We start from the raw sequence: 56,412 nt of genomic DNA on the forward strand, positions 1-56,412 counted from the left end.
CCACCAGACAATCCGGCAAGCATCGCAACGTCGCCTACCGCCGCGGCTGCAACAAACAACTACGTGCCGCGCTCGTCGACTGGGCCCAAGACACCCCACGCGCCAACGCCTGGGCACGCGACACCTATAACCGCGCACGCCACCGCGGATGTCGCCACCCCCACGCAGCACGAATCCTGGCCCAAGGCTGGACCAGGATCTTGTGGCGCTGCTGGCACGACCAAGTGCCCTACAACCCCGACCTACACGGCCGGCTCGGCACCCTCCAGCAGGAGGCTGCTTGACATAGGGCTCTCAGTGGACGTGGTCGCGCCAGTCGTCCGGCACGCGGCCGGCCGGGCCGGGGACGGGCTGGTCCTCGGGCCGGCTCTGCGGGTCGGCGAGCCGCGGCCCGACCACCCCGACGGAGCGGCTGAAGTCCCAGAACCAGTCCTCGCCGGGCTCGAAGCTCTGCATCACCGGGTGCCCGGTGGCGGCGAAGTGCGCGGTCGCGTGCTGGGACGGGCTGGAGTCGCAGCACCCGACGTGGCCGCACTGGGCGCACCGGCGCAGGTGCACCCACCAGCCGCCGGCCTCCTCGCACTCGACGCACCCCGGGCCGGACGGGGGGACGTCTGGGTCGATGCCTGCTGTCATGCCACCAGCGTGCCCCCTCGGCGCCCGATCAGCCAGAGCCGATCCCTGCGCGTCCGTACGGGTCCTTGACCCGGGCCCTGCCGATCGGTTCGGGTAGGCGCAGCGACGAGGCCATCGGGGGTCTCGTCACGACGAAAGAGTCATGCATGCACACCTCCCTCAGGACCCTGGTCCACCTCCTCGCGTCGCTCGTCGCGGTCGCCGGGCTCGCCGGCCCCGCGCACGCGGTCACCAAGCTGACCGACGCCCAGGCCAACAGCCAGCTCACCGCTGTCGGCATCACGCGCGTCTCGACCGGCGGCTGCACCGACCGCTACACCTCCACCTGCACGTCCTACGAGCAGATCAACCAGGAGACGGTCAGCGGCATCAAGACCTTCAAGTCGGTCAGCGGCTGCGCGATCACGATCACGGGCGGCACCGAGATCGGCCACGCGTCGGGCACCTACAGCCACTGGAACGGCTACAAGGTCGACGTCCGGCCGACCACCTGCGTGTCCAGCTACATCACCAGCCGCTACGCCTACTACGGCGTGCGTGCCGACGGAGCCACGATGTACCGCGCCGCCTCGGGCAACATCTACGCCCGCGAGAGCAGCCACTGGGACATCACCTACTACACCTGCGGCTGCTGAGGCTCCGCGAAACCCCGCGACACCGACGGCGGCGTGGTCCCACACTGGGGCCATGCCGTCGTCGAGCCAGTGGGTGACGTTCCTGGTCGCCTCGATCCTCTTCATCCAGGTGCCCGGACCGAGCCTGCTCTTCACCATCGGCCGCGCGCTCACCGTGGGCCGCCGCGAGGCGCTGCTCTCCGTGGTGGGCAACGGCCTCGGGCTGCTCGTCCAGGCCGCACTCGTGGCGGTCGGGCTCGGCGCGGTCGTCGCGGCGAGCGCCACGGCGTACACGGCGGTCAAGGTGCTCGGGGCGGCGTACGTCATCTGGCTCGGCGCCCAGGCCATCCGCCACCGCAGCGACGCGCGGCGGGCGATGGCGGAGTCGGAGCCCGTACGCCGGGGGCACCCGGTCCGGATCGGCCTCACCGTCGGCGCGACCAACCCCAAGACGATCGTCTTCTTCGTGGCGTTCCTGCCGCAGTTCACCGACCCGGGCGGGCCGGTCGCGCTCCAGACGATGCTGCTCGGCCTGGTCTTCGCGGCGATGGCGGTCGCCTCCGACACGGTGTGGGCCCTCGCCGCGGGCACGGCGCGTCAATGGTTCGCCCGTCGGCCCGAGCGGCTCGACGCCCTCAGCGCCTCCGGCGGCACGATGATGATCGGCCTCGGGGCGACGATGCTGACCGTCGACTGAGCCCGACCGGACGGGTCGATGCGGCGGGTCAGCCCGCGATCGGCTTGACGGGCAGGGCGCGCAGGGCGCGCAGGGTGCGCTCGAGCAGGTCCACGGACGGCTGCGCGAACCCGGTGCGCGGGACGCCCTCGGGCCACCAGGTCGGGTTGTCGAGCGGCAGGCCGACCATGCCCCGCAGGAGCGCGAACATCGGCACCTCGGTGTCGGCGACAACTCCGCCGGAGATCGTGCGGTCCAGTTCGGTGCACACCGGACAGATGAGCAGGATGCAGCGGTGCGTCAGGACGTCGTCCGCCGGGTCGAGCAGTTGTCGAAACATCTTGTACCCCCCCACAGGGCCGTTGATCCCGCCGTGTCGCTACCACGCTGGTGCGGATTCCAGTGATATGGAGCGTATGGCTGCGGGGGTTGGTCGGGGGCGTTGTTACCGGTGCGTGGGCGCACGGTGGATCACGCGGGCACCTGGCGGCCCCCCGGCCCGGCCGCGGTCCAGACCAGCCGGGCGCTCCCGGGCGGCGTACGCGGCTGGTGCCGGCGCACGCCGCCCGAGGTCGTCGGTCAGGGGACGGAGACCTTGTCGTCGTCGGGATCGGCCGTCTTCGCGCGCCGGTTGGCGTACAGGCTCGTGGCGACCGTCGTGACGAGGATGCCGAGGATCACGAACAGCGAGGTGAGGGTCGGCACGTCGGGGACGGACGGCCACACCAGGTGCGCCCAGTGCAGCACCAGCTTGAAGCCGATGAAGCCGAGGATCGCCGCCAACCCGTAACCGAGGTGCGCCAGCGCACCCAGCGCGCCCTGCAGCACGAAGTACAGGGCCCGCAGCCCCAGGAGCGCGAACGCGTTGGTCACGAAGACGAGGTAGGGGTCGCCCGTGATGCCGTAGACGGCCGGCACGGAGTCGACGGCGAACACGACGTCGGTCGCGAGCACCGCGACGGTGACGAGCGCGAACGGGGTCAGGGCACGCACGCCGTTCTGGGTGACGGTGAACTTCGTGCCGTTGTACTCGTCGCTGACGGGCATGAAGCGCCGCATCACCTTGACGACCCGCAGCTCGGCCACGTCGATCTCGTGGTCGTGACCGCTGATGGCGTCACGCAGCAGCTTGACGCCGGTGAGCAGCAGGATCGCGCCGAAGACCAGGAACACCCAGTCGAAGGCAGACAGGGCCGCGGCGCCGAGCGCGATGAAGATGCCGCGGAGCACCAGTGCGCCGATGATGCCGTAGAGCAGCACCCGCTGCTGGAGCACCGTCGGCACGGCGAAGGCCGCGAGCAGCAGCATGAAGACGAAGAGGTTGTCGACGCTGAGTGACTTCTCGACGAGGTAGCCGGTGTAGTACTCCAGCCCTCGATCACCCCCGTGGACGTTCCAGACGTAGAGGCCGAAGGTCAGCGGCAGCGCGACGTAGAAGGCCGACCAGGCGATGGCCTCCTTCATCGACACCTCGTGCGGCTTGCGGGTGGCGATGAAGTCGACGACGAGCAGGGCGAGCACCACGCCGATGGTGATGAACCACAGGGTGGGGGACGCGATGGACGACATGGGTCTCCTCAGGATGGGTGTCCTGAGGTCTCCCCCGCCGCCTGACAGGCGGCCGCTCGCCGGGACGCCTGCTGAGGCGCCGTAGTGACCGACGAGCGTTGGTGGGGTACTCCCCTCGACCGTCAGTTTAGTTGAACGGGCAAGGGACCACCAACCTGTGGCCGGCCCGTACTCTCGCGAGCATGGACGCACTGGAGTACGACGTCGTCGTGATCGGCGGCGGACCGGCCGGGGAGAACGCCGCGCAGTACGCCGTCGAGGGCACGGCGATGACCGCCGCGATCGTCGAGCACGAGCTGCTCGGCGGCGAGTGCAGCTACTGGGCGTGCATGCCGAGCAAGGCGCTGCTGCGCCCGGTCGCGGTCGCCGAGGTGACGGCCGACCTCCCCGGCGTCTCGACCGCACACGTCGCGCCCAGGGCGCTGCTCGAGCGCCGCGACGCCTGGGTGTCGCACTACGACGACTCCGGCCAGCAGGAGTGGGCCGAGGGGGCCGGTCTGGCCGTGCTCCGCGGCGAGGGCCGGCTCGCGGGCGAGCGCACCGTACGGGTCACGTCGGCCGACGGCGACCGGCTGGTCCGGGCGCGTCGGGCCGTGGTGATCGCGACGGGCAGCGCCGCGCGCGTGCCCGAGACGTACGCCGACGCGCTCCCGTGGGACTCGCGGGACGCGACCGGGGTGGTGGAGGTGCCCGAGCGCCTCGTGATCGTCGGCGGCGGCGTGGTCGCGTGCGAGGCGGCGACCTGGATGGCGGCTCTCGGCTCGGCGGTGACCCTGGTCGTGCGCGGCCCGCGGCTGCTCGGGCGCACGGAGCCCTTCGCCGGCGAGGCGGTGCTGGCGAGCCTGCGCGAGCGCGGGGCCACGGTCCTGCTCGGGACGTCGGTCGAGTCCGTACGCCGGGCGGACCCCGCCGCGACGGGCACCGGTCGCGTCCACGGAGGCACCGTCACGCTGACCACGTCGCGCGGCGAGCTCGAGGCCGACGAGGTGCTCCTCGCCATCGGCCGCGAGCCGCGGCTCGACGACCTCGGCCTGTCATCGGTGGGCCTGACCCCCGAGGACGTCACGTCCGGTCGCCTGCCGGAGTGGCTGCACGCGGTCGGCGACGCCAGCGGCGGCCCGCCCCTGACGCACTGGGGCAAGCACCAGGCCCGTGTCGTCGGCGCACGGATCGCCGCGGCGGCCGCGGGCGAGGTCGCGTGGGAGCCCGACCGCGAGGCACCGGTGCCGCAGGTCGTCTTCACCGACCCCGAGGTCGCGAGCGTCGGGATGACCGAGGCCGCGGCCCGCGAGGCCGGTCACGACGTCGTGGTGTCGCGCGTGGCCACCTCGTCGGCCTCCGGCACCGCCCTGCTGCGCGACCACGTCGTCGGCGACTCGCAGCTGGTCGTGGACGCTCGGTCGCGGCTGCTGATCGGCGCGACGTTCGTCGGGGTCGAGGCCGGCGAGCTGGTGCACGCCGCGACCGTCGCGATCACCGGCGGGGTCCCCGTCCACGTCCTGCGCCATGCCGTCGCGTCCTACCCGACCGCCGCCGAGCTGTGGCTGCGGCTGCTGGAGGAGCTGCCGCGCGAGCTGCGGACGCCTCCGCCGCCCCCCGCCGGCTGAGCGCTGCGTGTGCGCCACCGCCCCCCCGCTGGTTGAGCGCTGCGGGTGCGCCCCCCCCCCCCCCCGCTGGTTGAGCAGCGAGCGAAGCGAGCGTGTCGGAACCAAGGGCTTCGGATCGACGTGGTCTCGACACGGGCGCCAGGCGCCCTGCTCGACCAGCGACCGGTGAGGTCAGCCGCGCTCGCGCCACCGCCCCCGCTGGTTGAGCAGCGAGCGAAGCGAGCGTGTCGAAACCAAGGGCTTCGGATCGACGTGGTCTCGACACGGGCGCCAGGCGCGCTGCTCGTCCAGCGACCGGTGAGGTCAGCCGCGCTCGCGCAGGTAGCGCCCGAAGTGGGGCACCGTGAAGGCGATCCGCCCGCGCTCGCCGGAGTAGACGAGGCCCTTCTTGAGGAGCGAGTCGCGGGCCGGCGAGAGCGACTGCGGCTTCTTGCCGAGGGCGGCCGCCACGTCCGAGCTGAGCACCGCGTCGCCCTCGGCCTCGCCGTCGCCCGCCTGGGCGACGGCCACGTCCGCCATCGCCATCAGGTAGTCGCGCTCCCCCGGCGTCGCCCGCTCGTAGCGCGACCCGAAGAAGCCGACCGCGAGCTCCGACTCGGCCTCCGGTGCGGCGACCGCGACGTCAGCAGCGGTGATCGGTGAGTGGGGTGCGAGGTCCCACACGGCCTTGCCGTAGGCCTGGATGAAGTAGGGGTAGCCCCCGGTCGCGTCGTACATCGCGGCGAGGGCGTCGGGCTCGTACGCCGCGTCCTCCTCGGCGGCGGGCGCCTCGAGGGCGCGATCGGCGGCCTCGCGGGCCAGCCGGTCGATCCGCTGGTAGCGGAAGAGCCGCTCGCTGTAGGACTTGCTCGCGCTCAGCACGGCGGGCAGGTGGGGTAGGCCGGCCCCGACCACGATCACCGGCAGGCCGGACTGGCTGAGCTCGTGGCAGGCGGCACACAGCGCCGACACGTCGTCGGCGCCGAGGTCCTGCATCTCGTCGATGAAGATGCCGACGCCCTTGCCGACGTCGGCGGCGAGCCCGCCGAGGTCGGTGAAGAGCTCGACGAGGTCGATCTCGATGTCACCGGAGTCGGCGCGCCCGCGCACGGCCGGCACGTCGATGCCGGGGCTCCACTGGTCCTTGAGCTTCGCACCCGTGCCGGCGTCGCGGTGGGCGAAGGACTTGATGACCCCCAGGACGTGGTCGACCGAGTCCTCGTCGCGGTGCCCGAGCTCGCGCACGGCTTGGTGCAGCGCGCTGCTCAGCGGACGCCGCAGCCCCTGGCCCGGGCGGGCCTCGAGCTTGCCGGTGCCCCAGCCCTTGCGTACGGCGGTGCCGCGCAGCGCGTTGAGCAGCACCGTCTTGCCCACACCGCGCAGCCCGGTGAGGACGAGGCTGCGCTCCGGGCGACCCTTGGCCACCCGCTCGAGGACGACCTCGAAGGCGGCGAGCTGCTCGTCGCGGCCGGCGAGCTCGGGCGGGCGCTGCCCCGCGCCGGGGGCGTACGGGTTCCGGATCGGGTCCACGATCAGACGGTATCGAGCAATCTAGGGAGGTTCCTAGATTGGTGGATAGTGGGCGAGTCGCAACCACCGGCTACCCGGTGGTTGCTCGGGTTGTCACCCGTTGCAACGGGCAAGAACCTCATGAACCGCCGGGCAGCCGGTGGTTCCCCCACCTGCGATCAGCCGGCTTCGGTGGACCGTTCGACCCGCTCGACCCGCTCGCGCGCCGCGTCGTACGCCTCGTCGAGCCCGCGACGCAGCAGCGCGATCAGGTCCGGGACCTCGTCGGCGGAGAGCCGGAACGTGCCGGCGCAGACGTTGTCCCGCCACAGCGACAGCACGACGAGCTGCGAATCCTGGTGCCACGTCACGCGCAGCGAGCGGTCCTCACCGCGGGGGTCGAGGAAGACCGCCCCGGTGCGCGGCAGGGTGCGTGGCTGGACCATGGCCCATGGTGACCCGCGTCGAGGCCTGCTGCCAAGGGGCGCTCGTGCCTAGACTCGGGAGCGTGCCCGAGCTGCCCGAGGTCGAAGCCCTCGTCCAGGACCTGCGCGGACGCCTCGTGGGCCGCGCGATCAGCCGCGTCGACCTGACGGCGTTCAGCGCGCTCAAGACCTTCGACCCACCGCTCCAGGCGCTGCACGGCACGCTCGTCGACGACGTGACCCGCCACGGCAAGTTCCTCGACATCGACGCCAGCGGCGTGCACGTGGTCATCCACCTCGCCCGCGCCGGGTGGATCAGGTGGCGCGACGAGGTGCCCGAGCTGCCGGCGCGGCCCAACCCCAAGAACCCGCTGGCAGCCCGGATCGTGATCGACGACCCGGACCTCGACGTCCGGCCCGGCCTCGACATCACCGAGGCCGGCACCAAGAAGGGCCTGGCGATCTACGTGGTGCGCGACCCCCAGGAGGTCGAGGGCATCGCGCGGCTCGGCCCCGACCCGCTCTCCGACGACTTCACGATCGACGTGCTGCGCCGGATCCTCGAGGCCGAGGGGCGCAAGCAGATCAAGGGCGTGATGCGGATGCAATCGATCATCGCGGGGATCGGCAACGCCTACTCCGACGAGATCCTGCACGCCGCGCGGATGTCGCCCTTCAAGCCGGCCAACAGCCTCGACGACACCGAGCTCCAGACGCTGCACGACGCCGTGCGCGGCACGCTCGGCGACGCGGTCCGACGCTCGAGCGGCCTCGCCGCCAGCGAGCTCAAGGGCGAGAAGAAGAGCAACCTCGCCGTCCACGGCCGCACGGGCCAGGCGTGCCCGGTGTGCGGCGACGTGGTGCGCGAGGTGTCCTTCGCCGACTCGAGCCTGCAGTACTGCGCGACCTGCCAGACCGGCGGGAAGCCGCTCGCCGACCGGCGGATGTCGAAGCTGCTCAAGTAGCCGGGTGGCCCCGGGGCCGGGACGCGCGGGAGGTGTCGGTCGGACTCACCCCCGTGAAGCCCGCCCGACACCTCTCAGCGTCAAGACTACCCTGACGCCGAAGATCGTCTCACGCAGTCGCGCCCTTGTCGCCCGACTTTCTGGCGAATCTCTCCCACGCGGCCTGGCGCGACACCCCGAGGGCGCGACCGATCTCGGCCCACGACACCTGACGGGTGCGCAGCAGGTCGACCCACTCGTGGGCGAACGCCGTGTTCTGCTCGGCGGAGGCCATGATCATCGGCAGGGTGGCGAGCAGCTCGGCGTCGGTCATCGACTCCCACGGGAACGCGCTGCGCGCCGCGGCCATGAGGTCCTCGTCGTGGAGCATCTCGTGGAAGTCGTCGACGCAGCGGGCGCACACCTGGGCTCCCAGGCCGCCGACCAGCGGCAGGTCCGTGCCGGGACCTCCGGGCTCGCCGCAGAACGAGCAGATCCTGCCCTCGCGTGTGACCGTCATGCCGCACCCTCCCTCTGCCTCGCCCGTGCGTCGATGGTACGGCCCGGTCCGCAGCCGTGGCCGCGGACCGGGGAACTGGATCACTGCGTGGTCTCGGGCATCTCCAGCTCCGGCACCTCGATGTCGTCCATCGGGTTGCCGCAGGTGTCGGTCACGTAGTCGCCGAAGGCCTCGGCCTGCCGCTGGACCTCCTCGGACGCCTCGGCACCGCCGTCGCCGAGCTCCTCGAGCTTCTCGGCGGAGAAGTCCGAGGCGTCGATCTCCTCGATCTGGTCGAGGACGGCCTCGAAACCTGCGCGGGCGTCGTCGGAGATGTCCTCCGGCGTGCCGACCTCCTCCATCCGGGTGCCCCAGTCCTTGACCGCCCGGGCCATGTCCTCGTCGCTGGGGACCTCCGGGGTGGTCATGTCGTCGGGCATCAGGTCGGTCAGCAGGCTGTTGGCGGCCTCGCAGAACCCGTCCTCGCTCGCGTCGCTCGGGGCGCCGCTGCCGCCGCCGCAGGCCGCGGTCACGGCGCCGACCAGGAGGACGGCGCTGGTCAGGGTCAGGCGGGCACGGATGGTCGTCCGGTTGGTCATCGGGATCCCCTCTGGTCGGACGCGGTCGTCGCGCCACGCTCGCCATACCCTCCCGTGGTCGTCCTCAATCGTCCAGCCGGAAGGCCGCGGGGGGCGGGAGGTCCACGCAGCGCCGGAGGGACTCGAGGTACTCCGCGCGCGGCCGGCGTACGACCCCGAGCGAGGCCAGGTGGGGGGTCTGCCACTGCACGTCGAGCACGCGCCGGTCGGCGTGCTCGTCGCGCAGCAGGTCGACGAGCGCGACGAGGGCGACCTTGGAGGCGTCCCGCTCGCGGTGGAACATCGACTCCCCGGCGAACAGCCCTCCGACGGCGACGCCGTAGAGGCCACCGGCCAACCGGCCGTCGCGCCACGCCTCGACCGAGTGCGCCCAGCCGAGGCGGTGCAGGCGCCCGTACGCCTGCCGGAACTCCCCGGTGATCCAGCCGTCCGGGCGGTCCGGGCTGCCGCAGGCGGCCATGACCTCGTCGAACGCGGTGTCGACGCGGATCTCGAAGTCGCGCACCGAGCGGCGCAGCGACCGGGAGACGCGGAGGCCGTCGAGCGGCAGGACGCCCCGCTCCACCGGGGAGAACCAGCCGAGGTGCTCCTCGGCGTCGAGCGTCACCGGCATCGGGAACAGGCCGAGGCCGTACGCCGTCACCAGCGTGCCCGGCTCCAGGTCGGCGCCCAGGGCGACGAGGTCGTCGTCGGGGTCCCACGTCGAGTGCGGGGGGAAGGCCCACGGCGTCGGAGCGGGGGCGATGGGCACGATTCGCACGGTAGCCAACAACCTTTCACGCCGGGGCGTCGTCTACCCCTCGACGACCTACTCGGAGGACTGACATGGGACACGCCGCCACCCGGACCACCCTGACCGCGCTCGCCGTACTGGCCGTACTGGCCGTACTGGCCGTGACCACCGTCGGCCCCGTCGCCACCTCTCCTGCGTCGGCGGCGGTGACCTGCGACGGCAAGGCCGCCACCATCGTGGTGCCGGCGCCGGTGGAGCCGATCACCGACGCGACGGAGACGACGGCGGTCACTGGCACCACCGGTGACGACGTCATCGTCGGGACGGACGCCCGCGACACCATCGACGGCGGCGCCGGGAACGACACGATCTGCGCGCTCGGCGGTGACGACACCGTCCGCGGCGGTGCGGGCGACGACCGGCTGTTCGGCGGCCTCGACGGGGTCTACGTCGCCGACGACGACTTCTGGGGCGACGTGGTGGTCCCCGGCCCGGGTGACGACCACGTCGACCTCGGCCACGACCCCCAGGGCGCGGACCTCTGGTACGGGGACTCGATCTACCTCGACCGGCTGTCGTTCCGTGACGCCGCCGGACCCGTGACCGTCGACATGGCGGCGGGCACGGCGACCGGCGAGGGCGACGACACGATCGCCCCGGTGGTGCTCGGGGCGGGCATCGAGGGATCGCCGCACGACGACGTGCTCAGCGGCACCGACCTGGACGACCAGATCGACGCGGGCGGGGGCGACGACCTCGTCGAGGGCCGCGGTGGCGACGACCTCGTCGAGGCGGACCGGCTCTACTCCGGCATGCCTAGCCCCCCGGCCGCGCAGCCGGGTGACGACGTCGTCCACGGCGGTCCCGGCAGCGACGAGGTCAACGGCGGCCACGGCGTCGACGAGCTGCACGGGGACGGTGGCGGCGACGTGGTCCGCGTGGAGGACGCCGAGCAGGGTACGCGCGTCCTCGGCGGCCCGGGGCGCGACGGCCTCGGCTCCTGGAGCTTCCGCAACAGCGGGCGCGCGACGTTCGTCGGCGGCGGCGGTGACGACGTCTTCCAGCCGGCGATCAAGGGCGCGGGCGACAAGGTCGTCGTGCGGGGCGGCGGCGGCGCCGACCGCATCGCGCCGAGCGGGTCGCTGCGCGCCGCACCCCACGGCAGCCGCGTCACGATCGACGCCCGGCGCGGGACCTACCGGATGAAGGTCGGAACGTCGGTCCGCTTCTCCTCGGTGACCTCCTTCGGGTGGGAGGGCAGCACCGAGACCCGGCTCCACTTCCGCGGGTCGGGCCGGGCCGAGGCCTTGGCGCTCACCGAGCAGTACGGCCCCGTGCACGCCGTCGGCGGTGGCGGCGCCGACCGGCTCGAGGGCGGCTGGGGACGCGACCTGCTCGACGGGGGCGCGGGGCGCGACACCCTCGACGGGGACAAGGGCCGGGACCGGTGCCTGCGTGGCGAGCGGCTGCGGGACTGCGAGGCGCGCCGCTGAGCCCGGGGGGCGCGACCCCGCGACGTACGATCACGGCATGGGCTTGAAGCAGACCGTCGGGCGTCAGCTCGCGCCGAAGATCCAGGAGCTCACCCCGGGGCTGAGCGCGGGCTTCGTGCGCGAGGCGCTCAACCGCGCGATCGACGGCATCGGACCGCTGGCACCCGCGGCGGACGCCGCCGACAAGCAGCTGCGTGAGCAGCGCGGCAACGTCGAGCGGGCGATCCACGAGGTCATCGAGAACAACGTGCGCATCGCCGGCGCGCAGGGCTTCGCCACCAACGTCGGCGGCCTGGTGACCATGGCGGTGGCGATCCCGGCCAACGTGACCGGTCTCGCGGTGATCCAGTGCCGGATGGTGGCGGGCATCGCGCACCTGCGCGGGCACGACCTGACCGACCCCCGCGTCCGAAACGCGATCCTCGCGCTGCTGCTCGGCGAGGAGCACGTCACCGAGATGGTGAAGAAGAAGAAGCTCCCCGCGACGCCGATGGCGCTCGCCACCGCGCCGGTGCACGACCCGTCCATCGACGGCACCATCTCCGCCGTCGTGGCCTCGGACATCTTCACCCGGGTCGTGGGCAAGCGGCTCGCGACCACCGTCGGGCGCCGGGTGCCGGTGATCGGCGGCGTCGTCGGGATGGGTGCCGACGCCTTCGCGACGTGGAAGGTCGGGAGGTACGCCGACCGCGAGCTGCTGCCACGCCGGCGCTGACCGCGGCCCCGCTCCCGACACCTACGGCAGCCGGTCGACGGCCGTTGTGACGAACGTGCCGACGTCCTCGGTCGTGAAGGAGGGCTGCACCCCGTCGCCCGCCACGATGTCGACCACCTGCAGGCTCATCAGGACCGGTCCCCGGCGCACCACGGCGTTGTGCAGCAGCCAGTACGCCCCACCGCCGGCCTCCTCCATGGTCGTCAGCTCTCCGAAGCGGTCCTCGCCGACGGCCGGGAGGCTCATCGGCTCGGCCGTGCCCGCGCCCTCCTCCCCGGCCGGGATCGCACCCTCGCAGGCACGCATCCCGTCACGCAGCGCGTCGAAGGTCGCCTCCACCTCGGCGGGTTCGCCGGCCATCAGGAACTCCTGGACGAAGACCAGGTGGCCGCGTCGATCGCCTGCAGCCATGTCGAGGGGGTCCGGCTCGGACTGGTCGAGCTGCCGGAACGCCTGCCACCGCAGCGCCTCCGCGGCTGCCCGGGAGTCCTCGCTCGCCTTCTCGCAGAGCTCGATCCTGGGGAGCATCTCCTGCTGGGCCTCGGACACCACCCCGCTGACCGCGGCTTCCTCGTCCGGGGGGACGTTGACGGTCCAGGTGCCCTCGTAGGCGTCCGTCGTCACGAGCGCGGCGGCCAGCTCCTCGGCGGTCGGGACGGCCACCTGCGGGGAGGAGGGCGAGGAGGTGGGAGAGGCGCCGTACGGTCCCGGCCCGGCGCCGTCTCCCCCGCAGCCGCCCAGCAGCAGGACGACGGCCGCGGTCAGGGCGAGGACGGAGCGGGAGCGCCTCATCGTGACACCGTCTCGGGCTCGTCGTCCGCCGCGCTGTCGGCGTCCGGCGGCGCGGGACCTCCGGGCGAGGAGCCTCGCCCCGGCGGTTCGGCCAGCAGGAACAGCGCCCCGACCAGCAGCATCCAGAGCACCACGCCCGCGTTCGCGAACCCCGGTCCCGGGGGCAGGGCGCCGGTCTCGTGCATGACCACGTTGACGACCAGCGCCACGAGCTGGACCAGCGCGACACCCGCGAGGAGCATCCCGGCGCGACCCGTACGGCGCACGGCGAGGAAGCTCACCGCGATGACGAGCGCCAGGTCCACCACCGTCACCACCGGGCCCCACTCGTCGCTCGGGACGACGTCGAGGAACGCGTCGGTGACGGCGAACACGGTGACCGCCGCGGCAGCGACGAGGAGCACGCGCGCAGCCGGCTCCGGGCGTCGCAGCGCGTAGCGGCTCAGGACGGCCGTCGGGACGACCCACAGGGCCGTGACCGGGTCGCGACCCACAGGGGCCAGTCGGTGAAGGCGTACCCGGCTGCGAAGACGCAGCCGGCGAGGCCGACGCCCACACCGAGGACCAGACCCGTCCACCTCAGGATCCTGGCGAACATCACGCTCACCCTCAGCCGCTCATCCAGCCCAGGCCCTCCGCGACCTGTTGCAGCATCAGGGCCGTCAGCAGTGCGCCGACGACGACGGCGGCGACCACCGACCACCCGTGGTCGTGGTGACGGATCCGGGCGACCAGGCCGACGACGGTCGAAGCAGCCGCACTCGCCAGGATCGCGAAGCCGGCAGCGGTGAGGAGCCAGTTGTCACTGAAGCTCTCGGCCCGCTCCAACCCTGCCGAGAAGGCGATCGCGGTCGCCACGGTGCCGCCGAGGGCCAGTCCGGCGAGGGACAGCGCCCACGTGCCCGTCCGGGTCACGGGCGCCCAGTGCATGCCACGGTGGGCGTGCGACGGTGTCGTCATCATCGAACTCACCTCCCGAGGGCCCGCTCGGCTCTCGGGCAGGTGCCCTCGACTTCACCGTAGGCCCCCTCGCGGGACCGCGTCAGGGTCGAAGGTCACGAGGTGACCGGGCGGTCCACGGCCTCCGTCAGCCGGTGCGCCCGCGCAGTCGCCGGTAGGCGTCGAGCGTGCCGCGACCTGCGGGACTGCCCTCGAGCGTGGTGACCACCTTGCGCCTCGCCCGGTACGCCGGGGTGAGGCGGGCCCGGTCCCGCTCCTCGCGCGCCTCCCGCAGCTCCTCGTGCAGCCGCTCCTCCACCGCACGCAGCCGCGCGGCCTCGACCAGCAGGGCGCCGATCGCGTCGAGGGCGGGTGGCAGCAGCTCGTCGGCGCCCACCGCGTCGGGGTCGGCGTACGGGCCGGGCTCGGGGCCGAGCAGGTCGTCGAGCGACCCGACGACGTCGTAGCCGCGGTCGGCGAGCACCTCGATCCAGCCCTGCGACAGCTCCCGCGCCCACGCGTGGTCGGCCGGCGGGAGGCCCAGCCGGGCCGAGGCCACGCCGCGCGAGAGGGTCTGGTGGGCGAGCGTCTCGCGCACGAGCGGCCGGTAGTCCGGCGGGGCGATGACCGAGGTGACGCGCTCGTTGACGGTGCGCAGCAGCGCGGTCTCGGGCACGCCGAGCGACGGGTTCTCCCGCTCGGCGGTCAGGTCGAGCGGCAGGTCGTCGAGGCCGAAGGTCCGCGAGAACCGTCGCCAGAGCTCGCCCCGGTCGGAGCCGGACGGCGGCAGCGTGACGAGGTGCACGTGCTCGGGCGGGAGGGAGGAGCCCCACCGTTCGAGGATGTCCGGGATCTCCTGCACGGCCCAGAACCAGGAGCCGATCCGGGAGTCGCGCTCGGGGTCGCGGATGGTGCGCAGGAACCGGCCGTAGGTGATGTGGCTGCGGTGCTTGACGTTCTCCTGCCACTCCGCGGGGATCTGGCGCACGAGGTCGCGCACGGACAGCACGAGGTGGACCTCGGCGTCGCCCAGCGAGGCGAGGGCGCGCTCGACCTGGGTGGGCGTGGCGCGCGCGAAGATCTCGTGGCTGATGATCGAGGTCCCGTGCCAGTCCCGCACCTGCTCGGCGAGCCGGTCCCACGCGCCGACGGCCTCGGTCTCGATGCCGCCCCAGGGCAGCGTCATCAGGTCGAGCGCGGCGAGGAAGTGGGCGTCGAAGCGGTCGGCCGGGTAGAGGATGTCGTGCTCGCGCAGCACGGCCTGGTTGCGGAAGAGGACGTCCTGGAGGTAGGACGTGCCGGTCTTCGGGCAGCCCACGTGCAGCAGCACCCGCCTGCTCACCGCTCCACCTGCCTCTCCGTGCGCCACGTCGGGTCGACGATCATCCCGATCGCCAGGTCCAGCACCTGCTGGTCGTCGGCACCCGCCGCGGCGTCCACGGCGGCGCGGGGCGCGAGATCGGCGAGGTCGCCGACGACAGGGTAGCCAGCGCGCGACAGGTGCCTGCCCAGGCGGGCGGCCGAGGCGGCGACCCATTCCCGCTGGGCGGCCGGCACCCCGACGGGTGCGACGCCGGTGTCGGAGATCCGTCGCTGGAGCGTGCGCATCAGCGCAGGCCGCTCGGCGACCGGGGCCCGCAGCCCGACCACCGCGGCGATCCGGCGCGCCAGCTCGGCCTGGTCGGCGCCCGGCGTGCGCACGGCCGGCAGGTGGCGTACGCCGACCTGGCCCGGCAGCTGGGCGAGGTCGGTGACGACCCGGACGAACGGGCGACGCCCGCCCCAGCGGTGCACGGAGTCGACGAGGTCGACGCGGGCGGGGAGCTGGTCGCGCTCCACCCAGAACCGCAGCCAGTCGCCCCACGGCCTGCTGCCGTGCTCGAAGCAGCGTTGCGTCCACGTGTGGGCGAGGAGCTCGTCGAGCGGGGCGCCGACGGCGACGACGAACGGTCGCGGTCCGCCCTCGGGGCGGCCGCGGCCGAGCAGGTGCTCGCGGGCGGCGACGGTGACGAGCGGGTCGCCGACCAGCCGGAACCGCCGTCGCCACGGCCGTGCCCAGCTCGTGGGCACGGGGTCGGGGCCGAGGTCGACGAGGTCGTCGGCGAGCAGCACGCTCGCCACCCGCAGCAGCTCGTGGGCACTGACCCCTGCCGGGTCCACAGGTCGCGGTCCGTAGGACGGGGCCGGGACCCCGACGAGCGGCAGGTCCGCCTTGCCGCGACCGGCGGCTGGAGCGGTGAGGACCCGGTCGGCGAGACGGGTGCGCCGGTCGTCGTGGTCGCCACGGGGGCCGGCACCCGACTCGAACGCGAGGTTGATCCGGCGCAGCAGCTCGAGCTGCTGGGCACCGGGGACGGCGCGAGCCGCGGGTGCCGCGTCGTCGTGGCCGGTCCACGCCAGCCAGGGCGTGGTGCCGCCGGCGCGGAGGTGGGCGACCCAGCCGTGCGCCCGCACCTGGTCCGAGCCCGGGTCCTTCCGTGGCTCCACGACCGGCTCCGCTCCCGACCTGCTGGTGGTCAACGGTCGCGCAGTCGGCGTGCGGTGTCGAGCAGCCGGCCGCTGACGGACTCGGCGGACGCCCGGTTGGCCGCCTCCTGGGTCATCACGGTGAGCGCGTCGAGCGCGGCCCCGAGCTCGAGCTTGGCCCGGACGCGGTCAGGGTCCTTCCACGCCTCGCCCTCGGCGGGACGGCGCGGGCGGAGGTCCTCGACGTCGCCGATGACGTCGACGCCGGAGCCCTTGATCCAGTCGATCCAGAGGTCGGCCTGCTGCTCGGCGAAGTCGTAGCGGTCGGGCGGCAGCCGCACGGGCACGGCCTTGCGGGAGACGAGCACCTGCTGGGCGAGCAGCTCGCGGATGAGGGCGTCGTACGCCGGGTCGCGCCACACGCCGAGCTCGAGGCGCCGGTTGAGCTTGCGCAGCAGGGAGGTCTCCGCGATGCCGAGGGAGCGGTTGTCGCGCTCGGAGTCGAGTGGCGCCCACGCGGGGTCGATGCCGAATGCGCGGCAGAACCGCAGCCACAGCTCGTCGCCGTTGGGGCCGCGGTCGTGCGGCACGGTGACGACGTGGACCCGCTCGGGCGGCAGCTTGGTGCCCCACCGCGACAGGACGGTCGGGAGGTCCATCGCGTTGAAGAACCAGGTCTGGCCGCGCTCGACCTTGGTGAGGAAGCGCTTGAACGGCCACTTGCGACCCTGCTTGATCGACTCCTGCCACGCTGCCGGCAGCTGGCGGCCGAGGTCGCGCGCGGAGTAGACGATGTGCACCTCGTCGCCGGCGAGGTCGTTCATCGCCTTGGCGACCTTCTCGGGCTTGGCGCCGGCGAGGATCTCGTGGCTGATGACGACGTTGCCGTCGGCGCGCCGGACCTTGCGCATCATCGCGTCCCAGGCCCCCGTGGCGTGCCCGGGCGCACCGCCCCAGTCCTGGTCGAGGAGGTCGAGCGCGGCCCGGAAGTGGAACATGTCGGACCGCCCGCCGCGACGGCTCGGGATCGTCACCCCGTGCCGGGCGAGGGTCGAGCTGTTGAGCAGGAGCCGGTCCTGCAGATAGGTGGTGCCGGTCTTCGGGGCGCCGATGTGCAGGTGGACGACGCGGCTCATGGCGCTGATTGTGCCCGAGTCGGAGTCGCGCTGCTCAACCCGCGCTGCCCGAGAGCGCCCGTACGACGGCGCTGGGGCTCGGGCGACCCAGCTGCCCGGCCATCCACGCGCTCGTCGCCACCACGGCGTCGAGGTCGACACCGTGGTCGATCCCCAGGCCGGTCAGCATCCAGACCAGGTCCTCGGTGGCGAGGTTGCCGGTCGCCGACCTGGCGTAGGGGCAGCCTCCGAGGCCGCCGGCGCTGGCGTCGAAGGTCGTGATGCCCGCCTGGAGCGCGGAGAACGTGTTGGCGAGCGCCTGCCCGTAGGTGTCGTGGAAGTGCATCGCGAGCCGGTCGGTGCCGACGCCCGCGTCGACGAACGCGCTGACGAGCGCCTTCACGTGCCCGGCGGTCGCGACGCCGATGGTGTCGCCGAGGCTGAGCTGCGAGGCCCCGAGGTCGAGCAGGCGGGTGCCGGCGGCGACGACCTGCTCGATCGGCACCGCTCCCTCCCACGGGTCGCCGAAGCACATCGAGACGTACGCACGGACGTCCATGCCGGCCTCGCGGGCGCGCGCCACGGTCGGCTCGAACATCGCGAACTGCTCGTCGAAGGTTCGGTTGAGGTTCTTGGTCGCGAAGGTCTCCGTCGCGCTGCCGAAGATCGCCACGTGCTCCAGGCCGAGCTCGAGCGCCCGGTCGAGGCCGCGCTCGTTGGGCACGAGGACCGGCAGGTGCCGGCCCGCCTCGCCCAGCTCCGTCATCAGCAGGTGTGCGTCGGCGAGCTGCGGCACCCACTTCGGGTGCACGAACGACGTGGCCTCGACGATCGGGAGCCCGGCGGCCACGAGGCGGCGTACGAACTCGGCCTTGACCTCGACCGGCACGATCGCCTGCTCGTTCTGCAGGCCGTCGCGGGGGCCGACCTCGTAGATCGTCACCCGCTCCGGCAGGCCGTCGGCGGGCACGGTCATGGGCAGTGGTTGCCCCCACGACCCGTCGCCATGACGCACCGCCCCAGCGTCATGGCTCGCGGTCGTCACAGCGGCCCCTCGCCATGACGTCCGGCGTCGGGCTCGACGACGAACAGCAGGGCGCCGAGCTTGACCAGGTCGCCGGTGGCCGCGCCGACCGCGGTCACGGTGCCGGCGAAGGGCGCCTTGAGCGCGAGCTCCATCTTCATCGCCTCCATCACCCCCAGCGTCTCACCCTCGGCCACGGTGTGGCCCTCGGTGACGTTGACCGCGAGCACGGTGCCGGGCATCGGTGCGAGCAGGGTGCCGTCGCCGGCCGCAGCTGCGTGGTCGGCGAAGGGGTCGTGGCGCTCGAAGACGAAGCGCTGGCCCCGGTGGACGACCTCGACCTCGGCGGTGGTCACGCTGATCGTGGCGCCGTGCTGCTCGCCGTCGACCGTGGCCCAGGCCCGGTAGGGAGACCCGTAGGCGGTGATGGCGTGGGGCTCGGTCACGGCACGGCCGTCGACCGTTCCGGCCCCGAAGGCGACCGGCCGGTCGACCTGGACGACCAGCGGCGCGGGATCCGCACCGAGACGGAACCCGTCTGCCCGCCACGGGCCGCCGTCGCCGTGCGGGGGCGACGCGTCCGGGGCCAGCGAGACCGCGGCGAGGATCCGGGCCACGGCGTCCGACGGACGTGGGACCTCGTTGCGGTCCAGCCACGCGGTGTCGATGGTGGCGCCGCGGAACTCCTCGCTCGCCACGAGGGTGCGGAGGAACCCGGTGTTGGTGGTGAGGCCGAGGATCTCGGTCCCGTCGAGCGCCGCCACCAGCGAGGCGCGGGCGGCCTCGCGGTCCGGCCCCCACGCGATCACCTTGCCGAGCATGGGGTCGTAGGCGGTGCTGACCTCCTGCCCGCTCTCGAGCGCGTGGTCGACCCGGATGAGGGGCTCACCGGGCTCCCCACCGCTCCGCACCACGTCGGGAGCGAGCAGCCCGGCGGTGAGACCGCCCGGCCACTCGACCGAGGTCGCGACGCCGGCCTGGGGCAGGAAGCCGTTGAACGAGTCCTCGGCGTAGACGCGCGCCTCGATGGCGTGGCCCTCGAGCGTGACCTGCGACTGCTCGATGCCGAGCGGCTCGCCGGTCGCGACGCGCAGCTGGAGCTCGACGAGGTCGACCCGCTCGCTCCCGTCGTCGGACCGGACCCGGACGACCTCCTCGGTCACCGGGTGCTCGACCTGGAGTCGGGTGTTCATCTCGAGGAAGTAGAACTCGCCAGTGGCGTTGTCGAGGAGGAACTCCACGGTCCCGGCGCCGGTGTAGCCGCACTGCTGCGCGAGCGCGACGGCCGACGAGGTGATCGCGGCCCGCTGCTCGTCGCCGATGGTGGGCGCGGGCGCCTCCTCGAGCACCTTCTGGTGGCGGCGCTGGGTGGAGCAGTCGCGCTCGAAGAAGTGCAGCACGGTGCCGTGGGCGTCACCCATGACCTGCACCTCGATGTGGCGGCCGGACTCGACGTACTTCTCCACCAGGATCGTGTCGTCGCCGAAGGACGACAGCGCCTCGCGCTGGGCGGCGGCGAACGCCTCGGCGTAGCCGTCGGCCGAGCGCACCACGCGCATGCCCTTGCCGCCACCGCCGGCCGCCGCCTTGACCAGCACCGGGTAGGCGAACGTCGCCGGGTCGGCCGCATCCGGACCGACGAGGGAGTACGACGGCACGACCGGCACCCCCGCGGCGAGCGCGACCTCACGGGCGGCGTCCTTGCGGCCCATCGCGTCCATCACGTCGGCTGACGGGCCGACGAGCGTGATGCCGGCGTCGGCCAGAGCCCGCGCGAACGGCGCGCGCTCGGACAGGAAGCCGTAGCCGGGGTGGACGAAACCGGCGCCGGCCTCGCGGGCGGCTGCGACGACCTCGTCGATGTCGAGGTAGGACGCGACCCGCACCGTACGGTCCGCGGCGCGCACGTGCGGCGCGTCGGCGTCGAGGTCGGTGTGGATCGCGACCGTGCGCCAGCCGAGGCGGCGCGCCGTACGCATGACCCGCAGGGCGATCTCGCCGCGGTTGGCGATCAGCAGGGTGTTCATGAGTTCTCCATCTCGGCAGCCTCGGTTTCGGCACGGGCCTGGCGGCCCTGCTCAACCAGCGGACGAAGCGAGCGCCGCTGGTCGAGCGACGGACGAAGCGAGCGCCGCTGGTCGAGCAGCGAGCGAAGCGAGCGTGTCGAAACCACGGCGGTCACATCCTGAAGATGCCGTAGGACGGTTCGGGGATCGGCGTGTACGCCGTGGCGGCGAGCGCCATGCCGAGCACGCGGCGGGTGTCGGCGGGGTCGATGATCCCGTCGTCCCACAGCCGCGCGCTGGCGTAGTAGGGCGAGCCCTGGGTCTCGTACTGCTCACGGATCGGCGCCTTGAAGGCCTCGACCGCCTCCTCGTCCTCCAGGTCGGTGCGGACGGTCGCGAGCACCGAGGCCGCCTGCTCCCCGCCCATCACCGAGATCCGGGCGTTGGGCCACATCCAGAGGAAGCGCGGGTCGTAGGCCCGCCCGCACATGCCGTAGTTGCCGGCGCCGAACGAGCCGCCGATGACGACGGTGAACTTCGGCACGACGCTGCACGCGACGGCTGTGACGAGCTTGGCGCCGTCGCGGGCGATGCCCTTGTTCTCGTACTCGCGACCGACCATGAAGCCGGTGATGTTCTGGAGGAACACCAGCGGGATCCTGCGCTGGTTGCACAGCTCGATGAAGTGAGCGCCCTTGAGCGCCGACTCGCTGAACAGGATGCCGTTGTTGGCGACGATGCCGACCTCGTAGCCGTGGATCCGGGCGAAGCCGCACACCAGGGTGTCGCCGTAGAGCTTCTTGAACTCGTGGAACCGGCTGCCGTCGACCACGCGGCGGACCACCTCGCGCACGTCGTAGGGCGTGCGCGTGTCGGTCGGCACCACGTCGTAGAGCGACTCCGGGGCCTCGTGCGGCTCCTCGACGTCGGCGACGGGCGTGCGCACCGGGGTGGCCGCGGGCAGGGTGTCGACGATCGAGCGCACGATCGCGAGCGCGTGGGCGTCGTCCTCGGCGAGGTGGTCCACCACACCGGACGTACGGGCGTGCACGTCGCCGCCGCCGAGGTCCTCGGCCGTGACCACCTCACCGGTCGCGGCCTTCACCAGCGGGGGGCCGCCGAGGAAGATCGTGCCCTGGTTGCGCACGATCACGGTCTCGTCCGACATCGCCGGGACGTACGCGCCACCCGCGGTGCACGAGCCCATCACGCTGGCGATCTGCGGGATGCCCCGGGCGGAGAGGTTGGCCTGGTTGAAGAAGATCCGGCCGAAGTGCTCGCGGTCGGGGAACACCTCGTCCTGCATCGGCAGGAAGGCCCCGCCCGAGTCGACGAGGTAGATGCACGGCAGGTGGTTCTCCGCGGCGATCGTCTGCGCACGCAGGTGCTTCTTGACCGTCATCGGGTAGTAGGTGCCGCCCTTGACGGTCGCGTCGTTGGCGACGATGACGCACTCGCGGCCCGCCACCCGGCCGATCCCGCCGACGACGCCGGCGGAGGGCACGGCGTAGTCGTCAGCGTCTCCACCGGAACCCTTGCCGTACATCCCGAACGCAGCCAGCGGCGCCAGCTCGAGGAACGGGCTGCCCGGGTCGAGGAGCCGGTCGACCCGGTCGCGGACCAGCAGCTTGCCGCGGTCGGTGTGCTTGCGCCGGGCGGCGTCCGACCCGCCCCGGCGCACGCGGGCGAGCCGGGCGCGCAGGTCGTCGACGAGCTCGCGCATGGTGGGTGGGGCAGTCAGTGGCTCGGACACCGGCTCAGGTTAGCGATCGTTAACCTGCGCTGTCCATCACGCGGGTCGGTCCGCCGGGAACTCGCCGCGCAGGACGGTGCCCCGTCCGGGTCCGGTCTCCAGCGCGAGGCGGCCACCGGCTGCGGCCACGCGGGCCTCCATGCCGAGCAGGCCACCGGCGACCACGCGGTCGCGGTCGAACCCGCGCCCGTCGTCGGCGACGCTGAAGGACAGGTGCGGGCGACCGCGCACGGTCACGAGCACCTCGGTGGCGTCGGCGTGCTTCGCGGCGTTGGTGAGGGCCTCGAGGATGCAGAAGTACGCCGCGGCCTCGACCTGGCGGCCGGTGCGCTCGACGTCGGCGACGTCGAGCGTGACCGGCACCGTCGAGCGGCGCGCGGTCGACTGGAGCGCCGCGACGAGACCGCGCTCGGTGAGCAGCGGCGGGTAGATGCCGCGGGCCAGCTCGCGCAGCTCGGTGACGACCTCGCGGTTGTCGGCCGCCAGCTGCCCCAGGAGCGCTGCGGCACCCTCGTGCCGGCCGGCCAGGAGCTCCTTGCGGGCGCGCTCGATGGTCACGCTCATCGCGAGCAGGCGCTGCTGGGCACCGTCGTGCAGGTCGCGCTCGAGGCTGCGGCGGGCCGCGTCGGCGACCTCCACGATCTGCGTACGGGACTCCACGAGCTGGGCCGACTGGTCCTGCAGGCGCGTGTAGGCGTCGCGGACGAGGAACACCACCACCGCGACGCCTGCCGGCAGGGACGCCGCGATGACGATGGCGTTGACCCACCACAGCTCGTTGATCGCCTCGACCCGCCGCCACTCGGCCAGGGCGGCGACCGCCGCGCTGCCGACGACCGCCACCACGCTGAGGGCCTGGATCCAGCGGCGCCCGACGTAGGGGAACCCCACCAGCAGCGGGACCAGCGTCAGCAGGGCCGTCAACGGGCTCAGGTTGGGCGTCGCCCACGTCCCGCCCACGGCGAAGAGGAGCGCGGAGAGCGTCAGCCCGACGATCGCGGCCGGCGCGCCGTAGCGCCGGCACAGCGGTGACGTGACGAGCATCAGCACGATCGACACGACCATCACGCCGAGGTCGATCTCCACCGCGGTGTGCCGGAAGCCGAGCACGTACGTCGCCCCGAGCAGGAGGGTGGCGGTGGTGAGCGCGATCAGGTTGATGCGCAGCAGCCACCGCAGCGCCGGGTCGAGGCTGTCCCAGCCCGACAGCAGCCCCTTCATCGGCGGGGCGTGACCCCGCCGCCGACGCCGGCCTCGCTGAGGAAGACCAGCGTCGCCGCCACCCGGCGGTGCACCGGGGCGTCCGCGGGCAGGTCGAGCTTGGTCAGGATCGAGTTGATGTGCTTCTCCACGGCGCGGTCGGTGATCACCAGCTCCGCGGCGATCGCCGCGTTGGTCATCCCGCGGGCGACCATCGAGAGCACCTCGAGCTCGCGCGGGGTGAGCCGGTCGAGCAGGGAGTCGTGCCGCCGCGTGCCGGTCTCCATGAGGGCGTCGACGACGATCTGGTCGATCACCGACCCGCCCGCCGCGACCGTGTGGAGGGCGGCCACGAGCTCGTCGACGTCGGCGACGCGCTCCTTGAGGAGGTAGCCCCGGCCGTCGCTGCCCTCGCGCACGAGGTCGAGGGCGTACTCCACGTCGGCGTACTGCGTCAGCGCCACCACGCCCACGTCGGGATGCGTACGCCGCAGCTCGCCCGCCGCGCGGACGCCCTCGTCGGTGAAGTCGGGCGGCATCCGGATGTCTGTGAGGAGCACGTCGGGCCGGTGCTCGTCCACCGCCGCCAGCAGCTCGGGGAGGTTCGTGGCGGTCGCGACGACGTCGATGTCCTCGTAGGAGTCGAGCAGCGCGAGCACCCCCGCCCGCAGCAGGTCTCCGTCCTCGGCGAGGACCACCCGGATCTGCGACATGCGCCGCACTGTAGCCACGGCCGCCGCGGCGCGTCGGTAGAGCAGGCACCACTGCTCCGGGACGCTGCCTGCCCGCGCGCACCCTTGATTCCGCTGTCCGCGCGCCTGGCGGCCGAAGTTCTTTACACCAAAGTGGTGCTGGCACCACTCATTCCTCAGGGTGTTGCGCGTAATATCTGGATTGCACGACGGGGGGCGCTGATCGTGGGGATCAGTGGGCCGCTGCGGGGGTGCGGCCCACTGGCAGCACCCGGCGGCGCCGGCACGGGGAGTAGTGGGGAGACGCGTGTGATTCCGCTGGCAGTCTGGGAGGCGCCAGAGCGCGACATGGCGCTCCCGGCACCACGCGCACCGCGCGACGGGTTAGCAGGCACTAACCTCGACGTCGTGACCCCTCGCCGCCAGCAGATCCTGGACATCGCGGCCGAGCTCTTCGCCACCCGCGGGTTCCACGGCGTCTCGGTCGCCGAGCTCGGCTCGGCCTGCGGGATCTCCGGTCCCGCGCTCTACAAGCACTTCGAGTCCAAGGACGCGATGCTCGCCGAGATGCTGGTGTCCATCAGCGAGACGCTGCTGACCGAGGGCCGTGCGCGCGTCGCCGGCGCCGCCGGACCCCGCGAGGCCCTCGAGGCGCTCGTCGAGTGGCACATCGAGTTCGCCCTCGAGCACCGCGCCCTGATCGTCGTCCAGGACCGCGACTGGAGCAACCTCCCCGACGAGGCGCGCGAGCGGGTCCGCGCCCTCCAGCGCGCCTACGTCGACATCTGGGCCACCGAGGTACGCCGCCTCGAGCCCGGGCTGAGCCCCGAGGCGTCGCGCACCCGGGCCCACGTGCTGTTCGGGCTGCTCAACTCCACGCCGCACAGCGGCCGGCTGCCCGACCCGCAGATGCACGACGTGCTGCGCGACATGGCCCACGGCGCGCTCGGTCTCGCCTGACCCGAGCCCGCAGCCCGCGCTCGTCCCCCCCGATAGGGTGAGCCCATGCAGCTGAGCGAGACCCTCGAGAACGCCTTCAACGCCCAGATCACGCTCGAGTTCCAGGCGTCGTTGGTCTACCGCCAGCTCGCCATCGAGCTCGAGATCATGGACCTCCCCGGGATGGCCGCGTGGCTGCGGCACCAGGCGGACGAGGAGATCGTCCACGCCAACAAGTTCATCGACCACGTCGCCGACCGCGACAACCACCCGCGCATCGGCGCGACGTCCGCGCCCAGCCCGACCGTCGGCTCCGTCCTCGACGCCTTCGAGGCCGCGCTGGCCCACGAGGAGAGGGTCTCGGCGTCCATCCGCGACCTCTACCGCCTCGCCGAGTCCGAGGGCGACCTCGACTCGCGGCCGCTGCTCAACTGGTTCCTCGAGGAGCAGGTCGAGGAGGAGGCGACGGTCAAGGAGATCGTCGGCCGCCTCAAGATGATCGACGACGACGGGCCCGGCCTGCTCCGGCTCGACGAGGAGCTCGGCGCCCGCCCGGTCACCACGACCGAGGCCCGCTGAAGGCTTGGCCCCCGGATCACCAGGAGTCGAACGGGTCCTCGCGGTGCAGCAGGCGGGCGGCGCGTACGGCGGCGTCCTCGGCCACGACCAGGTCGTCCAGCGCCTCGCTCGACCCTGAGTCTCCTGCAGACTCACCGGCCAGGGCCGCGGCGGAGGGCTGCGCGAGCCGGTGCAGGTCGCGCAGCACCCGGTCGCGCGAGAGCCCGCGCAGGTGGGTCAGCACGAACGGGTCGGCCTGGATCAGCCACGCCAGCTGGGTGAGCACCGCCAGCGCATGGGGGCACGGGTCCAGCCAGGCGTCGCACGTGCACGCCGAGCCCAGCTCGCCGCCGTAGGGCAGGAGCTCGACGCCCGCCTCCTCGATCGCCTCGACGAACGCGTGCGGCAGCTGCCCGGCGAGCAGCGCCCCGATCCGTCCGGACTCGGCCGCCACCAGCTCGGCGAACGCCGCGGCGTCACCCTCGTCGAGCACCGGGACGGTGACCTCGACGGTGAAGGCGTCGTCCCCGTCGGTCACCGCCGCCACGGCCCCGCCGTCGGAGACGGTGATGGCGCCCACCGCGCCCGCGCGGGCGAGCGTACGGGCCCGGCGCAGGTCCTGGACGCTGAAGGCCGCCTCCTCCACCGCCCGGACCACGGCCTTGCTCCACCACGTCCCGGCGCCGCCCCCGCGCCGGGCGGGCAGCCGCGGGTGCGTCACACCGGCGCTCATCGCCGCAACGCCACGAGGTCGCGCAGCTCGTCGTCGGAGAGCTCGGTCAGCGCGGTCTCGCCGCGGGAGAGGACCGAGTCGGCGAGGGAGCGCTTGCGGGTGAGCAGCTCGGCGATCTTCTCCTCGATCGTGCCCTGGGTGACGAAGCGGTGGACCTGCACGGGGCGGGTCTGGCCGATCCGGTAGGCCCGGTCGGTGGCCTGGTCCTCGACGGCGGGGTTCCACCAGCGGTCGAAGTGGATGACGTGGTCGGCGCGCGTCAGGTTGAGCCCGGTGCCGCCGGCCTTGAGCGACAGCAGGAAGACCGGCACCTCGCCGGCCTGGAAGCGCGCCACCATCGCGTCGCGGCCGCGCACCGGCGTACCGCCGTGCAGGAGCTGGTGGGGCACGCCGGCGGTCGCGAGGTGGCGCACGAGCAGGTCGGCCATCGCGACGTACTGGGTGAAGACGAGGACCGCACCGTCCTCGGCCATCACGGTGCCGACCAGCTCGTCGAGGAGCTCGAGCTTCTCCGAGCGGCCGCGGAGCCTGGGGTTGGGCTGGCGCAGGAAGTGGGCGGGGTGGTTGCAGATCTGCTTCAGCCCGGTGAGGAGCTTGAGCACGAGGCCGCGACGCGTCTCCTCGTCGGCCTCCTCGATGCGGCGCATCGAGTCGCGCACGAGCGTCTCGTAGAGGACGACCTGCTCGCGGGTCAGGCCGAGCAGGTGGTCGGTCTCGGTCTTGGGCGGCAGCTCGGGCGCGACGCCGGGGTCGGACTTGCGCCGGCGCAGGAGGAACGGGCCGATCAGGTCGGCGAACTGCCGCGCCTTCGTCGGCTCGAGCCCGGACTCGATCGGACCGGCCCAGACCTTGCGGAAGGCGTTGCGGCTGCCGAGCAGGCCCGGGATCGCCCAGTCGAGGATCGACCACAGCTCGGTGAGGTCGTTCTCGACGGGGGTGCCGGTGAGGGCGACGCGGGCGGTGCTCGGGATCGTGCGCAGCGCCCGGGCCGCGGCGGAGCGGGAGTTCTTGACGTGCTGGGCCTCGTCGGCGACCACGAGGTCCCAGGGCACCTCGGCGAGCAGGGCGGCGTCGTTGCGCATCGTGCCGTAGGTCGTGAGCACGAAGCCCCGCGCCGCGTCCAGGTCGCGCGCACTGCCGTGGTGGCGGCGTACGGGGACTCCCGGCGCGAAGCGTCGGATCTCCGCCTCCCAGTTGCCGAGCAGCGACGCCGGGCAGACCACCAGCGTCGGTCCGACATCCTTCTCGCTGGTCGCGTGCCCCGCGAGGGACGAGCGGGGCGTGTCGAGACCTTGACGGTGCAGGTGCAGCGCGATCACGGTGATCGTCTTGCCCAGGCCCATGTCGTCGGCGAGGCAGGCGCCGAGCCCGAGCGAGGTCAGCTCGGCCAGCCAGGTCAGCCCGCGACGCTGGTAGTCGCGGAGGTCGGCCTGGAGTGCCGGCGGCACCTCGACCAGGTCGCCGGTGGCGGCGTCGCGCACCCGGTCGCGGACCGTGAGCAGGCTCGCCCCGACGACGGCCTCGTAGGGCGCGTCCTCGATGTCGACGACCCCGGTGAGGGTGGCGGCGAGCGCCTGCACCGGCGTCACCGTGCGGATGAGCCGCTTGCGTGCCCGCTTGATGACCGCCGAGTCGACCGCCACCCAGTTGTCGCGCAGCTTGATGATCGGGCTGGTGGTGCGGGCCAGCTCGTCCATCTCGTCGTCGGTGAGCTCCTCGCCGTGCAGCGAGAGCTGCCACTCGAAGCCGAACAACGCCTGCGGGCCGAACAGGCCGTCCTGGAGCGGCTCCTCGCGGGTGGCGGTCGACCTCCGGTGGCCGAGCTCGACGCGCTGGGTGACCTCGCGGTCGAGGTACTTCGGCCACATGACCGGGTGGCCCGCCTCGGTCAGTGCGGCCGCGCCGCCGTCGAGCAGGGAGAGGATCTCGTCGGAGTCGAGGACGATCTCGTCGGGCACCCGCAGGTCGAGCAGCCGGTCGAGCACCGGCCACGCGTCGGCCGCCGACCGCAGGGCGATCGCCGCGTGGGTGCGGGCCCGCTCGCCGAACCCGTGGGCCGCGTCGGGGCCGGGGTCTCCCCACAGCTCGGAGGCGTCGGCGACGTGCGCGGCGTTGTCGACGGCGTGGACCTGGTGCACGAGGCGTACGGCGCCGGCGACCAGCTCCTCCTCGTCGGCCTCGATCCGGAAGGAGATCGACACCAGGTGCGGCCGGTCGTCGCGGCCGCGCGCCCGGATCCGGGCGATGCGCTGCTGGAGCTCGTCGCTGAAGGCGTCCGGGCTGCGGGTCTCCGGCACGCGGGCCGGGGCGCGGGCCGGGGCGGCCGGCCCCCGGTGTCGGGAGCGGCCCGGGGCGGTGCGCGGCATCGTGTCGACCACCGCGTCGAGCACCGCCCGCACCGTGCCCTCCGCGGTCGCCTCGTCGAAGCCGTCCCAGGCGCGCGACCGGGCGAGCTCGCCGATGCGGCGCTCGTCGTCGGCGTCGAGGCCGGCGACCTGCCAGTGCCGGCCCTCGGGATCGGGCGCGAACCGCCCCGAGGCCACGAGCTGGAGGCCGAGGAGGGCGGCGCCGGCCAGCAGGGCGACGGACGGATGGGCGTCGGGCTGGTCGCGGACCTTGCCGAGCACCGGCAGGGCACCGCGGATGGGCAGCACGATCGTGCGCCGGTCGTCGGTGAACTCGACCGAGCCCTCCCGGGGCCGCTCACCCGCCAGCAGCCTGGCGGGACCGGTGACCGGGACGAAGCTCATGCAGCAGCACCTCTCTGGTCCGCGGAGCAGCGGACGACAGGACGCTAACGCCTCGCACCGACAGGGAGTTCCCTGTTGCTAGCGTCGGGACGCATGGACCTCACCGGCCTGCTGGCCGCCCACCCCGTCATCGACGGGCACAACGACCTGCTCTGGACCGCGCGCGAGGAGGCGGCGTACGACTTCTCCCGCCTCGACGTCGGCGCCGGCGGCACGCCGACCCACACCGACCTCCCGCGCATGCGTGCCGGCGGGATGGGGGCCCAGTTCTGGTCGGTCTACGTCCCGACCCGGCTGACGGGCGACGCGGCCGTGAGCGCCACGCTGGAGCAGGTCGACGCCGCCCGGATGCTGACGAGCCGGTACGCCGACCAGCTGGCGTGGGCGACCACCGCCGACGAGGTCGAGGACGCCTGGGCGACCGACCGGATGGCCTCGCTGGCGGGGGCCGAGGGCGGACACTCGATCGGCTGCTCGCTGGGCACGCTGCGCCAGCTGCACGAGCTGGGCGTGCGCTACCTCACCCTGACCCACAACGCGAACACCCCGTGGGCCGACTCCGCGACCGACGCACCCGTCGCGGGCGGGCTGACGGCCTTCGGCCGCGAGGTCGTGCGGGAGATGAACCGCATCGGCATGATGGTCGACCTCTCCCACGTCTCCGCCGACACGATGCGCGCGGCCCTCGAGACCACCGAGGCGCCGGTCATCTTCAGCCACAGCTCTGCGCGCGCGGTCACCGACAGCCCCCGCAACGCTCCCGACGACGTGCTCGAGGCGACGGCGCGCGGCGGCGGCGTGTGCATGGTGACCTTCGTGCCGAAGTTCGTGAACGCCGCCTGCGCGGAGGCGCACCGCGAGCTGGTCGCGGCCGCGGCGGCGGACGGGATCCCCGAGGCCGACGGCGTACGGTTCGCGGCGTTCGAGCGCGCGTGGGTACCCGACCACCCGCAGCCCACGGCGACGCTGGCCGACGTGGTGGCGCACGTCGAGCACGTTCGCGAGGTCGCCGGCATCGACCACGTGGGGCTAGGCGGCGACTACGACGGCGTCGAGACCCTGCCGGCCGGGCTCGAGGACGTCTCGACCTACCCGGCGCTGCTCGCCGCGCTCGCGGAGCGAGGGTGGTCCTCCGGTGACCTCGCCCGGCTCACCTGCCGCAACACCCTGCGGGTGATGCGGGAGGTGGAGTCGGTGGCGCGCGACCTCCAGGCCGTGCGCGGTCCGTCCCTGGCCCGGATCGAGGACCTCGACGGCCCGCCCGCGGCCCACCCGTGAGGGTGATGCAGACCACCGCGAAAACAATTACGTCGTTGTCGTACGCCACCCATACCGTGGTCCGGTGACCGACACCCAGACACCGCCCGGCGGCATCGCGCCGGAGCACTCCGACAAGCTCGACAAGGGCGTCCTGATGGTGGCCGGCGTGGTCGTCCTCGGCGCCATCATGTCCATCCTCGACATCACCGTCGTCTCCGTCGCGCTCAACACCTTCCAGGAGGAGTTCGACGCCACTGCGGCCGAGGTCGCGTGGACCATGACCGGCTACACGCTCGCCCTGGCCAGCGTCATCCCGCTGACGGGCTGGGCCGCCGACCGCTTCGGCACCAAGCGCCTCTACCTCCTCGCGGTCCTGCTCTTCACCATCGGGTCGGTGCTCTGCGCGGCGGCGACGTCGCTGGAGATGCTCGTGCTCTTCCGCGTCCTCCAGGGCCTCGGAGGCGGCATGCTGATGCCGCTCGGCATGACCATCCTGACCCGCGCCGCCGGCCCCGAGCGGGTCGGCCGGGTGATGGCCGTGCTCGGCATCCCGATGCTGCTCGGCCCGATCTTCGGCCCGATCATCGGCGGCGCGCTGATCGAGAGCGCCTCGTGGCACTGGATCTTCCTCATCAACCTGCCGATCGGCATCGCTGCGATCGCCTACGCCTGGATCGTCCTGCCCCGGGACCACGTCGAGCCGTCGGAGACCTTCGACTGGCTGGGCATGGTGCTGCTGTCGCCCGGTCTCGCCGCTTTCCTCTACGGCGTGAGCTCGATCCCCGAGGAGGGCACGGCCCTGGCCGCCCGCGTGCTGGTGCCGATGGTCGTCGGCCTCGCGCTGATCGTCGCGTTCGTGCCGTGGGCCCTGGCCCGGCGCAACATCCACCCGCTGGTGGAGCTGCGCCTGTTCAAGAACAAGAACATGACGGTCGCGATCATCGCGATGACCCTGTTCGCGATCGCCTTCTTCGGCGCCTCGCTGCTCTTCCCGCTCTACTTCATCCAGGTCCGTGGCGAGGGCACGCTCTTCACCGGCTGGCTGCTGGCCCCGCAGGGTGTCGGCGCGATGCTCACGATGCCGATCGCCGGCATCCTCGCCGACCGGATCGGCCCCGGCAAGATCGTCCTCACCGGCATCACGGTGATCACGGTCGGCATGGCGATGTTCACCCAGATCGGTGCGGACACGTCCTACACCTACATCCTCGGCGCCCTGTTCATCATGGGCCTCGGCATGGGCGCGACGATGATGCCGATCATGACGGCCGCGCTCGCCACGCTGACCGCGCACAACGTGGCCCGCGGCTCCACGCTGCTCAACATCACGCAGCAGGTGGCCGCCTCGATCGGCACGGCGCTGTTCTCGGTGATCCTCACCAACGAGCTGAAGGACTCACGCTTCGTCGCGGCAGGCACGGCGCTGGCCGAGGCGGGCGACGACCAGACCCAGGTGGCCGCGATCCTCGACCGCTTCGGCATCTCCCCCGATCAGCTCGGCAACCTCGAGCAGCTGGTCACCAGCGACATGGCCGACGCGTTCGCGACGGTCTTCATCGTCGCGACCGTCCTGGTCGCGTGCTGCCTGGTCCCGGCGGCGTTCCTCCCGCGCAGGAAGGTCGCCCCGGTCGACCCGACGGCGATGGTGGGTCACTGACCCTCACCCACATCGACTAGGGGTTGTCGGCGCCCGTGGTGCCCTTGCCAAGCGCGACCACGATGTCGGTCGGCATGTTGGTGCCCTCGCGGAAGACCGTCGCCAGGCCCCGCGTGGTGGACTCGAGGGCGGGCGAGATGTCCTTGAGCAGGGCGGCCATCTTGTCGAGCGACTCCGCGAGCGCCGTCATGAACCTCCGGCACCGCTCCAGCACCGAGCGCGCCTTGTTGATCAGCGACGTCAGCGCTGCCGGTGCGGCGATGCCCAGGGTCAGCGCCGACTGGGCGACGGCACCGATCGCCTCGCCGACGAGGTCGGAGAACAGGCCCTGGATGAAGTCGCGTACGCCGGCCAGCAGGCCGCCCGCGACCTCGATGCCGGCGGAGACGCCGTAGGCCACCTGGGACAGGGCCTCGAAGACGTGGACCATCCCCCCGGCGGCGGCGCGGTAGGCGTCCATGCTGAGGCCGGTGAAGCCGCCGGTGTCGGCGTCGACGAGGTTGCGGTACTGGGGGCCGATGCCGCCCATGTGGTCGCCGATGTTGCTCCAGGTCTGCACGCCGGCCTTGATCACGCCGGGGTCGCCGAGCAGCTCGTCGAGCCAGTCCTGCAGCGGGCCGCAGTGCTCCATGATCCAGTTGATGACCATCGAGCAGGCGGTGCCGAGCGGGTTGAGGATCATGCCGACCACGTCGAGCGCCGCGCTGACGCCGTTGATCGTGCCTTCGATCCAGTCGCCTCGGGAGAACGCCGAGGCCGAGTCGGCCGCCCCGTCGATCATCTTGAGGCCGTTGGTGCCGTTGGCGAAGGAGTCGAAGTTGGTGAGGACACCCCGGTCGGTGTTGCCGGGGTCGGCGACGAGCGCGCTCATCGGATCCTCCTGCCGATCTCGTCGAAGTGCTGGCCGACCGTGTTGTCGATGAAGGTGAAGGTGTCGGCGAGGGCAGTCACGCTCTCGGCGCAGTCGGCGAGGGCGCCCTCCATGGCGGAGGCGGCGACCTGCCCGGCGCCCTGCAGCGGCAGCATGACCGGTCCCACCAGGATCGAGCCGATGCTGCCGAACATGCCGGAGGTGAAGCTGACCTGGTTGGCCGCGGCGGTGGCCTTGCCGGCCTCGCCCGACAGGCTGTGGACGCGGCCGGCGTGGGCCCGCATCTCACCCGGGTCGACGAAGAGCTCGCTCATGTCGGGGTCCCTCCGGCGTTGTCGGACGGGGGAGCGAAGCGGAGGAGGCTGAGAACGTCGTGGGGTGACTTCATCGGTCCTCGTCCTCCTCGTAGCCGTAGCGGTCGCGGTAGGCGCGGGTGAACTCCTGCACCGACGGGGAGCCCGCACCGTAGATCTCGGTGCCGAGCTGCTCGACGTGATAGCTCAGCCGCCGCTGGGCCTGGCGCAGCGCCTCCAGCACGTCGGCGGCGACCTGGGCGCCGGTGAGGTGGCGGACGTCGTCCTCGATGACGATCGCCTGGACCTGACCGGTGCCGTCGACGGTGACCGTGGCGATCTCGTCGGCGGAGGTGCCCTCGACGGCCAGGTGCTCGCTGCGGGTGGCGAACTGCTGGGCCTGGTCGAGCTTGGTGAGTGCGGAATCGGCCTGCGCGTCGATCGTGGCCAGCACGGCCTCGAGTCGCGACATGGACATGGGTGTCTCCTCGGATCGTGGAGGCGGGTTCGGTGTGGCCCGCCAGCACCGGACATCTTCCCCTCCCTATGCTTGCGAAACATGGACGGACTCGGGACCGAACTGCCCCAGCGCACCACGATCATGTGGATCCTGCTCGCCGCCGCCGTGGTCTTCCTCGTCCCCACCGCGCGCACCGCTCGGCGCGCGCTGGGCGAGTCGGGCGGCACGGCGGCCGGGCTGTGGGCGATGAGCGCGGTGATGGTGGTCCTGCTCGTGGTGGTCCCCCTGCGCGTCGCCCGCTCGATCCAGCAGCGCCACACCTACCTGTCCGACGACGCCGTCACCGTGGTCTCCGGTGACGACCGGCGCACGCTCGCCTTCGCGGACCTCGAGGAGGTGAAGGTCCGCTACTCCACGCGCGGCGGGTCGGTCTTCAGGAACGAGAAGGTCTTCCTGGTGGGGCGCTCGGACCGCGGTGAGCGCACGGTCATCACGGTCTCGCGCTACTACGTGGAGACGATGCAGCCCCTCCTCCGTCGACTCGCGGTCGAGGTGGACCAGCGCCCCGGGCTCCTCGACGGCGACCTCGAGCGCGACTACTTCGACCACGCCCTCCGCAGCGCTCCCTGACCGGAGCCAGCAGGCACGGGCCTGCTCTCAGCCCTGGGCCGCCAGCGCCAGCGGGAGGACGGCGTCGGCACCCGCGGCACGGATCGCCGTGGCGGCGACCGTCAACGTCCAGCCGCTCGCCACCTGGTCGTCGACGAGCAGGACCGTCGAGCCTGGCGGGACCTCGGCGTCGAGCCCGCCCCGGCGGCGTACGGCGGCGACGCGCTGCGCGGAGTTGGACTGCCCCGCCCGGGGGGGCACCGAGGGGTCGCGGATCGCCCAGGTGCCGACGACGGGGACCTGCATCACGCGCGACAGGCCGTCGGCGAGGTCCCCCACCAGGGTCGGCCTCGTGGCCGACTCGACGACGACGATCGCGTCGGGTCGCGACGTCCACTCCGACGACCAGTCCTTCATCACGTCCATCACCGCCTGCGCGAGCCCGGGCGGGACGGGTCCGTCCGGGGTGTCCTCGCGGAAGAGCGCGCGCAGGGCCTGACCGTGGCCGAGGTCGGTGAGCCGGGCGACCGTACGGCCCGGCTCGGCGCCGGCCGCGATCTTGCCCTTGAGGTCGAGGCCGACGTTGGCCAGGGCGGTCGGCCACATCCGGCGCGGCTCGAGGACCACACCGGGTCGCGACAGGCGCTGGCCGGCCTCGGCGACCGCCGCCTCGCTCACCGAGGACGACAGCGTCACGCCGCCGCAGTTGTCGCAGCGTCCGCAGTCGGCAGCCTCGGGATCGTCGAGCTGCTCGCGGAGGTAGCGCATCCGGCACTCGGTCGTGCGCAGGTAGCCCAGCATCGCCTCCTGCTCGCGCTCGCGGGCCTCGGCGACGCGTGCGTAGCGCTCGGCGTCGTAGGTCCACGGCTGACCCGTGGCCACCCAGCCGCCCTGCACCCGCTGGACCGCGCCGTCGACGTCGAGCACCTTGAGCATCGACTCGAGCCGGTTGCGACCGAGCTCGACGCGGGTCTCCAGGGTCGCGGTCGACATCGGGCGCTCGGACCCGGCGAGGGCGGCGAGCGTCTCGCGCACCTGCTCCTCGCGCGGAAAGCCGAGGGAGGCGAAGTAGGCCCAGATGTCGCGGTCCTCGACCTGCGGTAGCAGCACGACCGTGGCGTCGTCGGTGCCGCGTCCGGCGCGGCCGACCTGCTGGTAGTAGGCGACGGGCGACTGCGGTGCCCCGAGGTTGATCACGAAGCCGAGGCTGGCGTCGAAGCCCATGCCGAGCGCGCTCGTGGCGATCAGGGCCTTGACCCGGCCGTCGACGAGGGCCTGCTCGAGGGCGTGCCGTTCGTCGGGCTCGGTCTGCCCGGAGTAGGCCGCGACCTCCAGCCCCCGGTCGCGGAGGTAGCCCGCGACCTCCTGGGTCGCGGCGACGGTGAGGCAGTAGACGATGCCCGAGCCCGGCTGCTCGGCGAGGTGGTCGGCCAGCCACGCGAGACGCTGCTCGGGCGTCTTGAGCTGGACGACACCGAGGCGCAGGGACTCGCGGTCGAGGGTGCCGCGCTGCACGAGGACCTGCGTGTCGGCGGCGCTGTCCGCGTGGACACCGAGCTGCTCGGCGACGTCGTCGGTGACCCGCTGGTTGGCGGTCGCCGTCGTGGCGAGCACGGGGATGCCGGACGGGAGCTCGGCGAGGAGCGTACGGAGCCGGCGGTAGTCGGGTCGGAAGTCGTGGCCCCAGTCGGAGATGCAGTGGGCCTCGTCGACGACGAGCAGGCCGCAGGTCGCTGCGAGCCGCGGCAGCACCTCGTCGCGGAAGCCGGGGTTGTTGAGCCGCTCGGGGCTCACGAGCAGCACGTCGACCTCGCCGGCGTGGATCTGGTCGTGGATGGGCTGCCACTGGTCGATGTTGGTGGAGTTGATCGTGACCGCCCGGATGCCGGCGCGCTCGGCGGCGGCGATCTGGTTGCGCATGAGCGCGAGCAGCGGGCTGACGATCACGGTGGGCCCGGCCCCGGCCTCGCGCAGGAGCTTGGTCGCGACGAAGTAGACCGCCGACTTGCCCCAGCCGGTGCGCTGGACGACGAGCGCCCGCCGCCGGTCGACCGCGAGGGCCTCGATGGCGGCCCACTGGTCCTCCCGCAGGACGGCCTCGTCCTGCCCCTGCCGCGGCCCGACCAGCGCGCGCAGGTGTCGCTCGGCCGCCTCGCGTGCGGAGAGGCGTACGTCGTCGGTGGCGGTGGCCGTGGCCGGGGTGCTCATGCGACCTGTCTACCAACCGCGACCGACGACCGCACCGGCGCATCCACAGGCGACCGCGCGGTTTCGGGCGTCGGCCGCGGGGCAGGGCAGCAGGGCGAGCGGGCGGGGCGGGGCGGGGGGCGGCGGGGCGGGGCGGGGCGGGGCGGGGTAGTCCAGTGGAAAGCGGCCGACAATCCGGCCGGGGGTCAGCCACTGCCCACTGGACTACCCCAGCGATCCGGCGGGTCCCGCCCAGGGTCAGCGGCGGCTGCGGGCGAGGAACCTGTCGATGTCGACCCCCGCCCTGCGGGCGGCCCGGCGCGCCTCGGGCGTGGTGAGGTCGGGCGCGACGAAGGACTCCTGCTCGATGCTGCGGTCCGCGTCGGCGTACTGGCGCTGGAGCGCGGCCTGCTCCTCACCGCTCGCGGACGACTCGGCGACGACGGCGGCGGTCACGGCGACCGTGGCGCCGGTGAGCAGCGGGCTCACGGTCGGGGTGTAGCCACCGGAGTGGCCCGTGGCCTTGGGGTGGTAGCTCTCGCTGATCGGGCTGGACAGGCCGTTGATCCACTCGTCGGCGTCGCACACCGCGTGGCCGATGAAGCGGCTGGTCGGGTTGCCGAAGGAGAAGCCGGCCGCGGACGCCGCCGTCGACAGTCGCGAGTTGAGCAGGTCGGCCGTCTGGTTGAGGCGGGTCTGCTCGGCCGGGGAGAACCAGGTGAAGGCGTTGCAGTCCTCGCCCATGAAGATGCGCGGGTAGCCGACCACGACCACCCGGGCGTACGGCGCGCGGCTGCGGATCGCGGCGTAGAGCGTGCTCAGGCGGGAGGGCAGCGTGTTGGTGATGTAGGCCTGGGCGGTGTTGATCGCGCCGTCGCAGTTGCTCGACCACCAGGGCTGGGCGCACTCGGTCAGCACGTCGGCGAAGCCCGCGTCGTTGCCGCCGACGGAGATCGAGACATAGCTGGTGGACGCCGTCAGCGCCGACAGCTGCGTGTTGGTCACGTCGGTGACGGTCGCCCCCGAGCACGCGCGGAAGTTGAGGGCGTAGCCGCGAGCGGCGGCGATGAGGCTCGGGTAGGCCGACGTCGAGCGCTGGCAGCCGGTGCCGTCGGCGATGTAGGAGCGGGTGCCGGTGCCCGAGGCGTAGGAGTCGCCGAGGGCGACGTACGACGGGGCGGCGGCCTGGGCGGGCTGGAGCAGGAGCGGCGTGAGCAGGCCGACGAGGGCGGTGCCGAGCACGGCGAGACGGGACGTGCGATTCATCTGTGGTCCTCCGAGAAAGGGGCCACCCGAGTGTGGCCCCGATCACAGTAGGGACACCCGCGCGTCCCGCACCAGACCGAACGGTCGGTTTTTCGTGCGGAGCGCCCTCGTCCGGGTGGGAACCCGGACGAGGGCGTCCTTGGGGGGTCAGCGCAACCGGAGGGTGCGCTTCGCGGACGACGACGCCGAGACCGTCGTCGATCCGCGGTAGGAGGCGACGAGGGTGTGGGTTCCCTTGCGCATCCGCGGGAGGGTGAGCGTGATCCGGCCCCGCTGGGAGGGCTTGAGGACGGCCTTGGCGATCGCCTTGCCCTTGTCCTTGATCACGACCGCACCGGTCGGGGTGGCGGTCGAGGACACCACGACGGTGACCTTGCCCTTGCGGGACGTCGACGGCTTCCACGTGGCCTTCGTGGTCGACGCAGCCCTGGCGGTGCCGGGGGCCGGGGTCGTCGTGGGCGTGGTGGTGGGCGTGGTGGTCGGCGTGGTGGTCGGCGTCGTCGTCGGGGGCGGCGTCGTGGTGCCGGCGCTGGCGAAGAGGCCGACGAACGGCGTCACGTACCACTTGTCACCGCCGTGTCCGTTGACGGTGAAGGCGACCTGGAAGTGGTCGCCCGACTGGTTGATCGGGCACGGCGCGTCGCCGTCGAGCCGGGACTGGCACATCGGCTGCTGGGTCGCGGGACCCTTCAGCTCACGGGTGGCACGCACCGGGAACTGGAACTCGAGGACGTCCCCCCGCTCCAGCTTGAAGGCGGTCTCCGGAGCCGGCCCGATGAGGTAGCCGCCGTTGGCACCGTGGTCGTAGACCAGGGGCGTCTGGCTGAGCTGCTGCTGCTCGCCCGTGGGGGTCACGTCCCAGCTGACCGGCTCGTCGATGAACTCGACGCCTGCCGGGACCATGATCTCGGGCAGGACGTTCACGCCGGAGCTGCAGGGCAGGCCGACGAGGCCGATGTAGCCGCGGAGCATGAACCTCTCGCCGACCTTGGGGACCTGTCCGGTCGGGGACGACCACCCCACGTTGGCGTGCACGCCGGTGGCCGGCTGGCCGGTGTAGCAGTTGATGATCGTGTCCTCGTCGTGGGACCCGTCGTTCCAGGCGGTGGCGGCCGCGCTCGGCGAGAGCGGCGCGAGGAGCCCGGCGGCGACGGTCGTCATCGCTGTCAGGACCAGGTGGAGCTTCTTCATGGTGTGCCTTTCGTGGCTCGGGTGTGGTGCGTGGTGCAGGGAGTGAAGGAGGTGTGGCTGGGGCCGGGGTCGGCGCGGGTCATCCAGTCGCGACCCCCAGCCCCTCGATGCGGACGGGCCGCCCCTCGGTGGCGACGACGACGTGGAGACGCCCGGTGTACGGCGTCGCGAAGGACGCGACGGGGACCACCACGCGTGCGGCCGTACGGGGCGCGGCGAGCCGGACGGTCCGCAGCAGCCGCGAGCCGGCGTACACCTTGACCGTGCCGTGACGCCGGCCCTTGCCGACGACCAGCGCGACACTGCGCGCGTCGTTGACCTTCCGGGTGAGGCGGGCATCGCGGCGGGTGGACTCCAGGCGGCTCCCGCCGTACGCGGCCGCGGTGCGACGCAGCCTCCACCCGCGGGTGATGGGCAGCTCCCGCGCGGTCCCCGGGACCGTCCACGTGCGCACCGCCGGGGTGGCGTCCACGTTGCCGGCGGCGTCGACGGCCGCGACCGAGAGCCGGTGGGTGCCGCTGGCCAGGCCGGCGAGGGCCACCGAGGACCCGCACGGGACGCTCCTCCCGTCGAGGTCGCACCGGTGGGTCGCGCCCCGCTCGCTGCCGAGACCGAAGGACGCCGACGGCGACAGGACGTAGCCCGACGGTCCGGAGGTGATGGTGGTCTCCGGCGCGGTGGTGTCACGCGGCACGGGGACCGGGTGGGTCGTCGGGTCGGGCACGGGCGTCGGGTCGGTGCCCGGGTCCTGCTGTCGCGTGGTGACCGTCCACCGGTGGACGGCAGCGGGTGACTCCACGTTGCCGGCGGCATCGGTGGCGCGCACGGCGAGGGTGTGCTCCCCGTCGGCGAGCCCGACGTAGGTGAAGGCGGCCGGGCACGGGTCCCAGGTGCCCGGGCGGGAGGGCATGTCGAGCCTGCACGCGAAGCTCACCGCGTCCGGGGCGACCAGGGTGACCTCGGCCCGGGAGCCGTCCGGTCGGACCGCGATCACGGTCGTCGGGGCGACGGTGTCGGTGGTCCAGCGCCACACGGCCGGCACGGGGTCGACCCACTGGAAGTGGCGGGCCTGGACGAGGAGCCGGTGCTCCCCGTCGGCGACGGCCGGCAGGTCGTACGTCGCGTCGGGGCCGGTGCCGCAGAGGGTCCAGGGGCCGTCGTCCAGCGCGCACCACAGCCCCTCACCGGCCACGGTGTGCAGCCGGAACGACGGCGTCGGGTCGTTGGTCGTCGCAGCGGGGCCGCTGGAGATGCGCGTGTCGATCGCCTCCACCTCGGCCTCGGCGACGTCGGCGTTGCCCGACGGGTCGGTGGCGCGGACCGCGAAGCGGTGGGCGCCCTCGGGCACCGTCACCTCGTGCCCGGACGCGCAGGGGAACCACGCCAGCCGGCCCACGATGCTGCACTCGGTCACGCCGTCGGTCGCGCCGAAGGCGAAGCGGAAGGCGAGGTCCTTGTCGGACACGGGGCTGGCGACGGGGCCCCAGATCTCGGGCCGGACGACGTCGAGGAACCGCGCCACAGGCTGGCGCTCGTCGCTGCTGAAGGCGCCGGAGTGGACGGCGCACTCGGTGTGGCCGTCACGGTCGCGGGTGCGGTCGCACCCGTTCCAGCCGTCGAAGACCCAGTGACCACGCGGGCTGCCGGCCGGTGTCGCGCGGAGCCAGACCCAGGCCTCCAGGACCTCGGAGTTGCGGAAGCGCGGGCACCAGACGGTGACCCGGTGGTCCTGGTTGTCGTGGCGCTGGCAGGTGCCGGTCGCGCCGTCCTCGAGCGAGCCCTCGACGACGGTCACGGCTCCGGCGCCGCGGATGCCGACGGTGACGCCGACCTGACCGGCGCTCGCCGGCGCGGCGGTCGTGGTGAGGACGCCGGTGGCCACGGCGAGGGTGCCGAGGAGGACGACCAGGGCGCGCAGGGTGCGCACGGGGCGGCCGTGACCAGCGGTGGTGGTCTCCGGGTTGCTCATCACAGGGCTCCTCGGTCCTGGTCGGCCGGCCAGGCCGGCAGGTCGGGCAGGGCGAGCCAGGCGTCCCACGTCAGGTCGCGCCCGACGTAGCGCGGCTGCCGGAGCGGCCAGCTGGCCGCGATCCAGGCGGGCACGAGCGCGTCGAGCGCGGCCTCGAGGTCGCTGCCGACGAGCTCGTCGACGACCCACCAGGAGATCTCGGCATCCGCGCCGACCTTCTCCGGCGGATCGACGTAGACGCAGCCGAGCAGCCGCGTCTCGGCGGTGTCGAAGAGGGCGTAGTTGAACGACTCGTGGGCGACGATCTCGGCCTCGTGCCGGGCCAGGTCGGCCAGGTCCTCGTCACGGGTCATCGCGACCGGCGGCCAGCCCCAGGCCCGGCCGTAGATCGACCACAGCCGGTCACGAGACCCGTGCACGGCGGGAAGGTCCAGGTCCACGTCGGTGGCGCGGATCGGGCGCAGGTGGTGGCCGTCGTCGACCGGGACGTGGACGGGGTGGGTCCAGTCGGCCGGCAGCCAGCGGGCGTCGGCGCTCGCGTCGGTGGCGTCGGTGGTGGTGCTGCTCATGGCGTCGGTCTCCCGGCGGTCGGTGCCCCGGCGGACCTCGCCGGGAGCAGCAACGGTGACGGGACGCCCTTGCGGTTCCCCTGCGGCTGGCTTGCGGGACCTTGCGGGCTCCTGCCCGCGGGCGCGGCTCAGTCGAGCAGGGCGGAGCGCGGCGCGGTGGCGTACGCGACGGTCGGCTCCGCGCCCAGGCCGCGTCCGCGGGCGACGGCGTCGTCGTACGCCGGGCCGAGGTGCGTGCGCGCGGCGGCGATCGCGTCGGCGAGGAGCTGCTGGTCGGGCTGGTAGTAGCCGTAGACGTTCGAGCCGACGGACTCGCGCAGTCGCGCCGCGGACCCGTGCAGCACCGCGACCCGCTCGTGGTCCCCCTCCTGCGACTCCACCACGGCGAGCGCCTCGAGGAAGTAGGCGAGGTTGGCCATGTCACCGGTGTCCAGGCTCAGCGCGAGTCCCTCCTCGAGCTGTGTACGCGCGGTCGCGAGGTCGCCGACGCTGACCGCCACCTGGACGGAGGTGAAGAGCGCGATGTAGATGGCCAGCGGGTCGTTGCGGCCGCGGGCAGCGGCGAGCGCCTCCTCGAGGAGCGGCACGGCGTGGTCGGGGAAGCCGAGCAGGAGCCGGATGGTGGCCTGCCAGATGTGCGCGAGGGTCCACAGCCACTCTCCGGCGAGGCCCGCCTCCTCGGTCAGGCGCACCGTCTCGACGAACCGGAGCTCGGCCTCGTCGAGGTGGTTCTCGGCCAGGGCGATCAGCCCCTCACCGGCGAGGTTGTGGGCCTCGCCCTCGAGGTCGCCGGACCCGCGCGCCAGCCGCACCCCCGTGCACCACGTGCGGGCCAGTGCCATGTCGCCCTGGGCGAAGGTCATGGCACCGAGGGCGGCATGGGCGCGGACGCGGACCGGGTCGGACACGTCCTGCGCGAGCACTCCCTGCAGCAGCCGGCGGCCGTCGAGCAGCCGACCTCGCAACCACCAGAAGAGCCACAGCGCCCAGGCGGCGCGCCCGGCCAGGTCGCCCTGGCCGGACGCCAGGGCCCACTCGATCGCGGCGACCAGGTTGGCGTGCTCGCGCTCGGTGGTCGCGAGGGCGTCCCGGGTGCCGTCCCCGCGGTAGCCGGGCTCGACCTCCTCGGCGAGGCGGAGGAAGTGGGCGAGGTGCGCGTCGCGGGCGTCGCGCTCCTCGTCGGCATCGGCGGCGAGGACCTCGGCCGCGAACTGCGCCACCGGCTCCAGCAGCCGGAACCGCACCGTCCCGGGGTGGTCGGCGTCGCGCAGCACCAGCGAGTGGGCGACGAGGTCCTCGAGCAGCCCGAGGGTGTCCCGGGCGTCGCCGAGCACCGCCTCGGCCGCGTCCAGGGTGAAGCCGCCGTGGAAGACGGCCAGCCGCCGGAACAGCTCCCGCTGCTCGGGCGCCAGCAGCCGGTAGCTCCAGTCGATCGCGCTGCGCATGGTCCGCTGCCGGGCCGGGAGGTCGCGGGCCCCCGACCCCTCCATGACCCGGTCCAGCCGCTCCCAGATCGCAGCCGGACTCATCAGGTGGGTGCGCGCCGCGGCGAGCTCGATGGCGAGGGGGATGCCGGCGAGCCGGCGGCAGATGCCCGCGATGGCGGCGGCGTTGTCGGCGGCGACGGCGAAGCCCGGCTGCACCGCACGCGCGCGGTCCACGAACAGCGCCACGGACGCCGACCCCGCGACCGAGGCCGGGGCGTCGTCGTCGGCGCCAGGGAGGTCGAGGGGCGACAGCTGGTAGTGGAGCTCACCGCGCACCCGCAACGTCGTACGGCTGGTCACCAGCACGCTCAGTCGGGGGCAGACGGCGACGAGCCGCGCCAGCGCAGGTGCGGCATCGACGACGTGCTCGAAGTTGTCCAGGACCACCAGCACCCGTCGCGAGCGCAGGTGCTGGGCGACGGCGTCGAGCGGGTCCAGCCCCTCGGCGGCGCTGAGCCCGAAGGCGCGCCCGACGGTCGGGAGCACCAGGTCGGGGTCGGCGATCGGGGCGAGGGACACCAGAGCCACACCGTCGGGGAAGGCGTCGCGCGACGCCTCGGCGACCGCGTGTCCGAGCCGGGTCTTGCCCACGCCGCCGACGCCGGTGACCGTGACGAGCCGCTGGGAGGAGGCGGTCAGCACGTCGCGCAGGTGGGCGACGTCGTGGTCGCGGCCGACGAGCTCGTCGGCGGGCACGACCACCTCGGAGTGCCACAGCGGTGCGGCCGTCGGGGCGGGGGCGTACGCCGTCGGGGCTGGGGCGTCCGACCCGGCGGGGGTCGCGCCGAGCTCCTCGTCCTGGGCGAGCACCCGTCGGTGCAGCTCCTGCAGCTCGGGGCCGGGGTCGATGCCGAGCTCCTCGGCCAGCAGCGTGCGCAGCGCGGCGTAGACCTCGAGGGCCTCGGCCTGCCGGCCCGCCCGGTAGAGGGCCAGCATCTGCTGGCGTCGGAAGGCCTCGCGCAGCGGTTGCTCCGCGACGAGGGCCGGCAGCCGGTCGAGGGCGGGCGCGACCCGGCCCAGCCCCAGCTCGACGTCGACCACCAGCTCGCAGGCCGCCAGCCGCTGCCCGTCCAGGCGTGCCGCCTCCACCTCGGCGAAGGGCAACCGCACGTCGGCGTACGCCGGGCCGCGCCACAGCTCCAACGCGGCGTGGAGCAGGTCGTGGGCGGCCGGCAGGTCACCGGCGTCCGTGGCGCTGCGCCCGCGCGCGAGCAGGTCCTGGAAGCGCGTCGCGTCGACCGCCTCCGGCGGGTCGAAGCGGTAGCCGGGTGGCGCGGTCGCGATGGCGACGTCGATGCCCGCGCCGGAGAGCCGCCCGCGCAGCCGGGAGATGACCGCGTGGAGGTTGGAGGTGCTGGCACCGCGCCCCACGTCGCCCCAGACCCGCTCGAGGAGCGAGTCGGTGGAGACCACCCGTCCGGCATCGACGACGAGCGCGGCCAGCACCTCGCGGTGCCGCGGCGAGCCGACGTCCACGGCCTCGCCGTCCGTGTCACGGCGGACCTGCAGCGGCCCCAGCACCTCGATCACGCGCACCCCCTCGTCGCGGGCAGCATGCTAGGCGGAGGCGGGCGTGCGTGCGCGTGGTTTGCTCAGTCGCCGACGCGGCGCAGCCGCGGCGCCGGCGGGGTGAGGTCGGCGGCGTCGCGGAACGACTCGCCCACCAGCACGGGCACGACCTCGCTCACGTCGCACCGCGCGGCGATCTCGACGTCGGCGACGAACCCCGCCTCCCCGAGCTCGCGACCGCCCGCGCAGTGGAGCAGGTCGTGGGGCAGCACCGCCGCCTGCCAGGCCGCCATGGCCATGCGGGCCTCGGGGCTGGCCCCGGCCTCGGCCTCGGCGTCGAGGGCGGTGAGCACCGCACCGGCGCCCCAGAGGTCCTCGACGGCCGGGCGCAGGGTCTCGTCGTGCCACCGCTCCCCCGCCGGCACGACCACGACGCTGGCCCCGTCGGCGACCTGCGGGGCGAGCCACCGGGCGACGGCCGCGGCGTTGCGCAGGCAGGCGCCCACGACCTGTGCGCCGGAGTCGGCGAGGGCGAAGGCGATCGTGGACCCGTTGGGCGAGGGCAGGACCAGGCGCTCGATCCCGTCGACCTCCGCGAGGCTGGCCGGGGAGAGCGACACGTGCCGGGCGTCACCGCGCGAGAGCGCCTCGAAGCGGCCGACCGCGAGGGTCGCGCCGTGGCGCACCGCGTGCTCGGCGGCGCGCGAGTCGCGCCAGCGGAAGGGGAAGACCTCGATGCCCCGCTCGACCGCGACGCTCAGGGTGGTGGTGAAGGACAGCACGTCGACCACGACGGCGTAGTCCGCGGACACCGCCTCCGCACCCGTCGGTCCCCACTCCATGCGGAGCCGGTAGGTGGACTGGTCGTGTCCCGGCAGCGTCACCCGGACATTGAACAGCGCCGGAGCCGCGATGGTGGAAACGGTGGGGCGTCGTACGGCGTCGGTCGACGCACGTCACTCCGGGCCGTTGGGGATCACCAGCACCGGGACGGGCGAGTGGCGTACGACCTGGGTGGCCGTGGAGCCGAAGCGGAGGCCCTTGAACCCGCCGGCGCCGCGGGTGCCGACGACGAGCATCTCGGCGCCCGCCGCGGCGTCGATGAGGCGCTCGGTCGCCTGGCCGCGCAGCGCGTAGAGCTGGACGTCGACGTCGTCGGCCAGGCCGGCGGCGACGCAGTCGGCCTTGAGGTCGGCGATGACGGCCTGCTCGAACTCGGCGAAGGGAGGCACGTAGCCGCCCACCATGGTGTCCGGGCGGGGCGCCGTCGTCACGTTCCACACGCGCACGACGTGGAGGGTGACCCCCAGCCGGCGCGCGAGGTCGCCGGCGCGACGTACGACGGGGCCGGAGGCGCGTGAGCCGTCGTGCCCCACGACGATGCCGCCGGTGATGTGGGCTTCCTTCCTGACCATGCCACCAGCCTAGGGAGCCGCCGCGCCCCTGTCAGGGGGCCGAAGGTCACCAGATCCGGACGCGACCCTCCGGCTCGAGCCACAGCCCGTCGCCCGGCTCGGTCCCGAAGACCTCGTGGAACTCGTCGAGGTTGCGCACGATGTTGGCGCGGAACTCCGCCGGGCTGTGCGGGTCGATGGTGAGGTACTGGAGCTCCTGCTCCTTGCGGCGCTTGGTGCGCCACACGTGGCTCCAGTTGAGGAACAGCGTGCGCCGGTCCTCGACCGAGGCCTCGCCGCCCCGGCTGATGACGTAGGCCTTGTGGGCGATGGTCAGGCCGCCGAGGTCGCCGATGTTCTCACCGACGGTGAGGCTGCCGTTGACGTGCTCGCCCGGGAGGTTGCGCGGCTCGAAGGCGTCGTACTGGGCGATCAGCGCCTGCGACTTGGCCTCGAAGGCGGCCTTGTCGTCGGCGGTCCACCAGTCGTGCAGGTTGCCGTCGCCGTCGTACTGCGCGCCCTGGTCGTCGAAGCCGTGGCCGATCTCGTGGCCGATGACGGCACCGATGCCGCCGTAGTTCTCGGCGTCGTCGGCGTCGGGGCTGAAGAAGGGCGGCTGCAGGATCGCGGCCGGGAAGCAGATCTCGTTGGTGCCGGGGTGGTAGTAGGCGTTGACGGTCTGGGGCAGCATCAGCCACTCGTCGCGGTCGACGGGCTGGCCGACCTTCGCGAGCTGGCGGTCGGTCTCGAACGCCGACGCCGACGCCACGTTGCCCATCAGGTCGTCTGCGGAGATCGTCAGCGCGGAGTAGTCGCGGAACTCCTCCGGGTAGCCGATCTTGGGGTAGAAGCGGTCGAGCTTGTCGTAGGCCTTCTGCTTGGTGTCCTCGCCCATCCAGTCGAGCGCCTCGATCGAGCGGCGGTAGGCCGTGACGAGGTTGGCGACCAGCTCGTCCATCATCTGCTTGGACGTCGGCGGGAAGTGGCGGGCGACGTAGACCTTGCCGACCGACTCGCCGATCGCGCCCTCGACGAAGTCGACGCCGCGCTTCCAGCGGGCCCGCAGCTCGGGGGTGCCGTTGAGGGTGCGGCCGTAGAAGTCGAAGTTGGCCTCGACGAACTCGTCGGGCAGGTAGGGCGCGGAGCTGCGGACGACGCGGACGTGGAGGATGTCGCGCCAGGTCTCGATCGGCGTCTCGTCCAGCACCGTGGACAGGTGGGAGAAGAAGTCGGGCTGCATCACGATCGAGCGGCGCAGCGTCTCCTCGGTGCCGCCGAGGCCGGTGACGTAGGTGATCCAGTCGAAGGCCGGGCAGAGCTCGCGCAGCTCCTCGAGGCTCTTGTGGTTGGTCGTCTTCTGCACGTCGCGCGTCTCGGCGGCCTCCCAGTGGCCCTCGGCCAGGCGCGACTCGTACGCCAGCACGCGCGCCGCCGCGCCCGCCGGGTCGTCGTGCTCGCTGAGGGTGAGCAGCGTGGTGAGGTAGGCGAGGTACTTCTCGCGGATCTCGGCGAACTTGTCCTCGCGGTAGTAGGACTCGTCGGGCAGGCCGAGGCCGCCCTGGGCGAGGTAGACGATGTTCTTGGAGGCGTCGGCCCGGTCGGGGGTGATGTAGGAGCCGAACAGGCCCGGTCCGCCGATGCGCTCGAACATGCCGAGGAAGGCCGCCAGCTCGGTGAGGTCGGAGACGCGGTGGGCGCGGTCGAGCAGGCCGCGGATCGGCTCCAGGCCCTTCGCGGCGATCGTCTCGGTGTCCATGAAGGAGGCGTAGAGGTCACCGATCTTGCGCTCGTCCTCGTCGAGCTCGTCGGCCGGCCGGTCGGCGAGCTCGGTGATGATGTCGCGGACCTGCTGCTCGGCGGCGTCGGCGAGCGCGATGAACGCGCCCCAGCTCGACTTGTCGGAGGGGATCTCCGTCTCGTCGAGCCAGCGGCCGTTGACGTGGCCGAACAGGTCGTCCTGCGGGCGGATGTCGGGGTTCATGCCGTCGCGGGCAGCGTCGAGGATCGTCACGCGCCGACCCTAACCCCGGCACCCAGACGCGAAGGTGACACCCGTCTCGCCGCACTGGTCCAGACCACGTGCTGGCACCCCTGCCAAACCCACCCGGATGGGTGAGGCTGGGGAGTCTTGGACGGATTCGATCGGGAGGACCCATGTTCCGACGCACGCGCACGCTCGCCCTGCTCGCCGCCGGCGGCCTCGTCGCCACCACGCTGGCCGCCCCACCGGGGAGCGCCGGGACCGCCGAGCGGGTCGGCACCCGGTCGTGGAGCCCGCTGACGGCCAGCGCCTCACCCAACTTCGCCCAGGCGGCGGTCGCCCGTACGGCGGACGGCACCCAGCACGTCGTGTGGATCGTCGACAACCCCGACGGCACCCACAACTACGAGCACACCACGATCTCCCCGAGCGGCTCGCAGGGGCCGGTGACCCGCGTCCTCCCCACCAGCTGGGCCCAGCTCAGCACGCCGGTCGACCTCGGGGTCAACGCCGACGGCAGCCTCCGCCTGGCGTTCCGCGGCACGATCGACGGCAACACCGCCAACTTCTTCACCTACAAGGGCGTCTACACCGCCGTCTCGGTCGACGGCGGCTCCTCGTGGGTCGTGCCCCGCGAGGTGCTGGCCCGGAGCAACAGCGACGGCGGCGTCACGATGGCGTACACCCCCGACGGCACGCCGATCACGGGCTACGGCGACACCGGCGGGTTCCACTGGAACGTCGGAGCCGTCCCCGAGGCCGCGGTGCCGACCGCGACGGTGCAGGAGTTCACCGACCACGACGCCTACGGCGCGTCCCTGGTCCGGTCCGGGTCGTCCGTCTACGTCGTCTACCAGTCCATCCGCGGTGCGGGGATCTACGCCCGGCAGGTCTGGCCGTCCCTCGGCGCAGCGGTCAAGGCCCCCGGCGCCTACACCAACCCGGGCCAGCCCATGGCCGTGGTGGACCGTCCCGGCGTCGGCGTGGTCGCGGCCTACACGATCGACTCGCGGGTCGTGCTGTGGGACGTCTTCGCCAACCGCATCCACCGCGTACGCGGGATGGACGGCCCCAACAACGTCTCGCTCGCGGTGCTGCCGGACGGGCACCTGTGGCTGGCCGCGCAGGGACCCATCGGCTACACGCCCCGCGTGTCGCGGGTCTCGGCGCGGGGCTGGACCGTCGACCGCAGGCCGACCCTCCTCGACGACCTCTACAGCACCTTCGGGCTCGAGGTCAGCAGTGCGGGCGCGCTGCGCTCCGAGCTGATGCTGACCGGCAACGACGCCGGCGACCCGAGCCGGGTCCACGCGATGTCGGCGCTGGCCCGGATGACGCTGCGCACCACGCCGGGCCGGTGGCGGGTCGGCCGGGCGCAGCGGGTCGTCCTCAAGGTCACCGACGTCGACGGCGGGGTGGCCCGGGTGAAGGTCCGCGCCGGCGGCCGCCGCTGCACCACCAACGGTGCCGGACGCTGCTCGATCCGGTTCCCCGGCCAGGCCCGTCCTGGACGGATCACCGTCCGGGCGACCAAGCGCAGCTACTACCCCGAGAATGCGAGGCTGCGCGTGGTGCGCTGAGTCAGCGCACCCGTACGACCGACTTGCCGAGGGTGCGGCGCTCGTCCATGTCGACGAGCGCCCGCCCGAAGTCGGCGAGGTCGTAGGTCGCGCCGATCGGCGGCTTCACCACGCCGGACTCGATCATCGGCGCGAGGCGGTGCCACTGCCGTTGCATGTAGCCGGGGCGCGTCATGGCGTACGCCCCCCAGCCGACGCCGCGGACGTCGGTGTTGCCGAGCAGCAGGCGGTTGACCTTGACCTCGGGGATGCCCTGGCCGGCGGCGAACCCGACGACCAGCACCCGGCCCTGCTCGGCCAGGCAGCGCAGCGAGTCGGTGAAGGCGTCGCCCCCGACGACGTCGAGCACCACGTCGACGCCCGTGCCGCCGGTGAGCTCCTTGACCGCGTCCCTGAAGTCCGGGCCGACGACGACGTCGTCGGCGCCCGCCGCCCGGGCGAAGGCGGCCTTCTCCTCGGTGCTGACGACGGCGATCGTGCGGGCACCGAGGCCCTTGGCGACCTGGAGGGTGGCCGTGCCGACACCCCCGGCGGCCCCGTGCACGAGGACCGTCTCGCCCTCGCGCAGGCCGCCGCGCTCCTCGAGCGCGAACAGGGCCGTGAGGTAGTTCATCGGCAGCGCCGCGCCCGCGTCGTACGACAGCGTGTCGGGCAGCGCGAAGGTGAAGATCGCCGGGTTGGCGACGAGCTCGGCCGCACCGCCGTTGAGGTTGACGCCCGCGACCCGCTGGCCGACGGTGAAGCCACTGGACTCCGGAGAGCCGGGGTCGAGGACGACGCCTGCGAAGTCGACGCCGAGGGTGAACGGCGGCTCGGGCTTGAACTGGTACTCGCCGCGGCTGAGCAGCAGGTCGGGGAACGCGACGCCCACGCTGTGCACCTCGACCAGCACGTCGTGGGGCCCGGGCGTCGGCGGGTCGACCTCGCGCACCTCGATGTCGGCGGGACCGGTGGGCGTGACGACCTGGACTGCGCGCATGCGCCGAGCCTAGTCACGCACGAGGTACGCGTGCGGGCGTGGCGAGGGGGCCAGCAGGTCAGCCGACCTTCTTCACCTCGGCCAGCTCGAAGTGCATCGGGTCGGTCCAGCGCCAGTCCCCGCCCCACGCGAAGCCCCACGTCTTGAAGATCGCCACGACGTCGCGGTCGATCTCGCCGACCGTGCCGCGCTGGTTGCCCGCGGTGTTGACGTCGAGGGCGAGGCCGAAGGAGTGGTTGGACAACGTGGTCGTGTTGGCGATGAACCGGGGGTAGTAGCAGCCGGCGTACTGACGCGGGTCGATGGCGCCCGCCAGGCCGCGCTGCTGCACTTCGAGCAGCGCTGCGCGCAGCTGCGGGAACAGGTTCTTGTGGCAGGTGACGCTGCCCAGGATGGGCACCACCTCGGTGCGGATGTGGGCCCGCACCCAGGCCGGGTCTGGAGCGATCCGCCCGCCTCCGAGCACCGTGTAGCGGAACGTGCCGACCAGGCTGCCGAGCGTGCCGCCGGTCGGGATCGCGGTGAGCTTGGCGTCGGGGTCGAGCCCGAGCCGCGAGGCGACGTCGAGCATCTGGACCGAAGCGTCCTCGCCCACCAGCCGTTCGAGAGGCCTGCGGATCGTGGCGGGGGTGGTGCCGTCGGTCGAGATGAGCAGCCCGTTGTCCGTCGCCATCTCGATGTCGGCTGCCCACGCGGTGTTGACGACCATGTCGATCGTCGGGATCTGGGGCGTGTAGGCCCCGACGTGCAGGGTCGGCGCACCCTCGTCGGTGCCGAGCCGGATCATCCCGTCCGGGTCCGCCAGCCGGCGGGCAACCCTCGCCTCGGTGGCCATCTCACCGCCGGCGACGCGGTCCCAGGCCTCCTGGAAGTCGGCCACCTCGGCGCGGGTGAAGTTGCGGTAGCCGGCGGGGTCGACGGCTGCGACGGTGAGCACGCGGTTCTCCAGGCTCACCTGGCCCAGGCCGATGCGCTCGGTGTGGGCGACGCCGCGCAGCTTCTCGATGCGCTCGAGCAGCTCGTCGTCGATCGGCTTGTCCCACTGCACGAGGATGTCGGCGCTCCACAGCCGGCCGTCGCGCTCGCCGGGCGGGTCCACGGCGTGGGCCGGGTCGGCGACGGGTGCGGTCGAGGGGCGCTGCGTGGGCTCGGCGACCGGCGAGGCGGGCGTGGCGTCCGGCTCCTCGCGGGCGGCGGGCTCGCTGCACGCGACGAGCACCAGCGCGAGGACAGCGGTCGCCGCCGCCCCGGCTCCCCGTCGTACGCCCATGCCCAGACCCTAGGCAGTGCGTGTCTGGACGCGGTGCGGAATCGTGAACCACGAGACCAGGCCTCCGACGACCAGCAGGCCGGCGCAGGCGAGCACCGCGGAGCCGTACGCCGTGTCGAACCGCGCCGGGTCGCGGTAGTCGTCGCCGGCCAGGCCGACCGCCATGGGGAGCGCGGCGACCGCGAGCAGGGACCCGGCGCGGGCCAGCGCGTTGTTGATGCCGCTGGCGACGCCCGCCACCTCGTCGGGGGCGGCCGCCAGGACCGTCGCGGTGAGCGGCGCGACCATCAGCGCCAGCCCGAGGCCGAAGACGGTGAGCCCGGGAGCGACGTCGCGCCACCAGGTGACGTCGGGTCCGACGCGCAGCAGCAAGAGGGTGCCGGCCGCCATCACCAGCGGGCCGAAGGTCATCGGGATCCGCGGTCCGATGCGCTCGCCGAGCGCGCCCCCGCGGGCCGCGAGGAAGAGCATGCAGGCGGTGATCGGCAGCGTCGCCAGCCCGGCCTGGAGCGCGTTGTAGCCACCGACCGTCTGCAGCTGGAGGACGAGGAAGAACAGGATCGCGCCGAGCGCGGCGTAGACCACGAGGGTCATCAGGTTGGCGGCACTGAACGTGCGGTCGGCGAAGAGGCGCAGCGGCACCATCGGCTCGCGCGAGCGCCGCTCGACGACGACGAAGGCCACCGCTGCGACGACACCGCCTGTCGCCGCCCAGAGGGTCGCGGTCCCGCCGGCGTCGGTCAGCGCCCACGTGGTGCCGGCCAGGGCGAGGGCGGCCAGCACGGCACCGGCCACGTCGAAGCGCCCCTGCACCCGCGGGTCGCGGGTCTCCGGGACCCAGGTCTGCGCCAGCCACACGGTGACCGCGGCGAGCGGCAGGTTGATGAGGAAGATCCACCGCCACGACGCGTGGTCCACCAGCAGCCCGCCGACGAGGGGCCCCAGCGCGGCGGCGATCCCGCCGAGGCCCGACCAGGCGCCGATCGCCCGGCTGCGGTCCTCCGCGCGGAACGCGCCCTGGATCATCGCGAGGCTCCCCGGGGTGAGCAGCGCCCCGCCCACGCCCTGCAGCACGCGCGCGACGACGAGCACCTCCGCGGTCGGTGCGAGCCCGCACAGCAGCGAGGCGGCCGCGAACCAGACGGTGCCGATCACGAAGACCCGTCGCCGGCCGAGCCGGTCGCCCAGCGAGCCGCCGAGCAGGATCAGGGAGGCGAGGGAGAGGAGGTAGCCGTTGGTGATCCACTGCAGCTGCGCCAGCGTCGCGTCGAGGTCCTCGCCCATCGTGCGGAGCGCGACGTTGACGACCGTGCCGTCGAGGAGCGTCATCCCCGACCCCAGCGTCGCGGCGGCCACCACGCCGCGGGCGGGCGGCGTACCCCAGGAGACCGTGCTCACGACGCAAGGCTAGGCGCCACCGCTCACCGGACGTGCGGTCTAGAGCGTCCCGGCCCGTCCTTGACCGCGTCGGGGGGCAGTCGTTTGATCGCGAGAGACGTCCGCCACCCCCACCCCCACCCCCCGACGGGCGCACGGCAGGTCAGGAGACCCCATGAACCTCTCGTCGTCATCGCCCCGGCGCCTCTCGCGCGCCGCGGGCTCGCTCGCGCTGGCCCTCGTCGCCGGCGTGCTCGCCTGGACCGGAGCCGCAGCACCCGCCGAGGCCGCCGCACCACCGTCGTGCCTCAAGCGCACCAACAACACCTACGAGAAGCTCCTCGCGTGCGTCACCGTCGAGGGAGTACGCGGGCACCAGGCCGCCTTCCAGGGCATCGCGGACGCCAACGACGACGAGTACTACCCCGGCACCCGCGTGGCCGGCACCGAGGGGTACGCCGAGAGCGTCGAGTACGTCGCCGACAAGCTCCGGGCCGCCGGCTACACCGTCACCCTCGACCCCTTCGACTTCCAGTTCGTCTTCCCCGCCCTGCTGCGCCAGCTCTCCCCGGTGACGGCGGACCACGCGACCGGCACCTACACCGGCTCGGGCAACGGCGACGTCACCGGCAACGTCGTCCCGGTCGACCTCGCCCTCACCCCGCCGCGGGACAGCTCCAGCGGCTGCGAGGCCGCCGACTTCGCCGGCCTCGACCTGTCCGGTCCGAGCGACATCGCGCTGGTCCAGCGCGGCACCTGTGCCTTCGCGATCAAGGCCGTGAACGCCCAGGCTGCCGGCGCGGAGGCCGTCGTCATCTTCAACCAGGGCAACGACCCGACGCGGGAGGGCCTCATCGTGGGCACCCTCAACCCGTCCCCGGCCCCGGTCACCGTCCCGGTGGTGGGCGCCAGCTTCGCCGCCGGCGTCGCGCTGTCCCAGCCGGGCTCGACCGCTCGCGTCCGCGTCCTGCCCAGCCAGACCCGTACCGACTACAACGTGCTGGCGGAGATGCGCGGCATCCTCAACCCCGACAACGTGGTCATGAGTGGTGCGCACCTCGACAGCGTGGGGGCCGGTCCCGGCATCAACGACAACGGATCCGGCTCGGCCGCGCTGCTCGAGACCGCACTCCAGATGGCCAAGGTCAAGCCGCTCAACACCGTGCGCTACGCCTGGTGGGGCGCCGAGGAGGCCGGCCTGCTCGGCTCGACGGCGTACGTCCAGGGGCTCTCGCAGGCCGAGCGCGACCGCATCGCGCTCTACCTCAACTACGACATGGTGGGCTCGCCCAACTACGTCCTGATGACCTACGACGCCAACGAGTCGACCTTCGCCGCGCCGGCCGGCGTGCCGATCCCGGAGGGCTCGGAGGCGATCGAGAACCTCTACGAGCGGTTCTACACCTCCGTCGGCCGGCCCTATGACGACACCCAGTACTCGGGTCGCAGCGACTACCAGGCGTTCATCGTCGCCGGGATCCCGTCCGGAGGGCTGTTCACCGGCGCGGAGGTCGTCAAGACCCCGGCACAGCAGGCCATCTGGGGTGGCACGGCGGGCGCGCAGTTCGACCCGTGCTACCACCTGGCCTGCGACACCTTCGCCAACAACAGCAACGCCGCGCTCGAGGTCAACAGCGACCTGATCGCCTATGCGGCGCTGACGTACGCCTACTCGACCGAGGACGTCAACGGGGTGGCGGGCGAGCCCGTGCCCGAGTCCGTCCCGCTCCCCTCCCCGGCAGGGCCCGAGGGCACGTTCTGCACGACCGCGGGCTGCCCGTCCGGTGGTCTCCACGACGACCACGACCCGAGCGAGTAGCACGGCGCCGGGACCCAGGGGCCGGTCGTCGCACCCGCGGCGGCCGTCCCCTCGGACCCGGCCCGCCCCGGGCGCTCAGCCGCCGAGGACCTTGGCGGCGAGCCAGGCGATGTCGGCGCCGGTCTGCTCCGGCGAGCCGGACGGCTGCATGACGTGGCTGAGCACCACGCGTACGACCATGTCGATCGCCGGGTCGAGGTGGTCGGCGTCGAGGCCCGGGGAGTAGGGCGCCACCCGCGCGCTGATGACCTCCTTCGCCACGCCGAGCAGGCCGGCGGCGTTGGTCGTCAGCAGCGGCAGCAGCTCGGTGTCGGCGCCGTGGGTGGCGCTGACCACCGCGTGCAGCAGCTTGTTGGCACGCGCATAGGTGAGCACGTCGGACACGGCCTTCTCGATCGCGCCGCCCAGGTCGTCGGGCCGGGCGTCGAACGCCTGCTCCACCACCTGGAGGAAGCGGGCCAGCTCCTCGAGGATCATGGTCTCGGCCAGCGCCGGTTTGGAGCCGACCTCGTTGTAGACGGTCTGCCGGCTCACCCCGGCCGCCTCGGCGAGGCGCGCCATCGTGACCGCTGCCCATCCCGAGGAGGTCGTCAGCTCGACGGCCGCCGCGACGATGCGGTCGCGGGTGGTCTCGGGCATGCGCCGAGTCTAGGAGCCCCGGCGTACGTCATGGCGCACGGTCGTCCTGACCGCCACCGCCCATGACGTCGTCGGGCAACGTCATGGGGGGTGGTCGCCGCAGCCACCACCGCCCATGACGTACGGACCGTCAGGCGACCGAGCGCTCCGGCTCGCAGGGGACGAAGTCGACCTTCTCGCGCACGCCGCAGTCCGGGCAGCACCAGTCGTCGGGGATGTCGGCCCAGGCGGTGCCGGCCGCGAAGCCCTCGTGCTCGTCGCCCGCCGCGACCTCGTAGACGTACTCGCAGCTGGGGCAGCGGGCCGCGAGCACCTCGGCCACGGCCCCGGGCAGGGCCTCCCCGGCGGCGCGCTCGGCCTCGGCCCGGGCGGCGTACCCGACCGCGTCGTAGCGGCGGAGGTACGTCTCGCGCTTGCGCGGGCTGATGTTGGCGAGCGAGACGTCGCCGCCGAAGTGGTCGACCACCCGCTGGTCCATGACCCGGCGCCAGACGGCGGGGACGATGGCCAGCACGATCATCCCGGCGTACCCCGTCGGGAGCACCGGGCTCTCCTCGAAGTCGCGCAGTGTCTGGTACCGCCGGGTGGGGTTGGCGTGGTGGTCGCTGTGGCGCTGCAGGTGGTAGAGCAGCACGTTGGTCGCGATGTTGTTGGAGTTCCAGCTGTGGCTGGGCAGCACCCGCTCGTAGCGCTGGCGGTCGCCCTCGCCGACCTTCTGCCGCAGCATCCCGTAGTGCTCCATGTAGTTGACGACCTCGAGGAGCGAGAACCCGACGACCGCCTGGATCACGAGGAACGGCAGCACCTCGATGCCGAAGGCGGCGAGCACCGCGACCCACAGCACGACCGACATGAGCCACGCGTTGAGGACGTCGTTGTCGAGGCGCCAGGGGCTCTGCTTGCGGCGGGCCAGCCGCCGCTTCTCCAGGCGCCAGGCCGACTTCAGGGAGCCGCCGACCGTGCGGGGCCAGAACTGGTAGAAGTTCTCGCCCAGCCGGGCGCTCGCGGGGTCCTCGGGAGTCGCGACACGGACGTGGTGGCCGCGGTTGTGCTCGATGTAGAAGTGGCCGTAGAAGACCT

The 56,412-nt window shown here is 73.1% G+C and carries 53 protein-coding genes (1 of these 53 only partly in view); 14 read left to right on the plus strand and 39 right to left on the minus strand.

Annotated elements, in window-relative coordinates:
• Positions 1–284 (plus strand): transposase (locus IEZ24_RS21785; RefSeq protein ID WP_397191253.1); only part of this gene is annotated, 284 nt, incomplete at its 5' end.
• 10 nt (positions 285–294) lie between these two features.
• Here IEZ24_RS21785 and IEZ24_RS16835 read toward each other — a convergent pair.
• On the minus strand, positions 295–636 hold the full coding sequence (locus IEZ24_RS16835; protein ID WP_129455789.1) for a UBP-type zinc finger domain-containing protein: 342 nt from the start codon (positions 634–636) through the stop codon (positions 295–297).
• Positions 637–782: 146 nt separating this feature from the next.
• On the opposite strand from IEZ24_RS16835, the gene IEZ24_RS16840 reads away from it, so the two are divergent.
• Both IEZ24_RS16840 and IEZ24_RS16845 read left to right on the plus strand, forming a co-directional pair.
• Positions 783–1,271 (plus strand): hypothetical protein, encoded by a 489-nt coding sequence (locus tag IEZ24_RS16840; protein ID WP_129455790.1) that lies wholly within the window; start codon positions 783–785, stop codon positions 1,269–1,271.
• 52 nt (positions 1,272–1,323) lie between these two features.
• Positions 1,324–1,947 carry a LysE family translocator gene (locus tag IEZ24_RS16845; RefSeq protein WP_129455791.1) on the plus strand — a complete coding sequence of 208 codons (624 nt, stop codon included), beginning with the start codon at positions 1,324–1,326 and terminating at the stop codon, positions 1,945–1,947.
• A gap of 28 nt (positions 1,948–1,975) precedes the next feature.
• Here IEZ24_RS16845 and IEZ24_RS16850 read toward each other — a convergent pair whose 3' ends face one another.
• Both IEZ24_RS16850 and IEZ24_RS16855 read right to left on the minus strand, forming a co-directional pair.
• A complete protein-coding gene (locus IEZ24_RS16850) occupies positions 1,976–2,266 on the minus strand; it encodes a hypothetical protein (RefSeq protein ID WP_129455792.1) in 291 nt (96 codons plus the stop codon).
• A 239-nt stretch (positions 2,267–2,505) separates the two neighbouring features.
• Positions 2,506–3,495, minus strand: a complete 990-nt coding sequence (locus tag IEZ24_RS16855; RefSeq protein WP_129455793.1) for a TerC family protein — start codon at positions 3,493–3,495, stop codon at positions 2,506–2,508.
• Between the two features lie 182 nt (positions 3,496–3,677).
• On the opposite strand from IEZ24_RS16855, the gene IEZ24_RS16860 reads away from it, so the two are divergent.
• Complete coding sequence (locus tag IEZ24_RS16860) at positions 3,678–5,102, plus strand: dihydrolipoyl dehydrogenase family protein (RefSeq protein WP_129455794.1); 1,425 nt, start codon at positions 3,678–3,680, stop codon at positions 5,100–5,102.
• Positions 5,103–5,405: 303 nt separating this feature from the next.
• Here IEZ24_RS16860 and IEZ24_RS16865 read toward each other — a convergent pair whose 3' ends face one another.
• Together IEZ24_RS16865 and IEZ24_RS16870 are read right to left on the minus strand one after the other, a co-directional pair.
• Positions 5,406–6,611: an ATP-binding protein gene (locus IEZ24_RS16865; RefSeq protein ID WP_129455795.1), complete on the minus strand. Its 1,206-nt coding sequence runs from the start codon at positions 6,609–6,611 to the stop codon at positions 5,406–5,408.
• A gap of 158 nt (positions 6,612–6,769) precedes the next feature.
• A complete protein-coding gene (locus IEZ24_RS16870) occupies positions 6,770–7,036 on the minus strand; it encodes a hypothetical protein (RefSeq protein WP_129455796.1) in 267 nt (88 codons plus the stop codon).
• Positions 7,037–7,098: 62 nt separating this feature from the next.
• Here IEZ24_RS16870 and IEZ24_RS16875 point away from each other — a divergent pair, with 62 nt between their 5' ends.
• Complete coding sequence (locus IEZ24_RS16875; protein WP_129455797.1) at positions 7,099–7,980, plus strand: Fpg/Nei family DNA glycosylase; 882 nt, start codon at positions 7,099–7,101, stop codon at positions 7,978–7,980.
• Between the two features lie 109 nt (positions 7,981–8,089).
• Here the strand turns inward: IEZ24_RS16875 and IEZ24_RS16880 are convergent, their stop codons facing one another.
• From IEZ24_RS16880 to aat, 3 genes are all read right to left on the minus strand, one after another.
• Positions 8,090–8,479: a hypothetical protein gene (locus IEZ24_RS16880; protein ID WP_129455798.1), complete on the minus strand. Its 390-nt coding sequence runs from the start codon at positions 8,477–8,479 to the stop codon at positions 8,090–8,092.
• 80 nt (positions 8,480–8,559) lie between these two features.
• On the minus strand, positions 8,560–9,057 hold the full coding sequence (locus IEZ24_RS16885) for a hypothetical protein (RefSeq protein ID WP_129455799.1): 498 nt from the start codon (positions 9,055–9,057) through the stop codon (positions 8,560–8,562).
• A 64-nt stretch (positions 9,058–9,121) separates the two neighbouring features.
• Positions 9,122–9,808: a leucyl/phenylalanyl-tRNA--protein transferase gene (gene aat / locus IEZ24_RS16890; RefSeq protein ID WP_129455800.1), complete on the minus strand. Its 687-nt coding sequence runs from the start codon at positions 9,806–9,808 to the stop codon at positions 9,122–9,124.
• Positions 9,809–9,882: 74 nt separating this feature from the next.
• On the opposite strand from aat, the gene IEZ24_RS16895 reads away from it, so the two are divergent.
• Positions 9,883–11,283 (plus strand): calcium-binding protein, encoded by a 1,401-nt coding sequence (locus IEZ24_RS16895; RefSeq protein ID WP_129455801.1) that lies wholly within the window; start codon positions 9,883–9,885, stop codon positions 11,281–11,283.
• Positions 11,284–11,320: 37 nt separating this feature from the next.
• Positions 11,321–11,998, plus strand: coding sequence for an EcsC family protein (locus tag IEZ24_RS16900; protein ID WP_129455802.1), 678 nt, complete (start codon positions 11,321–11,323; stop codon positions 11,996–11,998).
• A gap of 21 nt (positions 11,999–12,019) precedes the next feature.
• Here IEZ24_RS16900 and IEZ24_RS16905 read toward each other — a convergent pair whose 3' ends face one another.
• The 12 genes from IEZ24_RS16905 to IEZ24_RS16960 all read right to left on the minus strand — a co-directional run bounded on the left by IEZ24_RS16905 (position 12,020) and on the right by IEZ24_RS16960 (position 24,006).
• Positions 12,020–12,790 (minus strand): hypothetical protein, encoded by a 771-nt coding sequence (locus IEZ24_RS16905; RefSeq protein ID WP_129455803.1) that lies wholly within the window; start codon positions 12,788–12,790, stop codon positions 12,020–12,022.
• A complete protein-coding gene (locus IEZ24_RS16910; protein ID WP_129455804.1) occupies positions 12,787–13,284 on the minus strand; it encodes a hypothetical protein in 498 nt (165 codons plus the stop codon). Before IEZ24_RS16910 ends, IEZ24_RS16905 begins: the two co-directional genes overlap by 4 nt.
• A gap of 115 nt (positions 13,285–13,399) precedes the next feature.
• Positions 13,400–13,753, minus strand: coding sequence for a hypothetical protein (locus IEZ24_RS16915; RefSeq protein ID WP_129455805.1), 354 nt, complete (start codon positions 13,751–13,753; stop codon positions 13,400–13,402).
• A gap of 124 nt (positions 13,754–13,877) precedes the next feature.
• Positions 13,878–15,071: a hypothetical protein gene (locus IEZ24_RS16920; protein WP_129455806.1), complete on the minus strand. Its 1,194-nt coding sequence runs from the start codon at positions 15,069–15,071 to the stop codon at positions 13,878–13,880.
• Positions 15,068–16,216, minus strand: coding sequence for a hypothetical protein (locus IEZ24_RS16925; protein WP_129455807.1), 1,149 nt, complete (start codon positions 16,214–16,216; stop codon positions 15,068–15,070). The genes IEZ24_RS16920 and IEZ24_RS16925 overlap by 4 nt, the downstream gene beginning before the upstream one ends.
• Before the next feature lie 29 nt (positions 16,217–16,245).
• Entirely contained in the window at positions 16,246–17,331 is a 1,086-nt protein-coding gene (locus IEZ24_RS16930) for a hypothetical protein (protein WP_129455808.1), read from the minus strand.
• 34 nt (positions 17,332–17,365) lie between these two features.
• On the minus strand, positions 17,366–18,286 hold the full coding sequence (locus IEZ24_RS16935; RefSeq protein WP_129455809.1) for a hydroxymethylglutaryl-CoA lyase: 921 nt from the start codon (positions 18,284–18,286) through the stop codon (positions 17,366–17,368).
• Between the two features lie 65 nt (positions 18,287–18,351).
• Positions 18,352–20,361 carry an acetyl/propionyl/methylcrotonyl-CoA carboxylase subunit alpha gene (locus tag IEZ24_RS16940; protein ID WP_129455810.1) on the minus strand — a complete coding sequence of 670 codons (2,010 nt, stop codon included), beginning with the start codon at positions 20,359–20,361 and terminating at the stop codon, positions 18,352–18,354.
• On the minus strand, positions 20,358–20,516 hold the full coding sequence (locus IEZ24_RS16945; RefSeq protein WP_165356119.1) for a hypothetical protein: 159 nt from the start codon (positions 20,514–20,516) through the stop codon (positions 20,358–20,360). Before IEZ24_RS16945 ends, IEZ24_RS16940 begins: the two co-directional genes overlap by 4 nt.
• Entirely contained in the window at positions 20,513–22,093 is a 1,581-nt protein-coding gene (locus IEZ24_RS16950) for a carboxyl transferase domain-containing protein (RefSeq protein ID WP_275938088.1), read from the minus strand. The genes IEZ24_RS16945 and IEZ24_RS16950 overlap by 4 nt, the downstream gene beginning before the upstream one ends.
• Positions 22,094–22,129: 36 nt before the next feature.
• The gene (locus IEZ24_RS16955; RefSeq protein ID WP_129455811.1) at positions 22,130–23,314 is read right to left on the minus strand and encodes an ATP-binding protein; all 1,185 of its coding nucleotides are present in this window, start codon (positions 23,312–23,314) and stop codon (positions 22,130–22,132) included.
• Entirely contained in the window at positions 23,311–24,006 is a 696-nt protein-coding gene (locus tag IEZ24_RS16960) for a response regulator transcription factor (RefSeq protein WP_129455812.1), read from the minus strand. The genes IEZ24_RS16955 and IEZ24_RS16960 overlap by 4 nt, the downstream gene beginning before the upstream one ends.
• A gap of 387 nt (positions 24,007–24,393) precedes the next feature.
• Here IEZ24_RS16960 and IEZ24_RS16965 point away from each other — a divergent pair, with 387 nt between their 5' ends.
• Both IEZ24_RS16965 and IEZ24_RS16970 read left to right on the plus strand, forming a co-directional pair.
• Positions 24,394–24,945: an SACE_7040 family transcriptional regulator gene (locus IEZ24_RS16965; RefSeq protein WP_242498527.1), complete on the plus strand. Its 552-nt coding sequence runs from the start codon at positions 24,394–24,396 to the stop codon at positions 24,943–24,945.
• A gap of 45 nt (positions 24,946–24,990) precedes the next feature.
• Positions 24,991–25,503, plus strand: a complete 513-nt coding sequence (locus IEZ24_RS16970) for a ferritin (protein WP_129455813.1) — start codon at positions 24,991–24,993, stop codon at positions 25,501–25,503.
• Positions 25,504–25,519: 16 nt separating this feature from the next.
• On the opposite strand, the gene IEZ24_RS16975 is transcribed toward IEZ24_RS16970, so the two are convergent.
• Together IEZ24_RS16975 and IEZ24_RS16980 are read right to left on the minus strand one after the other, a co-directional pair.
• Positions 25,520–26,215, minus strand: coding sequence for an SWIM zinc finger family protein (locus IEZ24_RS16975; protein WP_129455814.1), 696 nt, complete (start codon positions 26,213–26,215; stop codon positions 25,520–25,522).
• Complete coding sequence (locus IEZ24_RS16980; RefSeq protein WP_129455815.1) at positions 26,212–28,965, minus strand: DEAD/DEAH box helicase; 2,754 nt, start codon at positions 28,963–28,965, stop codon at positions 26,212–26,214. Before IEZ24_RS16980 ends, IEZ24_RS16975 begins: the two co-directional genes overlap by 4 nt.
• Positions 28,966–29,058: 93 nt before the next feature.
• On the opposite strand from IEZ24_RS16980, the gene IEZ24_RS16985 reads away from it, so the two are divergent.
• Positions 29,059–30,243, plus strand: coding sequence for a dipeptidase (locus IEZ24_RS16985; RefSeq protein ID WP_129455816.1), 1,185 nt, complete (start codon positions 29,059–29,061; stop codon positions 30,241–30,243).
• 64 nt (positions 30,244–30,307) lie between these two features.
• Positions 30,308–31,882, plus strand: a complete 1,575-nt coding sequence (locus IEZ24_RS16990; protein ID WP_242498528.1) for a DHA2 family efflux MFS transporter permease subunit — start codon at positions 30,308–30,310, stop codon at positions 31,880–31,882.
• A gap of 16 nt (positions 31,883–31,898) precedes the next feature.
• Here IEZ24_RS16990 and IEZ24_RS16995 read toward each other — a convergent pair whose 3' ends face one another.
• The 3 genes from IEZ24_RS16995 to IEZ24_RS17005 all read right to left on the minus strand — a co-directional run bounded on the left by IEZ24_RS16995 (position 31,899) and on the right by IEZ24_RS17005 (position 33,524).
• Positions 31,899–32,753: a hypothetical protein gene (locus IEZ24_RS16995; RefSeq protein WP_129455817.1), complete on the minus strand. Its 855-nt coding sequence runs from the start codon at positions 32,751–32,753 to the stop codon at positions 31,899–31,901.
• Entirely contained in the window at positions 32,750–33,067 is a 318-nt protein-coding gene (locus IEZ24_RS17000; protein WP_129455818.1) for a type VII secretion target, read from the minus strand. Before IEZ24_RS17000 ends, IEZ24_RS16995 begins: the two co-directional genes overlap by 4 nt.
• 70 nt (positions 33,068–33,137) lie before the next feature.
• A complete protein-coding gene (locus tag IEZ24_RS17005; protein ID WP_129455819.1) occupies positions 33,138–33,524 on the minus strand; it encodes a YbaB/EbfC family nucleoid-associated protein in 387 nt (128 codons plus the stop codon).
• A gap of 81 nt (positions 33,525–33,605) precedes the next feature.
• On the opposite strand from IEZ24_RS17005, the gene IEZ24_RS17010 reads away from it, so the two are divergent.
• A complete protein-coding gene (locus tag IEZ24_RS17010; RefSeq protein ID WP_129455820.1) occupies positions 33,606–34,136 on the plus strand; it encodes a hypothetical protein in 531 nt (176 codons plus the stop codon).
• A gap of 27 nt (positions 34,137–34,163) precedes the next feature.
• On the opposite strand, the gene IEZ24_RS17015 is transcribed toward IEZ24_RS17010, so the two are convergent.
• The 9 genes from IEZ24_RS17015 to IEZ24_RS17055 form a co-directional block, all read right to left on the minus strand.
• Positions 34,164–36,323 carry a RecQ family ATP-dependent DNA helicase gene (locus IEZ24_RS17015; protein ID WP_129455821.1) on the minus strand — a complete coding sequence of 720 codons (2,160 nt, stop codon included), beginning with the start codon at positions 36,321–36,323 and terminating at the stop codon, positions 34,164–34,166.
• Positions 36,324–36,560: 237 nt separating this feature from the next.
• On the minus strand, positions 36,561–37,568 hold the full coding sequence (locus IEZ24_RS17020; protein ID WP_129455822.1) for an SGNH/GDSL hydrolase family protein: 1,008 nt from the start codon (positions 37,566–37,568) through the stop codon (positions 36,561–36,563).
• A gap of 147 nt (positions 37,569–37,715) precedes the next feature.
• The gene (locus tag IEZ24_RS17025) at positions 37,716–38,759 is read right to left on the minus strand and encodes an Ig-like domain-containing protein (RefSeq protein WP_165356120.1); all 1,044 of its coding nucleotides are present in this window, start codon (positions 38,757–38,759) and stop codon (positions 37,716–37,718) included.
• A gap of 79 nt (positions 38,760–38,838) precedes the next feature.
• Positions 38,839–40,728, minus strand: coding sequence for a hypothetical protein (locus IEZ24_RS17030; protein WP_165356121.1), 1,890 nt, complete (start codon positions 40,726–40,728; stop codon positions 38,839–38,841).
• Complete coding sequence (locus tag IEZ24_RS17035) at positions 40,728–41,297, minus strand: GNAT family N-acetyltransferase (RefSeq protein ID WP_129455824.1); 570 nt, start codon at positions 41,295–41,297, stop codon at positions 40,728–40,730. The genes IEZ24_RS17030 and IEZ24_RS17035 overlap by 1 nt, the downstream gene beginning before the upstream one ends.
• A 128-nt stretch (positions 41,298–41,425) precedes the next feature.
• Entirely contained in the window at positions 41,426–44,314 is a 2,889-nt protein-coding gene (locus IEZ24_RS17040) for a BTAD domain-containing putative transcriptional regulator (RefSeq protein WP_165356122.1), read from the minus strand.
• Between the two features lie 62 nt (positions 44,315–44,376).
• Positions 44,377–45,177 carry a 2-phosphosulfolactate phosphatase gene (locus tag IEZ24_RS17045; RefSeq protein WP_242498529.1) on the minus strand — a complete coding sequence of 267 codons (801 nt, stop codon included), beginning with the start codon at positions 45,175–45,177 and terminating at the stop codon, positions 44,377–44,379.
• Between the two features lie 72 nt (positions 45,178–45,249).
• Complete coding sequence (locus tag IEZ24_RS17050; RefSeq protein ID WP_129455826.1) at positions 45,250–45,708, minus strand: universal stress protein; 459 nt, start codon at positions 45,706–45,708, stop codon at positions 45,250–45,252.
• Positions 45,709–45,754: 46 nt separating this feature from the next.
• Positions 45,755–47,698 carry a M13 family metallopeptidase gene (locus IEZ24_RS17055; RefSeq protein ID WP_129455827.1) on the minus strand — a complete coding sequence of 648 codons (1,944 nt, stop codon included), beginning with the start codon at positions 47,696–47,698 and terminating at the stop codon, positions 45,755–45,757.
• 143 nt (positions 47,699–47,841) lie between these two features.
• Between IEZ24_RS17055 and IEZ24_RS17060 the strand changes: the two genes are divergently transcribed.
• Positions 47,842–49,248: a hypothetical protein gene (locus tag IEZ24_RS17060; RefSeq protein ID WP_129455828.1), complete on the plus strand. Its 1,407-nt coding sequence runs from the start codon at positions 47,842–47,844 to the stop codon at positions 49,246–49,248.
• Position 49,249: 1 nt separating this feature from the next.
• Here the strand turns inward: IEZ24_RS17060 and IEZ24_RS17065 are convergent, their stop codons facing one another.
• Genes IEZ24_RS17065 through IEZ24_RS17075 form a run of 3 tightly spaced genes read right to left on the minus strand, consistent with a single transcriptional unit; the run spans position 49,250 to position 52,895 of the window.
• Positions 49,250–50,227 carry an NADPH:quinone oxidoreductase family protein gene (locus tag IEZ24_RS17065; protein ID WP_129455829.1) on the minus strand — a complete coding sequence of 326 codons (978 nt, stop codon included), beginning with the start codon at positions 50,225–50,227 and terminating at the stop codon, positions 49,250–49,252.
• Between the two features lie 58 nt (positions 50,228–50,285).
• A complete protein-coding gene (locus IEZ24_RS17070; RefSeq protein ID WP_129455830.1) occupies positions 50,286–51,497 on the minus strand; it encodes a M15 family metallopeptidase in 1,212 nt (403 codons plus the stop codon).
• A 9-nt stretch (positions 51,498–51,506) separates the two neighbouring features.
• On the minus strand, positions 51,507–52,895 hold the full coding sequence (locus IEZ24_RS17075) for an MFS transporter (RefSeq protein WP_129455831.1): 1,389 nt from the start codon (positions 52,893–52,895) through the stop codon (positions 51,507–51,509).
• 154 nt (positions 52,896–53,049) lie between these two features.
• Between IEZ24_RS17075 and IEZ24_RS17080 the strand changes: the two genes are divergently transcribed.
• On the plus strand, positions 53,050–54,693 hold the full coding sequence (locus IEZ24_RS17080; RefSeq protein WP_129455832.1) for a M28 family peptidase: 1,644 nt from the start codon (positions 53,050–53,052) through the stop codon (positions 54,691–54,693).
• Between the two features lie 75 nt (positions 54,694–54,768).
• On the opposite strand, the gene IEZ24_RS17085 is transcribed toward IEZ24_RS17080, so the two are convergent.
• Together IEZ24_RS17085 and IEZ24_RS22430 are read right to left on the minus strand one after the other, a co-directional pair.
• Positions 54,769–55,332 carry a TetR/AcrR family transcriptional regulator gene (locus tag IEZ24_RS17085; RefSeq protein ID WP_129455833.1) on the minus strand — a complete coding sequence of 188 codons (564 nt, stop codon included), beginning with the start codon at positions 55,330–55,332 and terminating at the stop codon, positions 54,769–54,771.
• 130 nt (positions 55,333–55,462) lie between these two features.
• Positions 55,463–56,412 carry the 3' portion of a fatty acid desaturase gene (locus tag IEZ24_RS22430; protein WP_129455834.1) on the minus strand. The gene runs 535 nt beyond the window's last position, so 950 of the gene's 1,485 nt are visible here — the last part of the coding sequence; its start codon lies beyond the right edge, outside the window; its stop codon occupies positions 55,463–55,465.

This window comes from Nocardioides ganghwensis, assembly GCF_014779655.1.
Classification (GTDB): Bacteria; Actinomycetota; Actinomycetes; order Propionibacteriales; family Nocardioidaceae; genus Nocardioides; species Nocardioides ganghwensis.

Coding starts and splice junctions, on each gene's coding strand:
- IEZ24_RS16835 (WP_129455789.1), bottom strand. CDS start 636: ATGACAGCAGGCATCGACCCAGACGTCCCCCCGTCCGGCCCGGGGTGC.
- IEZ24_RS16840 (WP_129455790.1), top strand. CDS start 783: ATGCACACCTCCCTCAGGACCCTGGTCCACCTCCTCGCGTCGCTCGTC.
- IEZ24_RS16845 (WP_129455791.1), top strand. CDS start 1,324: ATGCCGTCGTCGAGCCAGTGGGTGACGTTCCTGGTCGCCTCGATCCTC.
- IEZ24_RS16850 (WP_129455792.1), bottom strand. CDS start 2,266: ATGTTTCGACAACTGCTCGACCCGGCGGACGACGTCCTGACGCACCGC.
- IEZ24_RS16855 (WP_129455793.1), bottom strand. CDS start 3,495: ATGTCGTCCATCGCGTCCCCCACCCTGTGGTTCATCACCATCGGCGTG.
- IEZ24_RS16860 (WP_129455794.1), top strand. CDS start 3,678: ATGGACGCACTGGAGTACGACGTCGTCGTGATCGGCGGCGGACCGGCC.
- IEZ24_RS16870 (WP_129455796.1), bottom strand. CDS start 7,036: ATGGTCCAGCCACGCACCCTGCCGCGCACCGGGGCGGTCTTCCTCGAC.
- IEZ24_RS16880 (WP_129455798.1), bottom strand. CDS start 8,479: ATGACGGTCACACGCGAGGGCAGGATCTGCTCGTTCTGCGGCGAGCCC.
- IEZ24_RS16885 (WP_129455799.1), bottom strand. CDS start 9,057: ATGACCAACCGGACGACCATCCGTGCCCGCCTGACCCTGACCAGCGCC.
- IEZ24_RS16895 (WP_129455801.1), top strand. CDS start 9,883: ATGGGACACGCCGCCACCCGGACCACCCTGACCGCGCTCGCCGTACTG.
- IEZ24_RS16900 (WP_129455802.1), top strand. CDS start 11,321: ATGGGCTTGAAGCAGACCGTCGGGCGTCAGCTCGCGCCGAAGATCCAG.
- IEZ24_RS16905 (WP_129455803.1), bottom strand. CDS start 12,790: ATGAGGCGCTCCCGCTCCGTCCTCGCCCTGACCGCGGCCGTCGTCCTG.
- IEZ24_RS16915 (WP_129455805.1), bottom strand. CDS start 13,753: ATGATGACGACACCGTCGCACGCCCACCGTGGCATGCACTGGGCGCCC.
- IEZ24_RS16930 (WP_129455808.1), bottom strand. CDS start 17,331: ATGAGCCGCGTCGTCCACCTGCACATCGGCGCCCCGAAGACCGGCACC.
- IEZ24_RS16935 (WP_129455809.1), bottom strand. CDS start 18,286: ATGACCGTGCCCGCCGACGGCCTGCCGGAGCGGGTGACGATCTACGAG.
- IEZ24_RS16940 (WP_129455810.1), bottom strand. CDS start 20,361: ATGAACACCCTGCTGATCGCCAACCGCGGCGAGATCGCCCTGCGGGTC.
- IEZ24_RS16955 (WP_129455811.1), bottom strand. CDS start 23,314: ATGAAGGGGCTGCTGTCGGGCTGGGACAGCCTCGACCCGGCGCTGCGG.
- IEZ24_RS16960 (WP_129455812.1), bottom strand. CDS start 24,006: ATGTCGCAGATCCGGGTGGTCCTCGCCGAGGACGGAGACCTGCTGCGG.
- IEZ24_RS16970 (WP_129455813.1), top strand. CDS start 24,991: ATGCAGCTGAGCGAGACCCTCGAGAACGCCTTCAACGCCCAGATCACG.
- IEZ24_RS16975 (WP_129455814.1), bottom strand. CDS start 26,215: ATGAGCGCCGGTGTGACGCACCCGCGGCTGCCCGCCCGGCGCGGGGGC.
- IEZ24_RS16980 (WP_129455815.1), bottom strand. CDS start 28,965: ATGAGCTTCGTCCCGGTCACCGGTCCCGCCAGGCTGCTGGCGGGTGAG.
- IEZ24_RS16985 (WP_129455816.1), top strand. CDS start 29,059: ATGGACCTCACCGGCCTGCTGGCCGCCCACCCCGTCATCGACGGGCAC.
- IEZ24_RS16995 (WP_129455817.1), bottom strand. CDS start 32,753: ATGAGCGCGCTCGTCGCCGACCCCGGCAACACCGACCGGGGTGTCCTC.
- IEZ24_RS17000 (WP_129455818.1), bottom strand. CDS start 33,067: ATGAGCGAGCTCTTCGTCGACCCGGGTGAGATGCGGGCCCACGCCGGC.
- IEZ24_RS17005 (WP_129455819.1), bottom strand. CDS start 33,524: ATGTCCATGTCGCGACTCGAGGCCGTGCTGGCCACGATCGACGCGCAG.
- IEZ24_RS17010 (WP_129455820.1), top strand. CDS start 33,606: ATGGACGGACTCGGGACCGAACTGCCCCAGCGCACCACGATCATGTGG.
- IEZ24_RS17015 (WP_129455821.1), bottom strand. CDS start 36,323: ATGAGCACCCCGGCCACGGCCACCGCCACCGACGACGTACGCCTCTCC.
- IEZ24_RS17020 (WP_129455822.1), bottom strand. CDS start 37,568: ATGAATCGCACGTCCCGTCTCGCCGTGCTCGGCACCGCCCTCGTCGGC.
- IEZ24_RS17025 (WP_165356120.1), bottom strand. CDS start 38,759: ATGAAGAAGCTCCACCTGGTCCTGACAGCGATGACGACCGTCGCCGCC.
- IEZ24_RS17030 (WP_165356121.1), bottom strand. CDS start 40,728: ATGAGCAACCCGGAGACCACCACCGCTGGTCACGGCCGCCCCGTGCGC.
- IEZ24_RS17035 (WP_129455824.1), bottom strand. CDS start 41,297: ATGAGCAGCACCACCACCGACGCCACCGACGCGAGCGCCGACGCCCGC.
- IEZ24_RS17050 (WP_129455826.1), bottom strand. CDS start 45,708: ATGGTCAGGAAGGAAGCCCACATCACCGGCGGCATCGTCGTGGGGCAC.
- IEZ24_RS17060 (WP_129455828.1), top strand. CDS start 47,842: ATGTTCCGACGCACGCGCACGCTCGCCCTGCTCGCCGCCGGCGGCCTC.
- IEZ24_RS17065 (WP_129455829.1), bottom strand. CDS start 50,227: ATGCGCGCAGTCCAGGTCGTCACGCCCACCGGTCCCGCCGACATCGAG.
- IEZ24_RS17070 (WP_129455830.1), bottom strand. CDS start 51,497: ATGGGCGTACGACGGGGAGCCGGGGCGGCGGCGACCGCTGTCCTCGCG.
- IEZ24_RS17080 (WP_129455832.1), top strand. CDS start 53,050: ATGAACCTCTCGTCGTCATCGCCCCGGCGCCTCTCGCGCGCCGCGGGC.
- IEZ24_RS17085 (WP_129455833.1), bottom strand. CDS start 55,332: ATGCCCGAGACCACCCGCGACCGCATCGTCGCGGCGGCCGTCGAGCTG.